Source organism: Halomonas sp. MCCC 1A11062, assembly GCF_021404355.1.
Classification (GTDB): domain Bacteria; phylum Pseudomonadota; class Gammaproteobacteria; order Pseudomonadales; family Halomonadaceae; genus Halomonas; species Halomonas aerodenitrificans.
Map to the genome: position 1 here is coordinate 1 of NZ_JABFTW010000031.1, position 42,352 is coordinate 42,352.

The 42,352-nt window shown below is 59.8% G+C and carries 36 protein-coding genes and 2 pseudogenes; 18 read left to right on the plus strand and 20 right to left on the minus strand.

Features of this window, described 5'->3' with window-relative positions:
* Positions 1 to 60: 60 nt before the first annotated feature.
* The 3 genes from HOP58_RS20805 to HOP58_RS20815 all read right to left on the minus strand — a co-directional run bounded on the left by HOP58_RS20805 (position 61) and on the right by HOP58_RS20815 (position 2,862).
* The gene (locus HOP58_RS20805) at positions 61 to 1,026 is read right to left on the minus strand and encodes a FecR domain-containing protein (RefSeq protein WP_234261486.1); all 966 of its coding nucleotides are present in this window, start codon (positions 1,024 to 1,026) and stop codon (positions 61 to 63) included.
* Between the two features lie 86 nt (positions 1,027 to 1,112).
* Positions 1,113 to 1,649 carry a sigma-70 family RNA polymerase sigma factor gene (locus HOP58_RS20810; protein ID WP_234254364.1) on the minus strand — a complete coding sequence of 179 codons (537 nt, stop codon included), beginning with the start codon at positions 1,647 to 1,649 and terminating at the stop codon, positions 1,113 to 1,115.
* 280 nt (positions 1,650 to 1,929) lie between these two features.
* Positions 1,930 to 2,862 carry a DMT family transporter gene (locus tag HOP58_RS20815; RefSeq protein ID WP_234261488.1) on the minus strand — a complete coding sequence of 311 codons (933 nt, stop codon included), beginning with the start codon at positions 2,860 to 2,862 and terminating at the stop codon, positions 1,930 to 1,932.
* A 97-nt stretch (positions 2,863 to 2,959) separates the two neighbouring features.
* Here HOP58_RS20815 and HOP58_RS20820 point away from each other — a divergent pair, with 97 nt between their 5' ends.
* Genes HOP58_RS20820 through HOP58_RS20845 form a run of 6 tightly spaced genes read left to right on the plus strand, consistent with a single transcriptional unit; the run spans position 2,960 to position 16,598 of the window.
* Positions 2,960 to 3,934: a LysR substrate-binding domain-containing protein gene (locus tag HOP58_RS20820; RefSeq protein WP_234261489.1), complete on the plus strand. Its 975-nt coding sequence runs from the start codon at positions 2,960 to 2,962 to the stop codon at positions 3,932 to 3,934.
* A gap of 43 nt (positions 3,935 to 3,977) precedes the next feature.
* The gene (recC, locus tag HOP58_RS20825; protein ID WP_234261491.1) at positions 3,978 to 7,655 is read left to right on the plus strand and encodes an exodeoxyribonuclease V subunit gamma; all 3,678 of its coding nucleotides are present in this window, start codon (positions 3,978 to 3,980) and stop codon (positions 7,653 to 7,655) included.
* A complete protein-coding gene (gene recB / locus HOP58_RS20830; protein WP_234261492.1) occupies positions 7,652 to 11,554 on the plus strand; it encodes an exodeoxyribonuclease V subunit beta in 3,903 nt (1,300 codons plus the stop codon). Before recC ends, recB begins: the two co-directional genes overlap by 4 nt.
* Positions 11,551 to 13,908, plus strand: a complete 2,358-nt coding sequence (gene recD, locus HOP58_RS20835; RefSeq protein ID WP_234261493.1) for an exodeoxyribonuclease V subunit alpha — start codon at positions 11,551 to 11,553, stop codon at positions 13,906 to 13,908. Before recB ends, recD begins: the two co-directional genes overlap by 4 nt.
* 47 nt (positions 13,909 to 13,955) lie before the next feature.
* Entirely contained in the window at positions 13,956 to 15,962 is a 2,007-nt protein-coding gene (locus HOP58_RS20840) for an ATP-binding domain-containing protein (protein ID WP_234261494.1), read from the plus strand.
* Positions 15,963 to 15,965: 3 nt separating this feature from the next.
* Positions 15,966 to 16,598, plus strand: a complete 633-nt coding sequence (locus tag HOP58_RS20845) for a hypothetical protein (RefSeq protein ID WP_234261495.1) — start codon at positions 15,966 to 15,968, stop codon at positions 16,596 to 16,598.
* A gap of 492 nt (positions 16,599 to 17,090) precedes the next feature.
* On the opposite strand, the gene HOP58_RS20850 is transcribed toward HOP58_RS20845, so the two are convergent.
* A complete protein-coding gene (locus tag HOP58_RS20850) occupies positions 17,091 to 18,398 on the minus strand; it encodes an anti-phage deoxyguanosine triphosphatase (RefSeq protein ID WP_234261496.1) in 1,308 nt (435 codons plus the stop codon).
* Between the two features lie 635 nt (positions 18,399 to 19,033).
* Here HOP58_RS20850 and HOP58_RS20855 point away from each other — a divergent pair.
* Positions 19,034 to 19,852, plus strand: coding sequence for an ion transporter (locus HOP58_RS20855; RefSeq protein WP_276574771.1), 819 nt, complete (start codon positions 19,034 to 19,036; stop codon positions 19,850 to 19,852).
* A 46-nt stretch (positions 19,853 to 19,898) separates the two neighbouring features.
* Here HOP58_RS20855 and HOP58_RS20860 read toward each other — a convergent pair whose 3' ends face one another.
* The 7 genes and pseudogenes from HOP58_RS20860 to HOP58_RS20890 form a co-directional block, all read right to left on the minus strand.
* Positions 19,899 to 20,678: a M15 family metallopeptidase gene (locus tag HOP58_RS20860; protein ID WP_234261497.1), complete on the minus strand. Its 780-nt coding sequence runs from the start codon at positions 20,676 to 20,678 to the stop codon at positions 19,899 to 19,901.
* Positions 20,679 to 20,682: 4 nt separating this feature from the next.
* On the minus strand, positions 20,683 to 21,960 hold the full coding sequence (locus HOP58_RS20865) for a TRAP transporter large permease (RefSeq protein WP_191223705.1): 1,278 nt from the start codon (positions 21,958 to 21,960) through the stop codon (positions 20,683 to 20,685).
* Positions 21,957 to 22,451: a TRAP transporter small permease subunit gene (locus tag HOP58_RS20870; RefSeq protein ID WP_191223706.1), complete on the minus strand. Its 495-nt coding sequence runs from the start codon at positions 22,449 to 22,451 to the stop codon at positions 21,957 to 21,959. Before HOP58_RS20870 ends, HOP58_RS20865 begins: the two co-directional genes overlap by 4 nt.
* Positions 22,452 to 22,511: 60 nt before the next feature.
* Positions 22,512 to 23,549, minus strand: a complete 1,038-nt coding sequence (gene dctP, locus HOP58_RS20875) for a TRAP transporter substrate-binding protein DctP (protein ID WP_191223707.1) — start codon at positions 23,547 to 23,549, stop codon at positions 22,512 to 22,514.
* Between the two features lie 94 nt (positions 23,550 to 23,643).
* Positions 23,644 to 24,579, minus strand: coding sequence for a LysR family transcriptional regulator (locus HOP58_RS20880; RefSeq protein ID WP_191223708.1), 936 nt, complete (start codon positions 24,577 to 24,579; stop codon positions 23,644 to 23,646).
* 169 nt (positions 24,580 to 24,748) lie between these two features.
* Positions 24,749 to 25,767: pseudogene (locus HOP58_RS20885) on the minus strand (IS3 family transposase).
* 25 nt (positions 25,768 to 25,792) lie between these two features.
* Complete coding sequence (locus HOP58_RS20890; RefSeq protein ID WP_234261498.1) at positions 25,793 to 26,701, minus strand: LysR substrate-binding domain-containing protein; 909 nt, start codon at positions 26,699 to 26,701, stop codon at positions 25,793 to 25,795.
* 125 nt (positions 26,702 to 26,826) lie between these two features.
* On the opposite strand from HOP58_RS20890, the gene HOP58_RS20895 reads away from it, so the two are divergent.
* From HOP58_RS20895 to thrH, 3 genes are read left to right on the plus strand one after another with little or no spacing between them, the layout of a single operon-like run.
* Entirely contained in the window at positions 26,827 to 27,606 is a 780-nt protein-coding gene (locus HOP58_RS20895) for a 2OG-Fe dioxygenase family protein (RefSeq protein ID WP_086508247.1), read from the plus strand.
* A 56-nt stretch (positions 27,607 to 27,662) separates the two neighbouring features.
* Positions 27,663 to 28,280 carry a LysE family translocator gene (locus HOP58_RS20900; protein ID WP_234261499.1) on the plus strand — a complete coding sequence of 206 codons (618 nt, stop codon included), beginning with the start codon at positions 27,663 to 27,665 and terminating at the stop codon, positions 28,278 to 28,280.
* Between the two features lie 13 nt (positions 28,281 to 28,293).
* The gene (thrH, locus tag HOP58_RS20905) at positions 28,294 to 28,890 is read left to right on the plus strand and encodes a bifunctional phosphoserine phosphatase/homoserine phosphotransferase ThrH (RefSeq protein ID WP_086508245.1); all 597 of its coding nucleotides are present in this window, start codon (positions 28,294 to 28,296) and stop codon (positions 28,888 to 28,890) included.
* A gap of 133 nt (positions 28,891 to 29,023) precedes the next feature.
* On the opposite strand, the gene HOP58_RS20910 is transcribed toward thrH, so the two are convergent.
* The 5 genes from HOP58_RS20910 to HOP58_RS20930 all read right to left on the minus strand — a co-directional run bounded on the left by HOP58_RS20910 (position 29,024) and on the right by HOP58_RS20930 (position 33,511).
* Positions 29,024 to 29,278, minus strand: coding sequence for a nucleotidyltransferase family protein (locus HOP58_RS20910; RefSeq protein ID WP_234261501.1), 255 nt, complete (start codon positions 29,276 to 29,278; stop codon positions 29,024 to 29,026).
* 354 nt (positions 29,279 to 29,632) lie between these two features.
* A complete protein-coding gene (locus HOP58_RS20915; protein ID WP_234261504.1) occupies positions 29,633 to 30,520 on the minus strand; it encodes a DUF6544 family protein in 888 nt (295 codons plus the stop codon).
* A 71-nt stretch (positions 30,521 to 30,591) separates the two neighbouring features.
* Complete coding sequence (locus HOP58_RS20920) at positions 30,592 to 31,605, minus strand: sensor domain-containing diguanylate cyclase (protein WP_234261506.1); 1,014 nt, start codon at positions 31,603 to 31,605, stop codon at positions 30,592 to 30,594.
* A 174-nt stretch (positions 31,606 to 31,779) separates the two neighbouring features.
* On the minus strand, positions 31,780 to 33,018 hold the full coding sequence (locus tag HOP58_RS20925) for a hypothetical protein (RefSeq protein ID WP_234261508.1): 1,239 nt from the start codon (positions 33,016 to 33,018) through the stop codon (positions 31,780 to 31,782).
* Between the two features lie 88 nt (positions 33,019 to 33,106).
* Positions 33,107 to 33,511 (minus strand): GFA family protein, encoded by a 405-nt coding sequence (locus HOP58_RS20930; RefSeq protein WP_234261510.1) that lies wholly within the window; start codon positions 33,509 to 33,511, stop codon positions 33,107 to 33,109.
* A gap of 158 nt (positions 33,512 to 33,669) precedes the next feature.
* Here HOP58_RS20930 and HOP58_RS20935 point away from each other — a divergent pair, with 158 nt between their 5' ends.
* Together HOP58_RS20935 and HOP58_RS20940 are read left to right on the plus strand one after the other, a co-directional pair.
* Complete coding sequence (locus tag HOP58_RS20935) at positions 33,670 to 34,002, plus strand: antibiotic biosynthesis monooxygenase (protein ID WP_234261511.1); 333 nt, start codon at positions 33,670 to 33,672, stop codon at positions 34,000 to 34,002.
* A 21-nt stretch (positions 34,003 to 34,023) separates the two neighbouring features.
* Entirely contained in the window at positions 34,024 to 34,680 is a 657-nt protein-coding gene (locus HOP58_RS20940) for a 5'-methylthioadenosine/S-adenosylhomocysteine nucleosidase (protein WP_234261512.1), read from the plus strand.
* Between the two features lie 11 nt (positions 34,681 to 34,691).
* Here the strand turns inward: HOP58_RS20940 and HOP58_RS20945 are convergent.
* The 4 genes and pseudogenes from HOP58_RS20945 to HOP58_RS20960 form a co-directional block, all read right to left on the minus strand.
* Positions 34,692 to 34,913, minus strand: a pseudogene (locus HOP58_RS20945) (thioredoxin domain-containing protein); the annotation flags it as partial.
* A 15-nt stretch (positions 34,914 to 34,928) separates the two neighbouring features.
* Entirely contained in the window at positions 34,929 to 35,804 is an 876-nt protein-coding gene (locus tag HOP58_RS20950; protein ID WP_234261513.1) for an amidohydrolase family protein, read from the minus strand.
* Between the two features lie 60 nt (positions 35,805 to 35,864).
* On the minus strand, positions 35,865 to 36,263 hold the full coding sequence (locus HOP58_RS20955) for a RidA family protein (RefSeq protein ID WP_234261514.1): 399 nt from the start codon (positions 36,261 to 36,263) through the stop codon (positions 35,865 to 35,867).
* A gap of 15 nt (positions 36,264 to 36,278) precedes the next feature.
* Complete coding sequence (locus HOP58_RS20960) at positions 36,279 to 37,241, minus strand: tripartite tricarboxylate transporter substrate binding protein (RefSeq protein WP_234261515.1); 963 nt, start codon at positions 37,239 to 37,241, stop codon at positions 36,279 to 36,281.
* A 390-nt stretch (positions 37,242 to 37,631) separates the two neighbouring features.
* Between HOP58_RS20960 and HOP58_RS20965 the strand changes: the two genes are divergently transcribed.
* Genes HOP58_RS20965 through hpaI form a run of 6 tightly spaced genes read left to right on the plus strand, consistent with a single transcriptional unit; the run spans position 37,632 to position 42,123 of the window.
* Positions 37,632 to 38,216: a flavin reductase family protein gene (locus tag HOP58_RS20965; protein ID WP_234261516.1), complete on the plus strand. Its 585-nt coding sequence runs from the start codon at positions 37,632 to 37,634 to the stop codon at positions 38,214 to 38,216.
* Positions 38,213 to 39,061 (plus strand): IclR family transcriptional regulator, encoded by an 849-nt coding sequence (locus tag HOP58_RS20970; RefSeq protein ID WP_234261517.1) that lies wholly within the window; start codon positions 38,213 to 38,215, stop codon positions 39,059 to 39,061. The genes HOP58_RS20965 and HOP58_RS20970 overlap by 4 nt, the downstream gene beginning before the upstream one ends.
* A 21-nt stretch (positions 39,062 to 39,082) precedes the next feature.
* Positions 39,083 to 39,769, plus strand: coding sequence for a fumarylacetoacetate hydrolase family protein (locus tag HOP58_RS20975; protein WP_234261519.1), 687 nt, complete (start codon positions 39,083 to 39,085; stop codon positions 39,767 to 39,769).
* Positions 39,766 to 40,512, plus strand: a complete 747-nt coding sequence (locus HOP58_RS20980) for a fumarylacetoacetate hydrolase family protein (protein WP_234261522.1) — start codon at positions 39,766 to 39,768, stop codon at positions 40,510 to 40,512. The genes HOP58_RS20975 and HOP58_RS20980 overlap by 4 nt, the downstream gene beginning before the upstream one ends.
* Positions 40,512 to 41,315 carry a 2-oxo-hept-4-ene-1,7-dioate hydratase gene (gene hpaH / locus HOP58_RS20985; RefSeq protein WP_234261524.1) on the plus strand — a complete coding sequence of 268 codons (804 nt, stop codon included), beginning with the start codon at positions 40,512 to 40,514 and terminating at the stop codon, positions 41,313 to 41,315. Before HOP58_RS20980 ends, hpaH begins: the two co-directional genes overlap by 1 nt.
* Before the next feature lie 10 nt (positions 41,316 to 41,325).
* Entirely contained in the window at positions 41,326 to 42,123 is a 798-nt protein-coding gene (gene hpaI, locus HOP58_RS20990) for a 4-hydroxy-2-oxoheptanedioate aldolase (protein WP_234261526.1), read from the plus strand.
* Positions 42,124 to 42,352: the final 229 nt, after the last annotated feature.

Sequence of the window (42,352 nt, forward strand, 5' to 3'; positions counted from 1 at the left end):
GAGGGTAGAATCGGTCATGGCGTATCCACTCATGTTGATTGAGATCTTGGTCGTGATCAATCAACAGGATACGCCACCCTTCCTACCTCCTCCCATACACCAGAAATCACCATAGCTCGTTTCCAGGGCATCGAGAATGGCGTCGGGATCATTGGCAGGGAAGCTGCCGGAAAGCCGATGTGATGTTGCCCCATCGCCACTGACGACCACTCGGCCTGGCAGCATACGCTCGAGCTGCAAGGCGACCTCGCCGAGCGCGATCTGGTCGAACAGCAGTTGGCCCCGGGCCCAAGCCAGGCGGCCTCTGGCATCGATCTCGCTGGGCTCGTCATGCAGCGATCCGCGGTGAAGCTGGACCTCCTGATTGGCGCCCAGCACCACTCGCTCAGTGCTTTCGTCACGCTGACCACGAGAAACCGCCACACGTCCTTCCTCCACGGAGACGCGAACGTCGTCGGCAAATCGCTCTACGGCAAAGCGCGTGCCCACCACCTCGGCTTTCGCCTCGCCGGCCAATACCGTAAAAGGACGTGCCGGTTCGCTGGCCACATCCACCCACAGCCGGCCTCGGCGCAGCGTCAGCTGCCGTCCGCCATCCGTCATCACGATATCCACGGCGCTATCGGCATCGAGAAACAGCCGGGTGCCATCTTCCAGCGTCACCTGCTGGCTATGCCCCGGCGCCGTGGCCAAGTCTGCCATCCACCTGTCGAACAGACCGGGATCGCGCCAGGCACCGAAGCCGAGCAGTAGCGTCAGCAGCAGGCATGCTGCCGCCGCCCACGGCCAGGATTGGTGCGACGAGGCCGGGCGGGCACTCGCTTCGCGCTCGGCGAGCAACCTGGCCGGCGCTTCCACCGCTTGCCATAGCTGCTCCGCCTCTGCATAGGCCTCTTCATGTCGCTCGCTCTGCGCCAACCATGCCTCGAAGGCATGCCGATCCGCCTCGCTGGCAGAGGGGTCTCGCAGGCGTAGAAACCATTGAATGGCTTCATCATCGAGCGCTTCCTGGGAAGGTAACGCCACCTTGGTACATCTCCTCATCGCACGATCATCGTTGTTTCGGCAATTGTGGTTGTCTTCTCTAATAACGATTCAGCAGCCAGATTCCCTCACTCTTCTTCCTGCCGACGTTGCCACTGGCGGCATGCCCGCATCGCTCGCATCATCTCTTTCTCCACGGTGCTGATTGAAACTCCCAACTGCTTGGCAATAGCGGCGTAGGTTTCGCCTTCGACGCGATTGAGCAGAAAGATACGGCGCGTGCGCTCAGGCAATGCATCCAGTTCAGCCACCAGATTGCCCCAGCGTTCGAGCGTAGCCGCGACTCTCTCGGGGCTGGGGTGAGCGTTATCCTGCTCTTCTGCCTGAGCAGTCTCTTGATGACGTTGGCGTACCTTCTGGGCGCGCAGATGATCGAGCGCCAAGTTGTGCGCGGTACGGTAGAGCAGGCCTACAGAGTCATCGTCTTTGGGCTGGCGATGCCACAGCTTGACGAAGGTTTCCTGCGCCAAGTCTTCGGCTTCGGCCTCGTTGTCGACGATACGTCTGATCCGTTGGACCAGCCGCGGTCGTTCCCCGAGGAACATCTTTAGCAGCGAGCGTGGTGAGGTGGGCATAGGGCAGGCAGCGTCACTTTGCGATGACATCGTTAGCGACACATCATGAAACAAACGAGACGCATTATCAAAACAAGCGCCATTGAAGCGCCATGCCAATCACGCGATGGGCTTACCAACATCACGTTCATCGCCAGCGAGGGCGCTGCTCCCCGACCGTGTGCGCTGACCGCGCTGGCTACCATTCCCTTCGGCGAGACTCGCTGCTATGCCGAGATCGCCGAACGGCTGCGCTGCATGAGCGGCTTTGGCCGCAAGTGGCTGCTAGCCGACGAGGCGGGTGAGGTGCCGCTCATGCTGACCTCCCCCATCAGCGGGTCACGATCAATAGTCCCACCATAAGCGCCGCGCCGCCCATCAGGAAATTGAGCGTCAGCGGCTCGCCGAGCAGCAGAGCGCCAAACAGCACACCGAATATCGGTGCCAGCAGTGAAAAGACGCCCAACTGCGAAGCGAAGTAGCGCTTGAGCAGCGCGAACCAGAGCAGCAACGCAGCCAGCGAGATGCCCAGCGTCTGGAAGGTCAGGCTGGCAACCACAGCGCCGGTTAGCTGGATGCGGCCCAGATCGCCGAACCAGGCAGCCGCAGGCAGCAAGAGAAGCCCTGCGACGGCCAACTGGTAGTAAAGCGTTTGCAGCGGAGGCACCTCAGCGAGGGAGGAGCGGCGTATCACCAAGGTGGTCGCGGCCCAACTGAGGCCGGCCAATAGCCCCAGCATATCGCCGCGCAAGATATCGGCGGCATGCTCGATCTCGGTGTCGGGCGCCATGGCAAAGGCCATCCCGCCAAAAGCCAGCCCGATGCCTACCCACTGGCGCCGCGTCAACTGCTCACCCGGCACAAGCCAGTGCAGTCCCAGGGCAGCGAATACCGGCGCCGTATAGAGAAATACCGACATATGCGATGCCAGGGTGTAGTTAAGCCCCCACGCCACGAAGGTGAACTCGGCGCTAAACCCCAAGCCCACCAGCAGGCCGGGGAGCCAGTGGGCACCTATATCGGCCAGCCGAATACCTTGCCAATGCACCAGGGCCGCCACCAGCAGCGCAGCGAGAGAGGAGCGTAGAGCAACCTGTGCAAGCGGAGAGATATCCGTCGCCACTATCTTGATCGCCACTTGCTGAAACCCCAGCGCCAGGCAGAACAGCACCATCAGCATGCTGGCCTGCAGATCCAGGTGGCAGCGCATCGCCGCAGGGCGCTCACTAGCCACAGAATTACTCAACGCCTTGGTATCTTGCATAGCACCTCCTCGATAGCAATTAGTGCTCAGTTGAGCATTTGCTATAGGAGGCACCAACCGATTAACGTGATGGCCTAGAGTCAGGAAAAATCATCCTATGAAGATCGAACGCCTGCCCCTAAACGCCTTGCGAGCCTTCGCCGAGGCGGCACGAACGGAGAGTTTCAAGAGCGCCGCCAGCCGCTTGAACGTCACCCCAGGCGCGGTCAGCCGGCAGATCAAGCAGCTCGAAGAGCGCCTCGGCATCAGCCTCTTCGCCCGCCACGCCAATGGAGTGCAGCTGAATGAGGCTGGGCGGCAGTTGGCGAAAGAAATCGACAGCGGTCTGGAACGGATTGCCTCGGGTGTGATGGCCGCACGCCAGCATGCACATCAAGCGCCGCTACTGACGCTTAGCGCGCCGCCATCCTTCATGCAGCTGTGGCTATTGCCCCGCTTGGCGAAGTTCGACGCCACGCTTGGCGGTCTTGATATTTCTCTGGATGCCAGTCAATCGCTCACCACCCCCGCTTGGCAGGGGGCGGGCGCCTGCCTGGCGATTCGCTATGGCCGCGGTCCCTGGCCGGAGGCGAAAAGCTACCGCCTATTCGACGATGAGCTGTTTCCCGTTTGCGCCCCGTCTCTGCTAGCAAAGTACGATCGTCCCTTGCAGCCGGCGGATCTGGCCAACCACCGTTTGCTGGAGGTCACTTGGGAATCCCTCCAGGGGATCAGCTTTCCCGGCTGGCAGACATGGCTCGATGCCGCGGGGGTCAGCAACAGGGTCGCGCCGCCACAGCGCCGCTACTCGCTGTTCAGTCTGGCCATGGACCAAGCCATCGCCGGGCGAGGCATCATGCTGGCCAACCACCCTATCGCGATGGACCGGCTCGATAGCGGTGTGCTCGTGCGCCCCTTCGGCGAGCGCCATGTCCTCACCTCCCCGCTGAGCTACGACCTGCTGACGCCTCCTCGCGGTGAGGCACCACCTGCGGTGGCTCGCTTTATCGACTGGCTACTAGCCGAGGCTGCTGCGTTCGACCGAGTCGCGCAAGCGAATTGTCATGCACCTGCGCATTTCACCGCCTACTGATTTGCGGCACCATGAGGCCTTGCCCTCGCAGGAAGTCACCGCCATGCCGTTCGCCGCTCCCCAGGAGAATGACCTCACCCCCGGCTTCATGGTCGTTCACGGCAATCGCCTGGAGGATCTGCGCGGCGTGGCGGTGGAGTGGATGAAGCGCCACCCGCTGGCACCGCTGGAGAACGAGACGATCCTGGTGCAGAGCAACGGCATCGGCCAATGGATGAAGCTGGCGCTGGCCGCCGACGAGGCCGACGGCGGCAGCGGCATCGCCGCCGCGCTCGACGTCACCCTGCCGGCGCGCTTCCTGTGGCAGGCCTACCGCGCCGTGCTCAACCACGTGGAAGACGACTCCAACGCGGTGCCGGTCACCTCGCCCTTCGACAAGTCACGCCTGCTGTGGCGGCTGCTGCGCCTGCTGCCGGAACTGATGCCGCGCGACGAGTTCGCCCCGCTGCGCCGCTTTCTCGAAGGCGACAGCGACCTGCGCAAGCATCACCAGCTCGCCGAGCGCCTGGCTGACCTGCTCGACCAGTACCAGGTGTACCGCGCCGACTGGCTCGAGGCCTGGTCCCGCGGCGAAGACGTGCTGATCTCCGCCCGCGGCGAAGCCCGCCCTATCGACGACACCCAGCGCTGGCAGCCGGCCCTGTGGCGGGCCGTGGTGAACAGCGTTGCCGAGGACGTAGGCGACGACGGCGTGGCCTCCAGCCGCGCCATGGTGCACCGGCGCTTTCTCGCCGCCGCCCGCGAGCTTCACGGTGGCAAGTGCCCCGCCGGCCTGCCGCGCCGGGTGATGGTGTTCGGCATCTCCTCGCTACCGCAGCAGGCGCTGGAAGCGCTGGCCGCCATCGCCCGCTGCTGCCAGGTGGTGCTATGTGTGCACAACCCCTGCCAGCACTACTGGGCCGACATCATCGAACACAAGGACCTGCTCCGGGCCCAGCGTTTCCGCCAGCGGCGCAAGGCCGGCATGCCCGAGCGGCTCGACGTGCTCGGCGATGGAGATGGCGAGAGCGCCTTGCACCTGCACGCCCAACCGCTGCTGGCCGCCTGGGGCAAGCAGGGCCGCGACTACCTGCGCCTGCTCGACGAGCACGACGACGCCCAGCAGTACGAGGCGCTGTTCAAGGCCGACTCGCTGCGCATCGACCTGTTCGAGCCCTTCGTGCGCGAAGGCGACGGCCAGCTGCTGCAACAGCTGCAGGACGACATCCGCGAGCTGCGCCCACTGCACGAGACCCGCGAGACTTGGCCGGCGGTGGACCCCAGTCGCGACGACTCCATCGTCTTTCACGCCGCCCACAGCCCCCAGCGCGAAGTGGAGATCCTGCACGACCAGCTGCTCGCCGCCTTCAGCACCGACCCGAACCTAAAGCCCCGCGACGTGATCGTGATGGTGCCGGACATCGACCACTACGCACCTCACGTGCAGGCGGTATTTGGTCAATATGCGAGGAGTCAAAGCGAACGCGACGACCCGCGCTATATCCCCTTCACCCTCTCCGACCAGGGCAGCCGCCACCGCCTGCCGCTGCTGATCGCGCTGGAGAAACTGCTGCGCCTGCCAGAGCTACGTCTCTCGGTGAGCGACCTGCTCGACCTGCTCGACGTGCCCGCCCTGCGCTCCCGCTTCGGCATCGACGAGCAGGACGTGCCGACGCTTCGCCGCTGGATCGAGGGCGCCGGCATCCGCTGGGGGCTCGACGCCGGCCAGCGCGGCAGCCTCGACCTGCCCGCCGGCATGGAGCAGAACACCTGGGCTTTCGGCCTGCGCCGGCTGCTGCTGGGCTATGCCGTGGGCGAGGCCGCCAGCGGCCCCTGGCAGGGCATCGAGCCCTTCGACGACATCGGCGGGCTGGAAGCGGCCTTGGCCGGGCCGCTGGCCGCGCTGCTGGAAAACCTGGAACAGCAGTGGCGTCGCCTGCGCGAGCCCACCGGCGTGGCCGGCTGGGTAGCGCGCCTGCGTACCCTGCTGGAGGCGAGCTTTCTCGCCGAGGCCCCGGAAGACAGCCTGATGCTGGCCCAGCTCGAACAGAAGCTACAGGAATGGCAGGAGAGCGCCGAAGAAGCCGGGCTGACCCGCGACCTGCCGCTTTCGGTAGTGCGCGAACACTGGCTGGCCCAGATCGACGAGCCGAGCCTGTCGCAGCGCTTCCTGGCCGGCGCGGTCAACTTCGCCACGCTGATGCCGATGCGCGCCATCCCGTTCAAGCGGGTGTGCCTGCTGGGCATGAACGACGGCGACTACCCGCGCAGCCACCCGCCGATGGACTTCGACCTGATGAACGGCGACTACCGTCCCGGCGACCGCTCACGCCGCGAGGACGACCGCTACCTGTTCCTGGAAGCACTGCTCTCCGCCCGGGAGCAGCTCTACGTCAGCTGGGTGGGTCGCAGCATCGTCGACAACAGCGAAAAGCCGCCCTCGGTGCTGGTCGGTCAGCTGCGCGATCATCTCCAAGCCGGTTGGCAAACGGCAGACGGCAGCGACCTGCTCGACGCCATCACCACCGAGCACCCGCTGCAGCCGTTCAGCCGCACCTACTTCCCCAGCGAGGCACAACAGGCCGAGCGCAGCGTATCCACCCGACGGCTGTTCACCTTCGCCCATGAGTGGCGCAAAATTCATGGACATGCGCATGGTGAAGCGGCACCGGCAGCAGCGCCTCTAGAGCTGGAAGCGTTCACGCAGGAAACGCCGCTGACACTGGCACAACTCGGTAGCTTTTTGAGAGACCCGGCCCGCGCCTTCTTCACCACGCGGCTCAAGGTGTTTCTGGAGCGCGAAGACATCGTCAGCCTCGACCACGAACCTTTCGCCCTGGACGGCCTCGCCAACTGGCAGCTGCAGGACCTGCTGATCCGCGAACAGCGCCGCGCCGTGGACGAAGGCCGCGAGCGCCTGCCCGTGCTGCTCGACACACTCGACCGTTTGCAGGGCCAAGGGGTGCTGGCCATGGGCGCCTTCGGCGAGCGCATGCGCGGAGAGCTCAGCGAACCGATGGAAGCGCTGTTCGAGGCCTACGAGGAAGCGCTGGACGCCTGGCCCCGCGCTCTGGGCGAACCCGAACCGGTGCAGCTCAGCGTGCCCGGCGCCCCGCCGTTGGAAGACTGGCTCGACGAGCTGCGTGAGAGTGAATCGGGCGAGCGCTGCCGCCTGGTGCTCGCCAGCAGCAGCCTGATAAAGAAGGGCAAGTACCGCTGGTCGCACATCCTGCGCCACTGGGTCGCGCATCTGGCCGGCCATCTGAACGACAGGCCCATGACCACCCTGCTGCTCTCCAAGGCCGGCCACGTCACCCTGCCGCCCCTCGACCCGGAAGCGGCTCGCCAGCAACTGCGCGAGATCGTCCGCACCTGGCAGGCCGGCATGCAGATGCCGTTGCCGCTGGCCTGCGACACCGCCTTCGTCTGGCTGAGCAAATTGGGGACGCCGGAGAGCGAGCGCGACAGCGACGCCTGGCGCGCCGCCGCCAGCACCTACAACGGCGACGACTTCAACGCCGGCGAGGCGGGCCGTAACGCCTACCTCGCCCACCGCTGGCCCAGCTTCACCGCGCTCTATGAGGCGCGCCTGGACCGACTCGGCTTCGCCGAACTCACCGAGCGGCTGCTCGCTCCGGTGCATCTGGCCGTCAAGGGCGACAAGAAAGAGGGGGACAAAAAAGAGGGCGACAAGAAAGAGCGCGGGAAGAAGGAAACCAAGACATCGGGGAGCCAGGCATGAGCGACGTCACGCAGCTGAATCCTCTCGACTTCCCCTTACATGGCAGCAGGCTCATTGAGGCGAGCGCCGGCACGGGCAAGACCTTCACCATCGCCCTGCTCTACGTGCGCCTTGTACTCGGCGCCCGCTCGGCCGACGACGATGCCGCCTTCGAGCGCCCCCTCACCCCGCCCGAGATCCTCGTCGTCACCTTCACCAACGCCGCCACCCAGGAGCTGCGCGAGCGGATTCGCGCGCGGCTGGTGGAAGCCGCTGGAGTCTTTCTAACAGAAGCAGCTAGCGAGACTGACCAAGGGGCGCCGGGGACAGGCCGTAGCGAGGGTCTTTTTCCAGGGAAGGAAAAAGTAGCGCCCAGGGATGGGTTCACAGCGCCCTCGCAAAGGCCTGTCGCCGGATCAGCCCCGGTGCAGCAAGATCCACTGCTCCTCGCCCTCCGTAACCAATACGATCCCGCCACCTGGCCCGCCTGCGCCCGGCGCCTGCAACTCGCCGCCGAATGGATGGACGAAGCCGCCGTCTCCACCATCCACAGCTGGTGCTACCGCATGCTGCGCGAGCACGCCTTCGACAGCGGCAGCCTGTTCTCGCTCAACCTGGAAAACGACCAGACCGAGCTGGAGCTCGAGGTGGTGCGCGACTACTGGCGCAGCTTCTACTATCCGCTCAGCGTCGACGAGCTGGCCACCGTGGTGCGCCACTGGAGCACGCCCGAGCAGCTCCACGCCGCCGTGCGCGGCCTGATGCCCGAAGCCGAAGCACTGAACAAGAACGCCCCGCCCCCGGCCGAGACCATCGCCAATGCCAGCCGCGAGACCGCCGAGCGCCTGGCCCAGCTCAAGGCCCCCTGGCCCCAGTGGGTGGACGAGTGTGAGACGCTGTTCGAAGAGGCCGCCCAGCAGAAGGCCTTCAAGGGCCAGAGCTTCAACGCCAGGAGCCGCGCCAACTGGCTCGGCGCCCTGCGTGAATGGTGCCAAGGGGAGGCCATCTGGCCCGGCCTGACCGACGCCGCCTGGAAGCGCCTCACACCCCAGGGCATGGCCGATATCTGGCTCAAGGGCGAGCCGCCGGATCACCCGGCGCTGGCTGCGCTGGAAAAGCTCCAGGACGAACTCAACGCTCTGCCCGATCCCTACGCCGACCTGCTCACCCACGCCGTGCACTGGTGCCGGGCGCGACTCGACCGCGAGCAGGAGCGCCGCGCCGAGATGGGCCCCAACGAGCTGCTCACGCATCTCGATAGGGCGCTCACCGGCCCCAACTGCGAAGCGCTGGGCGCGCAGATACGCCGTCAGTTCCCGGTCGCCCTGGTCGACGAGTTCCAGGACACCGACCCGGTGCAGTACCGCATCTTCGATTGCGTGTACCGTATCCGCGAGAATCGCTCGGAGTGTGGCGTCTTTCTGATCGGCGATCCCAAGCAGGCGATCTACGCCTTCCGCGGCGCCGATATCCATACTTACCTGCGCGCCCGTCGCGACACCCAAGGCCGCCACGTCACCCTGGGCACCAACTTCCGCTCCAGCCGCGAGATGGTCGAGGCGGTGAACCGCTGCTTCGAATTCGCCGAAGCCCACCCACCCGGCGCCTTCCTGTTCAATTCCCCCGAGGGGAATCCCGTTCCTTTCAATGCGGTTGGCGCCAAAGGACGCAAGGACTCACTCACCCTCCAGGGCCAGGCGCTACCGGCCATGACCCTGTGGCAACTCGAGTGCGATGAGCCGCTCTCCAAGACCGCCTACCAGCAGGAGATGGCCGAGCGCTGCGCCTCCACCATGGTGGAGCTGCTCAACGAGGGGCTAAACGGCCGCACCGGGTTTCAAGAAGAGGGAACGCTCAAGCCACTCAAGCCTTCCGATATGGCAGTGCTGGTCAATGGCCTGGGCGAGGCTCGCTCGATTCGCCAGGCGTTGGCCCGGCGCGGGGTGAAGAGCGTCTACCTCTCGGACAAGGACAAGGTGTTCGCCTCGCCGGTCGCCCCTCAGCTCGACGCCTGGCTGCGCGCCTGTGCGGCGCCCGACGACGATCGGCTGCTGCGTACCGCCCTGGCCACCTCGGTGCTGGGTCTCGATATCGCCACGCTGGATAAGTTGAACGAAGACGAACTGGCCTGGGAAGGCCGCGTGCTGCAGTTCCGCGACTACCATCGGTTGTGGCAACGCCAGGGCGTGTTGCCGCTGGTGCGCAAGATCATCCACGACTTCGACGTGGCGCAGCGGCTGCTCGCCTGGGGGCCTGCCAGCGACGGTGAGAGAGTACTTACCGACCTCTTACATCTAGGGGAATTGCTCCAGCACGCCAGCCAGGAACTCGACGGCGAACACGCACTGATCCGCTTTCTCGCCGAGGCCATCGCCAACCCCGAAGGCCACGGCGACACCCACAAGCTGCGCCTGGAGAGCGACGCCGACCTAGTGCAGGTCATCACCATCCACAAGTCCAAGGGTCTGGAGTACCCGCTGGTGTTCCTGCCCTTCATCTGCAACCACCGCGCCACGAAGAAGGACGACTCGCCGCTGCGCTGGCACGACGCCGAGGGCCGCCTGCGCATCAGCCTGGAAGCCGACGACGAGACCTTGGCCACCGTCGACCGCGAACGCCTGGGCGAAGACCTGCGCAAGCTCTACGTGGCGCTTACCCGCGCCCGCCACGCCACCTGGCTCGGCATGGCCCCGCTCAAGGGCGGCGAAGGCAGCGCCGTCGGCCAGCTGCTGGCCAATGGCGACCTGCTCGGCCCAACCGGATTCAGCGAAGCGCTCGCACGGCTCAAGGGCGACTGCGCCGCCATCGAGATCGCCCCGGCGCCGCCGGCCCACGCCGAGATCGTTCGCCAAACCGAGCGCAACAACGCCCTGGGCGAAGCGCGCACCCCCACACGCCCCGCCCGGGAGCACTGGTGGATCGCCAGCTACTCGGCGCTGCGACTCTCCGGCGAGATCGTCAGCGTCGAATCGGTCAGCGCCCCAGTAAGGACTGACTCACCTGTTAAGCCCCATGACAGCGAAACGCAGCGTAGCGGCAGCCTGCCGGAACCCGCCACCGCCATGGAAGCCACCGCGCTGGAGGTGTTGGAAGAACCCCGCGACAGCGGCCAGAGCGAACCGCTGCCCTCGCTTCATAGATTTCCCAGAGGGCCAGGTCCGGGGACTTTCTTGCACGGTATTTTGGAGTGGGCCGGCGAGCACGGCTTCGCCCGCGTAGCCCGCGACCCCGCCCTGCGCGAGGACACCCTCGCCCGGCGCTGCCAGGTGCGCGGCTGGCAACCGTGGCTTAACACCCTGAACGCCTGGTTCGGCACCCTGCTCGCCGCTCCGCTGCCGCTGCCCAACGGCGCAGGCAGTCTCAGGCTCGAAGCGCTGACGAGCTACCAGGTGGAGATGGAGTTCTGGTTCGCCTCGCGCCAGGTCGACACCCGTCGGCTGGACGCCCTCGTAAGTGCTTACACACTGGCAAGCCCGGATAACAGCTCAGGTGCCGGCCTGCCCCGCCCCGCGCTGGACGCCGACACCCTCAACGGCATGCTCAAGGGCTTCATCGATCTGGTGTTCGAGCATGAGGGCCGCTACTACGTGGCCGACTGGAAATCGAACCACCTGGGGCCGGACGACAGTGCCTACAGCCAGGAGGCCATGCGCCAGGCGGTGGCCGCCAAGCGCTACGACCTGCAGTACGCGCTCTACCTGCTGGCCCTGCATCGGCTGCTCAAGGCGCGCCTGCCGGGCTACGATTACGACCGGCATATCGGCGGCTCGCTCACCGTCTTTCTCCGGGGCGCCAATGCGGAGAGCCGAGGCGTGCATGCCGAGCGCCCCCCGCGGGAGCTGATCGAAGCGCTGGACGCGCTGTTCCAGGGCGACGCCCAAGCGGCAGGCACCCGCACCACCACGGAGGCGCCGGCATGAGCAAGCGCAGCAAGCACCACGACGACGCCACCCTGGATCTGTTCGCCGACCAGAACGAAAGCACCAGCGACGGCGGAAGAGAAGAACCCCACGTGAACGACGGTCCCGATGTCAGCGCCAAGCCGGAACCGCTACTGGCCGCTTTGCACGATACCCAGGCACTATTCGCTTTGCTCGACCGCTGGGTGGAACGCGGCTGGCTGCGCGCGCTGGATCGGGCGCTGGCGAGCTTCTTCCAGCGCGAGGTGAACGACGCCCCTCCCCTGCTGCTGCTCGCCGCGGCGCTGGCCAGCCATCAGCTCGGGCGCGGCCACGTATGCCTCGATCTCGCCCAGACCCTGGCCGCTCCCGACCTGGCACTCTCGCTGCCGCCGGAAGGCGACGATTTGAGCGACCCGCCACCGCTGCCCAGTGAGCTGCTGGCCGAGCTGGAACTCACCACCTGGCAAGCCGCCCTGCACCACCCCGCCCTGGTGGCGGATGGAAACGAACCACCGGGAAACACCCCATTGGTGCGCAGCGAGCGCGACGGCAACGTGCGGCTCTACCTGCGCCGCTACTGGCAGTACGAGCAGGACATTCGCGGCCTGATCGGTGCCCGGCTCACTGCCGTTCCTCAAGAATCCGCCCAAGCCGCAAACCAGGCCGATACCGCCACCCTGGCCCGGGCGCTAGCCGCGCTCTTTACCCCGGGGCATGAACTCGACTGGCAGCAGGCCGCTTGTGCGCTGGCCAGCCGTTCGCCCTTCGCCGTGATCACCGGCGGCCCCGGCACCGGGAAGACCACCACCGTGGTCAAGCTGCTCGCTCTACTACAGGCCCTGGCCCTGGGCGAAACCGCACCCGCCGGCGCCGCCCCGCGCCCGCTGCGCATTCGCCTGGCCGCCCCTACCGGCAAGGCCGCCGCAAGGCTCAACGAATCCATCGCCAAGCAGGTGCAGGGGCTTTCGCTGGTGGAACTGGCCGCCGCCGTGGGCCAACAGGGTGTGGATATCTCAACCCTGCGCGACAGCATTCCCACCGAAGTGACCACGCTGCATCGCCTGCTGGGCTCGCGGCCGGATACCCGCCACTTCCGTCACCACGCCGGCAACCCGCTGGCGCTGGACGCCCTGGTGATCGACGAAGCCTCGATGGTGGATATCGAGATGATGGCCGCCGTGCTCACCGCCCTGCCGCCCAAGGCGCGGCTGATCCTGCTTGGCGACAAGGACCAGCTCGCTTCGGTGGAGGCCGGCGCCGTGCTCGGCGACCTGTGCCAGCGCGCCGAAGGCGGCCACTACACCCCGGCCACCTGCGACTGGCTGCAACGGGTGACCGGCACGCCAATTCCCGAACGCTACCACGACGAAGGCGGCCAGCCGCTGGACCAGGCCATCGCCATGCTGCGGGTGAGCCACCGCTTCGATGCCAAGAGCGGCATCGGCCAGCTCGCCGAAGCGGTCAATCGCCCGCTCGCTCCTGAGCAGAACGAGAAAGAGGCACAGAAGGAAAAGAGACGCGCGGTACGCGAGATCTTCGGCACCGATGGAAAGTCACGCTACGCCGATATCGCCCGCCTCGCCCTGACGGACGCCGACGACCCGGCGTTGGATCGCCTGGTGGTGAACGGCAACCCGGCCGGTTTCATCAACAGCGGCGAAGGCCGCCACGACCGCCGCGGCGAGCCCATCGCCCCGCCCCGCGGCTACGCCCACTATCTGGAAGAGATGAAGGCAGCGCGGCCCGCCCAGCCCTACTTCGGTGAAGGCGACGAACGCCAGCCCTACGACGACTGGGCCCGCCAGGTGCTCGCGGCCCACGGCCACTTCCAGTTGCTGTGCGCACTCAGGAAAGGCCCCTGGGGCATCGAGGGGCTGAACCCGCGTATCGGCCGGGCGCTGCGCCGCGCCGGCTGGCTCAAGGCCAGCGACCTGGAGCTCGAACAGGGCTGGTTCGAAGGCCGCCCGGTGCTCGTCACCCGCAACGACTACGGCCTGGGGCTGATGAACGGCGATATCGGCATCACCCTCGCCGTACCCGAAGCCCGTAGCGCCAGTGATACACCCAGCCGCACCCTGCTACGCGTCGCCTTCCCGGCCAGCGACGGCAGCGGCGACATCAAGTGGGTACTGCCCAGCCGCCTGCAAGCGGTGGAAACCGTATTCGCCATGACGGTGCACAAATCCCAAGGCTCGGAATTCACCCACACCGCCCTGCTGCTCCCCGACGCCCCCAACCCCATCCTCACCCGGGAACTGGTGTACACCGGCATCACCCGCGCGAGGGACTGGCTGACGCTGGTAGAGACGGGGCGAGGGATGCTGGATGAGGCTGTTACACGAAAGGTGGCTCGACTTAGTGGAGTGGGTTAGAATTTTATCAATCTCTTTATCAAGCTAAATTTCTAGAGGACTAAAAAGTGTCTAGCTGGTTTTACTGCCAAGTAGAAAAAAATGACAAAAACGCTCCGCTTATTAATAAACTTAGAGATCTTTCAAATGAGAATAAACAGCAAATTTATTTGATTGACAAACCCCTAAGCGATACAAAATACTCATATGGCTATAAAGATGCTCTCGTTCTGCTATCGCCTAAGCACAAAATAATTTTTTTGGATATTGGTGGTAATGAAGAGGAGTTTGAGGACTTCATAGAAGATTTCATTGAAGATATTGGCTCTATATCAGACAAATATCGCTATAGAAAAGTGATAGGCAGGCCGAGAAAATGGAAAGATACTCTTGTCGAAAAATACTCAGCTTTCGACCCTGATGAAATTTCAATCCTACTAAGAAATAATATTATTGAAAACCAAGAACAACAAAGAGCATGCGATCTTGTTATTTCGCTATTAACTGGCAGCATTAACGATATCGAACGCATAGGAGAAGAAACACCAAAGACACTCCTTGATGCAGTAAAACAAAAAATTCAGCTTTTCGATGGGGAGCAAACAAGATTCATCTACCAACCACCTGCCGAGAAGAAAGTTATTATCCAAGGCTTGTCCGGCACTGGAAAAACAGAATTGCTGCTTCACAAGCTTAAGGAAATATATACAAAAGAGGACAATTCCCGCATTCTTTTTACATGTCACAACAAAATCCTAGCAGCAAGTTTAAGATCAAGAATACCGAATTTCTTTGATTTCATGAAAGTCGAACAGCAAATTGCATGGGAAGAACGGCTTTGGTGTGTTCACGCCTGGGGATCAAGAACAAACAAAAACTCTGGCGCCTACAGATACATATGTGATTACTATAGAATTCCATTCCATGTTTTTTCATACAATTTTACATTTGATAATGCTTGCAAGGAAGCATGCGACTTAATTAAAGAAAAGATAGAAGAATTTGGATTTTGTTTTGACTATGTGCTAACTGATGAAAGCCAAGATTTCCCAGATTCGTTCTTAGAACTGTGCCAATTGGTCACAAAAGAAACAGTTTATATCGCTGGAGATATTTTCCAGAGCATATTTGACACGGAAATTGTGAGTTCAGTAAGACCCGATTTCTTATTAAGCAAATGCTACAGAACAGACCCAAAAACCTTAATGTTTGCTCATGGTCTAGGCATGGGCCTCTTTGAAAAGCAAAAGCTACGCTGGCTCGAAGATGAAGAATGGAAGGCGTGTGGATATATCACGGAAATTGATGAATCTCAAAACTTTTGCATTTTACATAGAGAACCCTTAAGACGATTTGAGGATATAGAACAGGAAGGTCTTTCAAGCAACGAAGTTATTGAATACACTAAGTATTCAGATATTAACGAAAATGTCATTTCAGCTATTGAAAAAATAATAGCCGAGCATCCAAGCGTGCAGCCTGATGACATAGGAATCATATTTGTTGACCCATCTAGCAAGACCTATAAAATGGTGGATCAACTTGCCCAAAGCATTGGTCGCAACTTTTCCTGGACCACAAATAAAGCATATGAAAGCAAAGAAAAGACTAGCAATTCTATTTTCATAAGCAACCAAAACAATGTCAAAGGCCTTGAATTTCCTTTTGTTATATGTGTAACAGAAAAAATCCGGCAAAGCTTACACCATCGAAATGCTTTATATATGATGATGACCCGATCATTCATAAAAACTTACTTGATCATTTCTGAAAGTGGCAATGAGGATCTTCTTCCCAACCTTTACAGACACATGGAAGAAATTAACGATACAGGAAGAATGACTATCAAAATACCTTCCATCGACGAAAGAGTTGATATAACGACTCAAATTGAGTTTACCGAGGACAATTTACCACTTTATGATTTGGTAGAGTTAGTATGCGACGAGCTTAACATCCCACATGTAAATAGGCCAAAGGCGCTTCAGATTGCCAGCATTTACTGCGACACTTACTTTGACAGGGAGGTAGTACATCGAGTTCTTCACAATAATCAAAAGTTGCTGATGAGCTAGAAAATGGCTAAAAACTATCATTATAAACTTGACCAAATTCAGACCGACAAACTTTTCCGTCCGATCAGAAAAAAAGGAGACACGATAAATGTTTTACTAGAGGCCATAAAAATAATAGAAATTTATGATGAACCACCAGGCTCTTTAGTAAAAAGCCATATGGCGCTCCATATTTCAAAAATGAGTCGGATTTTTTTTATTATGGAGAACAAAATTTTTACCATTAACTTCCCTTTCAAGATTTCTGTTGATGATAACGACTCTTTATCATTCCACACCTCATGCGGCATTGTTATCGATAGTAAAATGACTTCCCAAGGGCTATCAATAATGAAAGATTCTAGCACTATGGATGAAGAAGAAATATTCAACTTTGCTGACCCTATAGAAGATGCTTCTAAAGATAGCTCAGGTTTTTGGAATTTTTTTAGAGAATTGATAACTTATGAAGACGGCTACCTTAGATTCGATCATGACGAACAAAGGGCGAATGGAAAGCTACATCCACTTAATCATATAGATTTCTTCTATAGCAATCATGCAACCTTCAAGGTCGGACTAAATGGAAAATACGAACTCACGCAAATCATAGATTTATTAGACATTTGTACTGATTGCCATTTTTTGCATGCATAATAGACACCATTTCTGTGTGCCTTCGAGTTTTTCACCTGAATAAAAGGGCTCAGTTTGGCACGCTGGCACCACTTTACGGCAGTGGCGCTGCCGAGCCCAGAAGGCGACTTCTGTCGCCCACACGGCCGAACGAGGCACGCAGATGGTGTCGTCGCCCTCCTGCTCTAGCGAGCGGAAGCTTATGCCATATCGTCCGAGCCGCTCATCGGCATGAGTCCGAAGTCGGCCCGTCGAGCCGTCAGATGAAGCAGTACGGCGGAGCGAGTAATTGTCGGGCACGTCTGGGGCGGTAGCCGTGCGCTTTCAGACTTGCTTATGCGGGTTGAGGTGTGACAGTATCATGTTGAACGCCACTACTAGACCAAAATCAAAGTCAGGAGCAGGTCGTTGGTCGTTGGTCGCTACCAGTTACTCTATTCGATCTCTCCCGCATTCCCACAGCGCAACTTATTTTACAGTGCGTTATTGATAACCGCATTCTGCGCAATACTGTTACAACCTGTCAAAAATAGACCCCACATCAGGACTAAACAATTTATGATATAGCTTCTTGGCATAACTATCGGTCATCCCTGAAACATAATCACAAATCACACGATTCGGATTACCACTTAATTTATATTTTCCAAAAGTTGAAGATGGTAAAAGGCGGTTGGGATTTTGCTGCAAAACCTCGAACAACCTCAAAACTATCTGTTGCCCCTTATATTCTAGTGTTTGGACTTCAGGACGCTTAATGACATGATTAATAACAAAGCTTTTTAGCACTTCCAAAGTATGAACGGCCTCATCTGACATGCAAGCCTGAAGATCTAGCAGAGGTGTTTCAAAAACGCCCTGCGCTCTCACTTCAATTTCAGACACAAAATATCCAACCAACTTGCTAACAGCATGCTTTCTATCTTTATTAGAATATGAAAACAATTTCTCAGTGTAAAAGGTAACATCTTTCGATATTACGCTGTTTTCATCTAGCTTATCCAGCACATCTTGACTCCACTCTTTTTCTGTCACAAGCCTTAGAGCTAAGGCATCCTCAAAATCATGCACTCCATATGCTATATCATCAGCCAACTCCATTATTGACGTATCAAAAGCTTTATATTTTGATTTCGGTTTGCCATCCTTTACTTTGACCTTCCTAAACTCTTGGACGTCACGAACTGGCATTGCAGACAAAACCCAATCTAAAACTTCCTCCTCATCATCATGAATACATTTTGGAGGCTTGTAACTGTCAATATTAATTTTGTCATCACAAGCCTTATCAACTCCACTCACTGCCAACTCTTTATACAAAACTGGATATTTAATTATTCCCAACATCGTTCTTCTTGTAAGATCCAGACCTCTATCTGGAGAATACTCACCCAGCTTAGAAACAATTCTTAATGTTTGCCCGTTTCCTTCAAAGCCTCCATTCCATCTCATGTAGAAATTTAAGGCCACCTCGCCGCCATGGCCAAATGGCGGGTGACCGATATCATGAGAAAGACAAATTGCCTCAATTTGACTAAGACTGGGTATCCAATCAAAGACCTCATGAACAGATCCATATTTTTCTCTTAGTTTTTCACAAATACCGGAGCCGATTTGGGCAACTTCCAGCGAGTGCGTTAGACGCGTTCTATAGAAATCACTCTCACCCAGCCCAAGAACTTGAGTTTTTGACTGAAGCCTTCTAAATGCCGAAGAGTGTATTAATCTCGCTCTATCTCTTTGCGCCTGACTGTCACCAGAACTTGAATTAAAGGGTTTAGATTGATATCCATCCGCATAGCTTCTACGATCCTCCCACATAAACTCAACCCCTTGAACAATACTTGAAATTAGTTTCGTGCAAATGACCTTAAATAGGCAGAGAGTTACAGTACCCAAGCAGGACAATAATCTAGCTGCACCTGCACACACAACTGTTTCGTTAAGTGCCTTTGCGTTTCAGCCTAGCACCGAAACATGAGTCGTCCCATGACGGGAATCAACGCAATCCTACGAAAGGTGAGCGCTACTGGCTGGGAATCGCACCTCCCCCACCCTCACCCGGAAAAACGGAAAGTACGCCTCGGTGCCGAAGTAATTGCCCGCCTCGACACTGGTGGGCAGGGTGAAGCTTTCGAAATTTTGGAAGTCGTCGAGGATGCCGCCGAAGGGCTGGAGCCGCCACTGCTTCTCGGGGTTGGCGTCGCTCCAGCGTTGGAACTGTACCCAGCGCGGTTGGCCATCTTCGACCTAACCCTGGCGACGAGTAGTGTGACGCTGAGCCAGAGGCGGCCTTCCGCCATGCGGTCCAAGCCGCACAGGATTCGGTGTAAGCGTTGGCATAGCGCCCCCCTTGCGTATGAGCAGTATGTTAAAAATGCTGCGTTGCCCATTCGCTTGGGCAATGGGTCTGAGAATCGTGTACTGAGCAGTTGGCGACGGGGATAGGGGGATGCATGCAGCCATTGGATAGCCAGAAGGCCAGCCCCTATGAGGCTTGGCGCCATCGCTTGTACCAGATGCTCGAGCCCACTGCTCGTGAGTCCCCTGGGCTGTCGATCACCAACCGCTTCATCGCCGTTCTGATAGTTCTCGCCACGGCACTGACCATTCTGGAGACGGAGCCGGTTGTCCGAGCGCTTGCCCCACGTCTCTTCGTTACCGCAGAGGTAGTGCTGGCCTTGGCTTTTCTGGTCGAGTACGTTGCGCGCGTGATTGCGGCTGGCGAAGATCCTCGCTATCGAGGGCTGGCTGGGCGCCTGCGCTTCATGGTCAGCCCATGGGCAATCATCGACCTGCTGGCGATTCTGCCATTCTTCCTGACCATGGGGGCAGTCAACGCCTTCGCCTTGCGTCTGCTCAAGCTGATCCGGCTGCTCAGGCTCGCGCGCCTGGGGCACTTCTCCAACGCAATCGGCGATATCTATTCAGCAGTGCGCGGGCGACGCTACGAACTCACGGTAAGCCTGATGGTGGCTGTAGCACTGCTGATCGTCACCAGCAGCGTGATCTATGTTCTGGAAGCCAGCCATCAGCCCGAGGCTTTCGGCAGCATTCCCAGGGCGCTCTGGTGGAGCGTGGCCACCCTCACCACGGTGGGCTATGGAGACGTGACACCGGTAACCGCGGCTGGCCAGCTGTTTGCGGGTCTGACCGCCATCGTCGGCATCGGCATGATTGCCATGCCGACCGGCATCCTGGCCGCCGCCTTCAGCGATGCCATGCAGAAACGTCGGGAGCAGGCTGCAGAGGACACTGACGTGATGACCGAGTAACCTCCACACCGCAAAGGTTTGCGGCGGATTACGCCCTGGGAGAGCCCTAGCCGTCCGAAAACTGCCGCCGCCAGCGATTTTCGATGGTATCGAGTTCGGCCGGGCCGTAACGAGCGACACCGCTGCCGCTGTAGTGGGCCCAGAGCTGATCGCCGAAATCGTAGTGCCACCACTCGCTGGGCAGGTTGGTAAAACCCGCTTCATGCATCACGCGGTAGAGCAGACGGCGGTTGTCACGCGCCTGGCGCTGTGCCGCGCTCGAAGCCTTCAGCGTCTCGAGGTGATCGGTATGCGAGGCCGGAATGGCTTCGTCGAATTGCGTGCCCATGTCGAGGGGCATACCGTCGGCATCGCAGAGGGTCACATCCACGGCACCGCCGGTCAGATGCGGGCTCGGCGCCAGCGGGTCGCGACTCGGCAGCGACACGAATTCGCGCGTACGCACCATGAGCTCACCCTCATCGAGGGACGGATGATGGTGGTGGATCGCCTCATGCAGCGTATCGAACAGATACTGCTGCACGCGCCACGGCCTCCAGCCATCGAGCACCACCATGCCGATCCCCTCGGGTAGCCGCCGGGCGGCCTGAAGCAGCGCCCGATAAACCCCTTCACGCACGAAGCACTCGGGCACGGCACCGGGGATGCCCAAGCGGGCATAGGCGGGGAATACCTTGATGGGTTCAGGGGCGAGGCTCATCGGAATGAGACGCTCGCCGCATTCGGTGATCGGGAGCGCCGACACACGCTCCCACTCGGGAGCGTCCAGGCTGGGGACCCTGGCTAATGGGGTGCCGTCGGCAGTCGAGGAGTTGGAGGTCGGCATGGTCTTATCCAAGGACATGGGGCAGCCACAGGGTGAGCGGCGGGAACAGGATCAGCAGCAGCTGTACCGCGATGGCCGTCAGCACGAATGGCCAGATGGTCCGAAACAGTGAGACGATTTCCAGCCGGCTGACTGCTGCTGCCACGAACACGCAGGCCCCCATGGGCGGCGTGATCAGGGCGATGGTGATATTGAGCGTGATGACGATACCCAGATGCACGGGGTCGATCCCGGCCATCATGGCCACCGGCGCAAAGATTGGCGTGAGCAGCATCAGCGCCGAGACCTCTTCCATGAACATCCCGGTAATGAAAGTGATGGCGCTGAGCATCAGCAGGATCAAGACGGCATTATCGATATACGGTGCCAGCAACGAGACGAACTGCGCCGGCACCTGGGCGTAAGAGAGCAGCCAGCTGATGGTGGCCGAGGCTGCCATGATCAGGAAGATGGCCGAGGTGAGACGCGAAGTATCGACAATCGCCTGCCAGAACTGAGGCAGCCTAAGCCCACCCAGCACGACGCCGCACAGCGCGACATACAGGGCGGTCAAGGCGCCCGACTCGGTCGGGGTGACAAAGCCCATGACGATGCCCGCCACGATGATGAATGGTGCCACCAGCGCCGGCAGGGCGGCGACCGCTGCCAGCCCCAGCTCCTTGGCCTTCGGCAGCTGACCGCGCTTCGGCAGGCCATTGCGCCACGCATACCAGGCGTTCATTGCCATGAACGCCACCCCCAACAGCAGGCCTGGGATCACCCCGGCCAGGAACAGGTCCCCCACCGAGGTGTTGGTCAGCGACGCGTAGAGAATCATGAAGATACTGGGAGGAATGATGGGTCCGATCAGCGAGCTACCTGCCGTGAGACCAGCCGCGAAGGCGCGCGAGTAGCCTTCACGCTCCATCGCCGGCACCAGCAGCGAGCCCAGCGCCGAGGTGTCGGCCACCGCGGATCCGTTGACGCCGGCAAAGAACACGCTGGAGACGACGTTGACGTGGCCCATGCCACCGCGCAGGTGCCCCACCAGCAGGCGGGCCAACCCCATCAGGCGTTCGGTCAGCCCGCTGACGTTCATCAAGTTACCCGCCAGGATGAACAGTGGAATCGCCATCAATGAGAAGACATTGATGCCCCCGAAGTACTGCTGAGGCATCATGCGCGGGATCATGCTGGGGTCGACGAAGAGAAAGCCGACCAGCGCTGTCGTGAGCAGCGCGATGAACAAGGGCAGGCCAAGCAGCACATGGGCCAGAAAGACGGCCAGCATGGTCAGGATCATGATGCGGCGTCCTCCGTGGCAACCCGCAGGGGGGCGGGGCCGTACCAGAGCACATGCCAGGCCAGCAGGGCAAAACCGATGGGCAGTGACATGAGCGGTACCGTGCGGCTAATGCCCAACCCCGAGGTGGTGAACATGCTGACCGAGAGGGCGTAGCGGTAGCTGACCCAGGCGCCACCCAGGGCAATGCCAAGCGTCAGCAGCCACTGATAGAAATTCAGCAGGCGGGTCAGTGGGGGCGGCAGCAGTCGCTCGATCAGCGCCACACGCATGTGGCCGCCCTCTACCCAGACGGCACCGGCGGCGAGCATGACGGTGCCGATGATGAGAAACCGGGCGAGTTCATCGGTCCAGATCGGTGCGCCACCGGCGAAGTAGCGCATGAAGACGCCAAAGAGGATGACGCCCAGGTTGATCAGCAGCAGGCTGGCGGCGACTGTCAGCGACAAAGGTCGGCTGATCGCCAGCACGCGATGGCGCAGTGACGACATAGAAACGTCCTGTAATGAAAAGGGGCCGAGCGTCCCGGCCCCGAAGGAAACCCGCTGGGATCAGTCGAGCAGGTCGCTCATACCGGCATCTTCGAGTGCCATGTCAATCCAGCGCTGCTCGATGCCGCGATCGGACAGCCACTCCAGGTAGGCCGGCTGGCCAATGTCACGGAAGGCTGCCAGGTCGTCCTCGGAGGGGCGGATCACTTCCATGCCCTGCTCTTCGAGGAAGGCGATACGCTCCTCCACCTGCGACTCGTTGTGAATGCGGGCGTTATGGTTCGCCTCGGCTACGGCTTCCATGAAGGCGTCGCGCAAGTCGTCATCCCAGCCTTCGATCATCTGACTGTTGCCGACGAGGAACTGGTTGGAGTACTGGATGTTGGCCAGTGTCAGGTAGTCCTGCACTTCATAGAGGCTGCCCAGGATGATGTACATCGGCGGGTTCATCTGGCCATCGGCAACGCCGGTACGCAGCGCCATGTACACTTCGGTCCAGGGAATCGGTGTGCCGGATGCCCCGAAGGATTCGTACAGGGCGACCTGGCTGGGATCCATGGCGCGGAAGCGCAGCCCCTCGAAATCATCGGGATGGGTAATCGGCTTCTTGTTATTGGTAAAGGCCAGGAAGCCCCCCTCCTCTACCACCGCCAGCATATCGACACCGGCACGCTCTTTGAGCGTCGCTCCGATCTCACGCCAGTAGTCACCCTCGTCGAAGAAGGCGCGCGCGTCGTCGAAGTCATCGAACAGGAATGGAATCGCACTAACGAAGATTTCATCGACCAGCGGTGAGACGCCTGCGAACGACGCCACGTTCAACTTGGGCGTGTTCATGGTCTGCTCCATGCGGTCCTCTTCTTCCCCCAGCATGCTGTTGGGATAGAGTTCCAGCAGGATTTCGCCATCGGTCTTGTCTTCCACCAGTTCCTTGAGGTTGGTGGCAAAGACATGCACGGCATTCCTGTCGGGATCGGGTGCACCGTTGTAGCTCAAGTTGATGGTGGTCGCGGCCATGGCCTGGCCGGTGAGCAACACACTACCCAGCAGGCAGGCAGACGCCAGGGCAGTCAGCGGAAAGCGCTTGGACGATGTCATTAGTTGTCTCCTTGTTATTGGCGAAACACATTAGCAGGGTATGGATTGACCTGTTGACTATGCAATACCCAAAGCGTTGTCAAAAAAGCAACAGTCAGTCCTGCTCGGCCAACAGCCTGGGGGCATCGTCGCGGAAGAACCGCATGCCCTGGCTAAGGTGGGTCAAGCAGGTCTGGGCGGCCACGCTCAGTTTGCGTCCGTCCAGGCTCACGATCTGGGCGCGCGCCTCGCTCATGATCGGGTACGACAACGGCAGGTGCCGGATCTCATCGCGCTGAATTTCATCCAGCACCGTCAGTTCCGGCATGAAGGTCACGCCGATGCCGGAGCGCACGAAGTTCTTCAGCACCGCCACCGAATTGGTATGCAGCCTGGCCTTGAGGTGCACACGCTCCTGATGGGCCACCATGTTGACCATCTGGCGCATGCCAAAAGGATTGTCCATGAGCGCCAGGGGCCAATTCGCCAGATCCCGCAGCGTTAGCGGGCGCCTCAGTTCCAGGAGGGGGTGGTCGGGAGGCACGATGAGGTCCAGGGGCTGGCGCGTCTCGACGTGGCAGTGAAGCGCCGGATCGACGGGCGGGGCATACAGCAGGGCAAGGTCCACCTCACTGTCCTTCAGCAGCGACATGGCCTCATTGACCCCGGCCATGCGGATTTCCACCTCAATGCCGGGAAAAGCGTTCATAAAGGCATTCATCGGGGCGTCGATGAGGTCGGCAATGAAGCCTTCACCGACGGCAATACGCACCTCCCCACGCGCCACGCCCTGCAAGGCAACCAGCTGCGATAACACTGCCTCCTCCGCAGAGCGCTGCGCATGGTAATGCTGCACCAGCAGCTTGCCAGCTTCCGTGGTGCGCATGCCGCCGCCATAGCGCTCGCATACTTGCACGCCGAGGTCTTCCTCGAGTTGCTTGAGCTGGCGGCTGATGGCCGATGGATCGACGTGCAGGTAAGCGGCGGCACGTCGCAACGAACCGCGACGAATCACTTCGTTCAGGTAGGCAAGCGCACGGGGATTCAGCATTCAAGGAGCTTCCTGGCAACGGTATGGGTTGAGCGCGCCGTTGCGCTCGACTGCCGCTTACCCTATCCCAAGTTACTCGCACTGTGGGGGAATCGATCTTGCCTAGTGCCATTGAGCGCTACGGCACCGGAAACCGCACTGATCTTACCCAGCATTGGTGGGCACCGATCTAAGCGATCATTCGAGCCTCAAAAGCCTCTGGGCTGATCATCCCGATGGAACTGTGCCGGCGTTGTCGGTTGTAGTCCAACTCAATGTACTCGAACACCTGCTGCCGCTGTTCGCCACCCGGGTCGCGAATCGCTCGCCGTGAATGGCTTCGACCTTGAGGCTGTGAAAGAAGCTCTCGGCGCAGGCATTGTCGTAGCAGTTGCCTTTGGCGCTCATGCTGCACCGGAGGCTGTGCCGGGTCAGCAACGACTGGTACAGCGTCGAACAGTATTGGTTCCCGCGGAGTGAGCGATTACGCCCTTTGGCCTCTTCCGGCTCCACAGGGCCATTTGCAGCGCATTACCGACCAGATCAGCCGTCATGCGCTCGCCCATCGCCCAGCCGATCACCTTGCGCGAGTACAGATCAATCAACACCGCCAGGTAGAGCCAGCCTTCACCGGTCGCCAGGTAGGTGATATCGCCGACCCATTTCTGGTTCGGTGCCGTAGCGCTGAAGCCCTGCTCCAGCAGGTTCGGTGCGACTGGCAAGCCATGCCGTGAATTCGTCGTGGCCTTGAACTTGCGAGCGGCTTTCGCCCGCAAACTCTGCCGACGGAGGCTGGCAGCAACGGTATTGCGGCAGATGGCTACGCCAGCATCGTTCAGGTCATGGGTCAGCCTGGAAGCGCCTGAGCGCCCCTTGCCCTGTTCGAAGGCCTGAACCACACGCTGATCGGTGATCGCTTGTCGGCGGCGGCGGGGAGACGGCTCACCACCACGCTGTCGCCAGGCGTAGTAGCCGGCCGCTGCGGGCAACGCCGAGAAACGCGCACATCCGTTGAATGCTGAAGGCCTGACGATGCGCTTTGCTGCCGCTGGGCCTTGGCCCGCCATTGATAAAGCTGACTGGGCTGAAGACCCAGCTAACGAGCGGCGGCACTGGCCCCAATACGGTCGGCGAGTGCCAGCGCCTCATCCTTGCAAGCCTGGGAGTAACGGGTCGGGTTTTCTTCATTGACGTTGCTTGCCTTGCCATGGGGCACCTCGTTCAGTGCACTGCCTTAACGGGGTGTCCACTGTTGCTGGGAAAGCTCAGAAACCTGTCGGATGCTTTCCATAGCTTCAGCCGAAATCCATTCTGATAAACGCAGGCACTTTTCATCTTTATCGAAAGGTCTTGGTGACAGTAGGCAATAGGATGAGCCGTCCTTTAAAAAGCCAAACGGTGCCGAAAGCTGATTACTTGCAAGCTCATCCTGAACCATGAAGAAAGACGAAATGGCCATACCTAGCCCCGACACGGCGGCTTGAATACATAGATAAAAATGCTCGTAATCAACCCGGACACATTCTCTCTCTGGAATACCACTCAGACGAAGCCAGGTATCCCAAGCTTTCGGCCGAGTCCCTGAGTGAAGCAAGCGCATACCCTTCAAAATATCAGCATCCGGGCACGTTCCGGCAGCGCATACCGGCCCAACCCATTCATCACAGATTTTTATGGCGTGAACCGTATCGTCCCAATGGAAATCGTCACGGCGCAACGCAATATCCACACCCGTTTTGGTAAAATCAATGGCTCCGCCAGCCGCCACCAAATGCAAATTGATATCTGGGTGTGCTTTATGAAGAGAGGGTAAGCGTGGAATCAACCACTTCATTGCGATGGTTGGTTCACAAGACAACACCAACACGCCTTCCCTAGACTCTTGCTGTAGACGGTACACTACACCTTCGAGTTGTTCGAAGAGAGGAGTAGTGACCGCTTTAAGTGCGCGCCCCGCAGGATTCAGAAATATCGCCCGGTTACGGCGGTCGAATAGTTCAACACCTAGCTCGCTCTCGAGAAGTCGAACCTGGCGGCTCACAGCCCCATGCGTGACATGAAGCAGCTCGGCGGCTTTCACGAAACTCTGAGTCTGAGCTGCAACGTCGAAGAACCGAAATGCACCTAATGGTGGAAGCTTCATTATTTCCTCGACAAAAACTATCGAATTTTTGACAATATAAATCGCTTTTCTTCTTCCTGCAAGCCCCCCAATAATCCTCTTGTCGCTACATCCAGCGACCGTCGCTCACTGTATGGAGGGATCCCATGAAAAGCTTCGTTGAAAATTCACCCATTGCGGCCGAAGTGAGGAGCTTTGCACCGGCGCAGCCGCCGATCGATAATCTGTGCAAATTACTAGCACAGAAAGACTACTGTTTTCTTACAGCGAAAAAGATGCAAGATCTTTTGTACTCGGTCGATGAGACATCATTAGAAGATTGGAAAGCATTCCAAGATAGCTGGAATCGGCTTCAACAAGACTCGTATATGAGAGACGGCGGCACCTACCGGTACCGGAGGCACGCAACCTATAGTGCCGTTCCTTCTGGCAACACTGCACGACTGGAAGCACACCAGCCTCATTATCAAAGCACTGACTACAACACTTTAAACGGTGGCATCGCAAGAGACTTCGCTCACATTGAAGACGCAATAATCTCTAATAAAGTAATGATTGCCGCTCTGGAATTCTGCTGCGCATGTTTCACTCGCCTTGCTCCTTACTACGCGTGGCATATCGAGGTTCACCAATTTCGCATTGATGCGTCCCATACCCGGGCGTCCCCGACACCAGAAGGAATCCATCGAGACGGTGTGAATTTTGTCTTCATGATGCTAGTGAACCGTATCAACGTGGTTAATGGAGAAACTTCAATCTACAATCTAGATAAAAAACGTCTATCTAGCTATACGTTAGCTACCCCATTCGAAGCTGCCATTGTAAATGACGAACGCGTCATGCATGGAGTAACCCCCATCATCAATCTTGATAAAAACAACCCTGGATACCGTGATGTGCTGGTCATTACTTTTAGCAAGTGCTGAAAAACTGAACCCAATAGGCACGGAAACATTCGTGCCTTTTTCATAGGGAAAATTAGATGAATGAACTCATAGCTGTAGCAGCTATCACCATTCTCGCTGTCATAAGCCCCGGACCTGATTTTGCAATGGTTACGCGTAATAGCTATGCATTTGGCCGGCGCGCGGGACTAATAACTGCCATGGGTATCGCATGTGGCGTTCAAGTCCACGTACTGTATACAGTACTTGGCATATCTGTAGTCATCACAAGCACACCATTATTATTTTTCTCCATGAAAATCTTAGGCGCAGGCTATTTGATTTTTCTCGGGATAAAATCATTAACAAATAAACCAAAACTTAAACTAGAAACTGGATCAAAAAATTCACCTACAATTTTCGGTGCTTTTCGCATGGGATTTCTCACCAATGCCCTAAATCCAAAAACTATGCTTTTTGTGGTCGCCACGTACACCCAGGTGGTGAATGTAGAAAGCTCATTAACCAGCAGCTTCGCATACGGCCTTTTTATTTCAATATCGCACTGGATGTGGTTCAGTATCGTCGCATATTTTTTCTCAGCAAAAGCACTACGTCGCATCATGTTAGATAAACAGAATTTCGTTGACAAAAGTATTGGAACCGCACTGATAGGGTTAGGACTCTCTCTAGTTTTCGCTAATATCGCCCCTTAAAAGAGGATTTATCATGAAAATTGCCTGCATAGACCTAGAAGGTGTGCTGATTCCTGAGCTATGGCCACACATTGCCCAAGAAACGGGCATAGCATCGTTATCGCTTACAACTCGGGAATTTCCAAACTACCCTGAATTAATGCGGACTCGCATCGAGACACTCAGACGGAATAGTCTGACATTGGCTACCTTGCAGTCGATTACCGCGAACATCACTCCATTTCCTGATGCACAAGAGTTCCTTCATCGGCTTCAGAAAGAGTATGACGTGTCTATAATTTCCGATTGCTTTCACGAGCTTATAGGACCTATTCTCAACACACTGGGCAGCCCCAAAATAAAGTGTCACCGATTCAACATCGATCCAGCAGGCTATGTCGATCACTGCGTCTATTTCAACAGGCAAGGTAAGGAAACTCATGTGGCACAAGCGCTGACGGAAGGTGCTAAAGTCCTTGCTGTCGGAGATGCATATAACGACTTGAATATGCTCCGGCTCGCTCACCACGGCTTCTTGATACGCCCTAGTAATTCGACACGCGCTGCCGCCCCCGAACTTCCGGTAGTAAACTCTCTAAGCGAGGTGTTTGAAAGGGTCGCTTTCGAATAGCCCCTAGAGCTAACGTTCTTCCAGCGATAGCCGCCATCCCGGGCTCACGCTTTCGGTCGCTTCACCTAAAATCCGCGCTTGAGCAGCCCCCTCGAAGGGCTGTCGGGTATCGCCTCACGCTCCACATAGGGTCTTAGCTAGGGCGCAGCGCCTTATCAGTCACAAGACCCATAGGATGGCCTAGCAGATCCTCCAGGTAGAACTGCACCCCGAAATAACGCGCCGAGGTAGCCGGGCCGTCGAAGCCCACAAGAATGTCGATGTCGCTGTCGTAGCGAGCCTCATCGCGCGACATGGAACCAAAAAGAGCCAACGAGGTGGCGCCATACTCGCTGGATAGCGACGGCAGGTGTTCTCGCAACAGCTGTAACGTCTCGGTTCTGTCCATTTTGCGCTACTTCAGCAACGTTGAGCCTTCGGCAACCCGATAACTATGGCAGCCCATGGCTTAGCCTAGCATGGGTGGCGACCTAGGACTGCTTTAGGGATAGGTTGCCGCATGGATCACAGGATGACCTCACGCCAGCCCAGCGCAAGACCTTGAGACAGCGGCTGGATGCGGAAATCAACGCGAGGACATAATCATGGGCCGTAACATTTTCGAGGAACTCGTCTAGAGCTTCGACGCATTGGCAGATGAGCGCCAAGCCCAAATGCCCAGGCCATGACAATCATTCGACTGGTCCAGTAGTATTTTGAAACCCTTGAGCATCTCGCTAATCTTGCCTAGTGCCATCGAGCACTACGACACCGGAAACCGCACCTCTCCAACCCTCACCCGAAAGAAAGGAAAGTACGCCTCGGTGCCGAAGTGATTGCCCGCCTCGACCTTGGTGGGCAGGGTGTAGCCTTCGAAGTTTTGGAAGTCGCCCAGGTAGCCGCCGAAGGGCTGGAGCCGCCACTCCTTCTCGGGGTTGGCGTTGCTCCAGCGCTGGAACTGTACCCAGCGCGGTTGGCCATTCTCGTCCACGGCGATTTCGATGGCTTGTTCCAGCGTGCCGCGGGTGATGATCGCACGCGCCAGATTGGGCTCGCCGATCTCTTCCCAGCGCACTCCGGCCTCTTCCAAGCGCACTTCGTGCTGGGGCAGCAGCGCTGCCGGTGCCCAGAAGGCGGCTTCCGCCACCGCTCGGCCGAACGAGGCGCGTAGGTGGTTGTCGTCGCCCCCGGCCCTGGCGACAGGCAGCGTGCCGTTGAGCCAGAAGCGCGTCCAGGAACGGCCGTTCGCCATGCCGTCCGAGCCGCTCATTTGCATCAGGCCGGCGCCGGCTCGTTCGAGCCGCCAAATGAAGCCGTGTGGCGGGGCGAGTATCTGGCGGGCCCGCATGGGGCGATAGCCGGGTGCTTCCTTGCTACCGAGGCCAATTTCCCCCGTCATATGGATTTCACTGACGAGATGAAGCGGCGTACCTGGGGCGATGGTGTAGAGGAAGTAACGCCTGGCGGCGTCGGGAAGGCCTTCCACCATGGCGGGATCGAACGCTTCGACGGTGGCAGGCGCCTGGGCTTGCAGCCATGCCCAGGAATTATCCATCGCACGGTTATCGGCCAGGCGCCAGGCCTGCATGGCCAGCACGCCGGTGAGTAGCAGCGCCAGCGGCAGGGTTACGGCCGCTGCCAGGTATGCCATTCGCCTGCTCCTTCGCTCCGCTGGCGTTCCCGTTTCAGCCTTCAGAGGCAGTCACCTTCTCGTGGAATGCGTTAATCAGACGCTTCTCGATGATACTCCCGCTTGGCGGCGAGTAGCTGCTGGTCAGCGCGGGCGGCGAGGCTTTCCAGGCTGTCATCGCGGCGCAGAGTGGCAATCCCCACGCTGATCGAGATGGCGGTCAGCTCGTGTGTCTGTTGCTGCAGGCGCTCGGCGGTGGCACGGGCGTCGTCGTTGCTGCTCTCGGGTAGCAGGATCAAGAATTCATCGCCGCCGAAGCGGCCCAGCAGGTCGTTTGCACGCAAGGCGCTCTGCAGGCTCGCGGCAACCCGTTTGAGCGCGGTATCCCCTGCCTCGTGGCCTTGGGTATCGTTGACCTGCTTGAAGGCGTCCAGGTCGATCATCAACACGCTGAGCGCGGTGCCATAGCGCCATGCCCGCTCGATTTCGCGCTGGCCCAGGGTCTCGATATGCCGGCGGTTATAGCAGCCGGTAAGAAAGTCGCGGGTGGCCATCTCCTTGAGCTGGCCGTTGAGCAGCCTGAGCTCGCGGTTGGCGTGCTGCAACTCAGCGGTACGTTGCTCCACGCGCGCTTCCAGCACCTGGTTGTGCCGCTCCATCGCATCCCGGGCCTGATGCAGTTCGGTCACGTCCTGAGAGATGCCGAAAAGATGGGTGACGCGCTGCGGGTCGTCGTCAGCATTGTGCAGCGGCACGATCAGCGTCAGCCAGTAGCCGTACTGCTCGTTGCCATGCTCATCGAAGAAGGCGGCATGTTCTTGATAGCGCATCGGCTTGTTCCGCGCCACGCATTCACGGTAGCGCGCATAGATCGACTCAGCCGTAGCAGCAGGCAAGAATGCCGACAGCGGCTGGCCCAGGCACTCACGGCCAATGGTATCGACCTGCGCCGGGTTGGCTGCCTCGAGTATGAAGTGGCCGTCCTCTTCCACACGTACCAGGAACATGTTCTCGGGGAAGTGATTCCACAGCTCGCGAATCAGCGGATGCCCCATCAGGCCATCGTGGAAGGATTGCTGCGTCTGCTGAGGCGGTTCAACTGTCATGCGATCACCCGCGGCGAGGTTTACACTACCTTTACAGCAACCACATGACCTGGCAAGTGTCGCCAGCCTGTCCGGAGCAGGCTGCCGCATTCGGCACAGAACACCGGGCGCCCAACCGCCCAAAGCACTGCGCCAGGCGAGTCTCGAGACGGCCGGCTTGAGATAAGGGCCTGCCTATCTCGGATCTCTGCCTCCCACGGTCACCCTGCCGATGTGGTTGGTGCCGCTCTGATGGATCAGCAGGGCTTCGCCGTCGAGGGTGGTGCGCATGTGGCGCAGGATGCCGGCATGTACCGGGCTTGAGGGGATCGGCCAGCTCTGGAAGGATTCCGCCTCGGGATCGAAGCGCACCAGCATGTCCGGCCGCACGCCGCTTTCGTTGTACCAGACCGCTCCGTCGAACACGGCGATGGCATAGGGATGGGCGTCCGGGCCGCTGGGCGAGTCCCACTCCTGGATGTCGCCGCTTTCGGGGTCGTAACGCCCCAGCCGGCCCAGCCCGGAATTGACCCACCAGATGATGTCGTCTTCGTCGATATCGAGTCGACGTACCGTGGTGCCGGCCTCGGGCAAGGCGATCTCGCTCACTTCCATCGATTCGGGGTCGACGCGCAGCAGGCAGTTCGCCCCATTGCAGGAGGCCCAGACGGTGCCATCCGAGGCGATCTTCAGCCCATAGGGCCGCGAGCCTTCACGCGGACTGGTGGCCAATTGCACGTCTCCAGTTTCCGGATCCAAGCGGCCGATCATGTTGCTCTGCTGCAGGGTGAACCAGAGGATGCCGTTCTCGGTGAACTCGGCGGTGTGTGGATCGCGAGCGGCCTCGTCGGGCATGGGATATTCGGTGATCTCACCGGTTTGCGGGTCGAATCGCCCCATGGTGGCGTTGCGGTTGCCGGTGTACCAAGCTGCGCCGTCGGGGCCGATGTTGACCGAGTGGGGCCTTGCGCCCGAGGGCAGCTCGAACTCCTCCATCTCGCCCGTTTCGGGGTCGAGTCGGCCGAGGATGTCCAGCCACTGCCCTACCCACCAGATGCTGCCGTCCGGCGCTTCGACCGGGTCGCGAGAGCGCTGCCCCAGCGTGGGCACCTTCCACTCTTCGAACTGGATGCTCAGCGGGCCATCGGCGGGCGTTGCGGCCCGATTATCGCTGGGCGGGAAGTGCTCGGCGAGATAGCCGAGGATCTCTTCCTGCCGCTCGGGGGCGTCCGACAGGTCGATCATGGTGGAGACGAGGAAGTCCCACTCCTCATGGGTGTACCCTGAGCTGCGCTCGATCAGGTTGACGCCGTGACAGGCAGCGCAGACGGCTTCGACCGTCTCCCGACCTTCCCCTGCCGGCAGCGCGAGGGCGGCGTAGGGGTGGTACAGCACGGCTGCCAGGAAAACGGAACCAAGCGTTCTGCGAGCCATGTCGTTGTTCTCGGTGGTGACAAAGTCCTCTGAGCGTAGCCAATAACCCAGGGCAACCCAACAGACGACGCCAGGCTACCGGTAAGGATCAGCGCTTCGGCGCCGCTTGCGGATAACGCGGCAGATCATCGGCAAGCTCGTACCACTCGGCCTTGGACGAGACCCAGGCGTGGTAGCGTTTGCTGGGCGATACCGGGGTATCCAGGGTGCCGAGGCGCAGCCGCTTGGCCTCGGGCAGGTCGTCGCGGGCGCTGTAGAGCGGGCTGCCGCACTCGGCGCAGAACACCCGTACCTTGCCCGGCGTGGCGCGATACTCCTTGAGGTATGCCGCGCCCTGGGTGATGCAAAACTCGGCCGAGCGGATCGGCGCCACGGCGACGAAGGCCGAACCCTGGGCCTTCTGGCACTGCTTGCAGTGGCACATGGAGACTTCGTCGATCTCGCCACGGTATTCATATTTCACTTTCCCGCACAGGCAGCTTCCCTGGTGCATCGGCCTCTTCTCCCGGTGGCTTTCGCTTACCATACCCGTTTCGCTATCGGCCGCCACGCTCGCCAATGGTATGGAGTACACCCTACGCTTGCCCCCTGTCGGCGTCGATGTCATCGTCTTTCGGTGACCATCAGCCGCTGACCACAAGGAGCATTGTCGTGTTCATCGCCATGAACCGTTTTCGGGTCAATCCCGAGCGAGTGGAAGAGTTCGAGCAGATCTGGCTGGAGCGGGAGACCCACCTGCAGGGCCTGCCCGGCTTCGTCGAGTTCCATATGCTGCGCGGCCCCGAGAAGGAAGACCACGTGCTCTACGCCTCGCACACCATCTGGCGCTCGCGGGATGACTTCGAGGCCTGGACCCACTCCGAGGCATTCCGCAAGGCCCACGCCAACGCCGGCCAGAGCAAGCGCGAGGGGCTCTACCTGGGCCCGCCGAACTTCGAAGGGTTCGAGGTCATCCAGACGGTCGGCAACGATGGCGATGCCTGAGGCGCGGATGAGGATCGAAGCATGAGCGCGGCACGGCGTACGCCTCCGGCGCTGACCACACTGGGCGGCCGCCAGGTGCTGTTCGCCATGGCGGCCGAGGCCGAATATGGCCCGCATCTCAAGCAGCGTTTTGCGCCGTTCATGACCGGCGTTGGCCCGGTGGAGGCAGCGGTGGAGCTCACCGCGGCCCTGGCCGCTCTTGCTCAACAGGGGCACCTGCCGGACCTGGTGGTGTCGCTGGGCTCGGCGGGCAGCCGGGTGCTGGAGCAGACTGAGATCTATCAGGCCACGTCCGTCGCCTACCGCGACATGGACGCCTCACCGCTGGGCTTCGAGAAGGGCACCACGCCCTTCCTCGACCTGCCGGCGATCGTTCCCCTACCGCTGCGCATTCCCGGCATTCGTGAGGCCACGCTTTCCACCGGCGCCAATATCGTCTCGGGCGAAGCCTATGCCGCCATCGCTGCGGATATGGTGGACATGGAGAGCTACGCCTGCCTGCGCGCCTGCATGCGCTTCAACGTGCCGCTGGTGGTGCTGCGCGGCATCTCGGACGGCAAGGCGGAGCTACACCACGTGAATGACTGGACGGAGTATCTGCACGTCATCGACGAGAAGCTGGCCGCCGCCGTGGACCGGCTTGGCGAGGCTCTCGCCGAGGGGCTGTTGGATCGCTGACCTGGTGGGCTTCAAACCAGGAAAGGCTCGAGCCAGCGCTTGAGCTGTGAGCCCTGCATCAACCCGGCCTGGCGAGCGATCTCACGCCCCTCCTTGAACACGATCAGAGTGGGAATGCTGCGAATGCCGAAGCGCCCGGCCAGGCCCGGCTCTGCCTCGGTGTCGAGCTTGGCGAAGCGGATGCGCGGCTCCAGCTCGGCGGCGGTCTGGGCGAAGACCGGCGCCATCGGTTCAAGCGAGCGGGTGGTTCAACGTCCGAAACCAAAGAGCTCCGCTGGATTGTCGACCAGGATTTTCTGTCGCTCTACCTCTCCGGGTGCGTAGCGGTAAAGCAGCTCGAGCAATTCAGCATCGTTGGGCGGCGGCGACTTGGAAAGCGGGTGTGGCCAATCACTGGCCCACACCACACGATCAGGGGCGGCATCGATATAAGCGCGAGCGATCGGCAGTACGTCATCCCAGGGGGGGCCTTGAGTAGAAATTTTTTCTCCCAACGAAAGCATCACCCAGAAATTGCCTTTCTTGAGCAGCTCAATGGTCTTTTGGACATTGGGGTCGTCCACGCCCAAGTCGGCATCTGCCCGCCCCAAGTGATCGATGAGCACTGGGGTAGTTATGTTTTCGTAGAGCTCGACACTTTCCAGGATGCCATTTTTCTCCGGCTGGATTTTCATGTACCAGCCCAGTTCTCTGAGGCGATCTGCGGCGAGCCGAAACTCCTTCGACGACAGGCCAACGCCCAGTTCCTTGCGAAAGGTGAACCGCGCACCGCGTACACCCGCGCTGTGAAGCGCCTCGATGTAAGCCTCCTCACGCTCCTTGAGCACGATGGCATTGGCACAGCCACGATAATTGGGGCCGGCCTGCTTGAGGGCATCGAGGATAACGCTGTGGTCGGCGCCATAGGTGGTGGCCTGGACGATGATGCCACGCTCGATACCCAGAGCACGGTGCATCTTCAGCGCCGCTCCAATGGTCGCCGACGGCATGTTGAACGGCGCTTCCGGGCGCGGCGGATAGACATCCGTTGGGCCGAACACATGAAATTGGGCGTCGCAACTGTTCACCGGGGGCGACTGCTGGGCCGCGCGAGGTTCCGGATTGAAAGGGTAATACTCAGGCATGGTAGCTCCTGCCGTTATCGAGTCATTTCATCGCACCGGGCGCGGCCAGGGGTGGATAAATCAGAGATCGTCCGGTTGGCCGATCACAGCGAGCACGTCACACTGAATCAGAAACTTCGACTCGACCGGGTTCTGAATGGAGTGCCGTGCGGGCCTGGAGTCTGGGTCCGGGAACATCTTCAGCCATTCAGCATTCAGGGCATCGCGCTGTGAGCGGTCCTGAAGCCAAACCGTCATCTTCAGAATGTCCTCCGTGCTCCCACCAGCGGCTTCGACAATACTGCGCACATGGCGGAACATGTATGCGCATTGGGTCGCCAGGTCGGCCCCCAGCTCCCCGGTTTCCGGATCAGTTCCGTTGATAACGCCGCTGGCCAGCAGGCCCCCGACCCGACTTGCAGCCGGAATCGGGTTGGCGTGCTGAAAACCGGTGCTGTGGACGCTTTTACGTCGTGACATGCAGGTTGCCTCTCCTTAGAGCCGGATATCAGCGCTGCGAATCAGGGAAGACCAGCGTTCGTACTGCTCATTAAGGAATTCCTTGAACTCGTCGACTTCCATGGGTCGAGCCTCGGCGCCAGCGTTATCGAACCGGGCCGCCACCTCCGGATCGCTGAGAACCGTCTCCAGGGCCGTATTGAGTTTCTCGACAATTTCCGCAGGCACACCCGCCGGGCCGAACAGTCCGGTAAAGGTTTCCGTCACCGCTTCGGAATAGCCCAGCTCCTCGAGGGTGGGAACATCCGGCAGGGAAGGCAGGCGTTCAGGAGAGGAAACGGCCAAAGCATTTAGTTTACCGCTGGTGATGTACTGCTTGGCTACGGTGTACTGATCGAAGTTGAAATCCACCCTGCCGCCAAGCAGGTCCGTGGTGGCTGGAGCATTGCCGCTGTAATGCACCGTGAGCCACTCGGTCTCCAGCATGCGCTGCATCATCTCACTGATGAGATGATTCTGTGTGCCGGCGCCGGGGGAGGCCATGGTCAGCTCGCCAGGGTGAGCCTTGGCTCTTTCGAAGAGCTCCTCGGCGGTGTCCACACCCAACTCTGGGTGTACCTGCAACACGAGGGGCACGAAGGAAATGGATCCGATAGGCGTAAAATCATCTCTCCAGAAATAGTTCTCCTGGCGAAACAGCAGCGGACTGAATAGCACCGGTCCGTTGGGTGCCACGAATAGCGTGTAGCCGTCGTTATCGGAATTGACTACATGGTTCGCAGCAATCATGCCACCAGCCCCGGGCCGGTTCTCCACCACGAATGGCTGTCCAAACTCCGTCCCCAGACCTTCGGCAACGATGCGAGCAGCGACATCGACGTTACCGCCCGGGGGATAAGGCACGATCAGGTGTACGGGCTTCTCTGGCCAGGATGCCTGGGCTCCGCTGGCCAGGCACAACAAAAACAAGAGCAGAGCTATGGGTTTGAGCAGGCGCATTTTTTTATTCTCCTAAATTGACGACGCTTATGTCGTTCGACTTCGGGCGGGCGACCCACCTCGAAGCAGCATCTTTACTTTCCTAAATCTCCTACTTCGCCTTCAACCCTGGCGGCTCGATTAAGTCCAACTGATGGACTCATCAGACCATGCTGAATCAGTGCCATCCACCTTCTCCCGATAAAAACATAAAGTATCAGTGAGTTGAGAAGAGACTTATTCAGCTGAACTCGACTAGTAGTCCATATGGTGGACATTTTCGTCAGCGTTTTGTTGACCACTCGCAAACACTACGATTAGCTTCCAGTCATTCCTTTTTCCAATCGGCTACGTGAAGAATTGCTAATGAAAATAGATACCATCCTTCTCTCACCACAGGAATGCTACCGCTTGATCAGCGGCATAGTGGTACCCCGGCCAATTGCCTGGATCACTAGCCAATCCCAGGAGGGCGTGGTCAATCTGGCACCTTTCAGCTGCTTCACTTTCGTCTCCAACAGCCCACTGCTGGTAGGCGTCAACATCGGTCGGAAAGCCGGTCTCGAAAAGGACACGGCACGCAACATCCGCATGATGGAGGAGTTCGTGATCAATATCGCCGACTGGTCCATGGTGGAAGCCGTCCATGCCAGCGCGGTGGAATATGATGCACATGAAAGCGAGGTGGCAAGCCTCGGGCTGACGGTGCTGCCATCGGAAACCGTCGCCCCGCCGCGCCTGGAAATGGTGCCGATCAGCCTGGAGTGCCGCTTGCACAGCGTCACCGCTTACGGCGATACCGGCGCCGAGTTCTTCGTGGGCCAGGTCTGCCAGGTCTATGTTCAGGACAGACTCTACCAAGACGGCCGCATCGATACCCTCGCCTTGCAGCCTGTGTGTCGCATCGCCGGGGCCAACTACGCCACCCTGGGGGAGGTTCGTCAGCTCAAGCCGGTGGCACAGACACCCAAGACCATCATCGAGGCCCAACAATGAGCCATGACGACGCCATCCTTCCGCCTGAAGTCGACTCGGATACTGTCTCCGACGACATGGCCGAGGGCGGCAAAACCTTGGGCGCACGCAGCATCCGGCGAGCGTTGGCGATTCTCCGCATACTCGCTACCGGCCAGGAGCATGGCGTACGCATCACCGATATCGTCCGCGAAACCGGCCTCAACCGGCCCACGGTGCATCGCATCCTGCGCACCCTGATCGAGGAAGGGGCGGTGGAACAGGACCCGAACACGCGGCGCTACATGGTTGGCCCGGAGGTCTCCCTGCTAGGAATGTCGCGAGCCGCCCGAGTGCCGGTGAAGTCCGTGGCTGAACCCTACCTGCGCCACATTGCCGAGCAGTGTGGTGACAGCGTCTTCCTGACCATCCGCAGTGGGTTCGATTCCATCTGTGTCGATCGCAAGACGGGAAGTTATCCGGTCAAGGTGCTGTCCATCGAGGTGGGCGCACGCCGGCCTCTCGGCGTAAGCGTCTCCGGCCTGGTGCTGCTGGCCTTCGCCGACCCGGACGATAGCGAAGAAGTCATCCTCGGGAACGAGCAGCGTCTCGCCAGCCATGGTCTGGACCTGAGCGAGGTACGTCGGCGCATTAACGAAACCCGTTCTCTGGGATATGCCTACAGTCAGGTGGGCGTCGTGCCTGGCACACGGGCACTGGCGCTGCCGATATTCGACGCCAACCAACAGCTGGTGGCTTCGGTGGCGGTGTCCGCCTTGGCCGACCGCCTCAGCCCAGAGCGGCTGGCCAGCCTGATACCGCTAATCCGCCACCAGGCCGAATTGATCGCCAAACGGCTTGGCGAAGTTCAGGCCCGCCACCACTAGACCCATCTTTCAGGAGAGACCATGACATCCGATATCCTGCGCCCAGGTGGGCCCTTACTGAGCGGCTCCGTCTACGGCTGCTTGCTCAACGTCCGGGAAGAACTGGAGCGGCTTGGCGATGCCATCTATGAGGCACCTTATAATGGAGTGCCTACCGGCCCCGTGCTGTACGTGAAGACTCCCAACACCCATATCGCCGCCGGCCAGCCAGTACCAATCCCCAACGATGTGGATCAGGTGCGAGTGGGCGCGGCCCTGGGCATCGTGATCAAAACAAGCCTGACCCGTTCCAATGCGGAGCAGGCCCTTGAGGCCATCGCCGGCTACACGTTGGTCAACGACATCACCGTGCCCCACGACAGCCTGTTCCGGCAGCCACTTAAGCATAAGTGCCGTGATGGGTTCTGCCCTATCGGTCCCTGGCTGGTGAGCGCCTCCGACCTCCCGGATCCAGCCACTTTCACCGTTCGCACCTATGTGAATGACGAGTGCAGACATGAGTTTCGTCTCGATCAACTGGTGCGGCCGGTGGCCACGCTGCTCGCCGAGATTTCCGATTTTACCAGCCTTTATCCCGGCGACCTGATTCTTGCCGGCGTCTCCCCGAGTGCGCCGCTGGCAAGTGTCGGCGATGTCGTGGCAATTGAAATCGACGGTTTGGGCCGCCTGGAGAGTCCTCTGGTACGCGAAGGGGAGCAAGCCGCATGAAGTACGCACGGATCGCCTATGAAGGCCGGGTCCAGCAGGCCTGGGAAGATAGCGGGATGGTGCGTCTGGCGGATGGCCGTCGTGTGTCGGAAACCGAGGTGGTGTGGCTGCCTCCGGTGACGCCAGGCACGATCCTGGCGCTGGGCTTGAACTACGCGGACCATGCCGCGGAAATCGCCTCCCAGACGCCGGATGAGCCCATGGTGTTCCTCAAGGGGGCCAACACCCTAGTGGGCCATCGCGCCTTCACACCGCGCCCGGACGATGCCAGCAACATGCACTACGAGTGTGAGCTGGCAGTCGTGTTGGGCAGGCCGGCACGCAACGTAGCCAAGGCCGACGCCTACGATTATATCGCCGGCTACACGGTGGCCAACGACTATGCAGTACGTAACTATCTTGAAGGCTTCTATCGGCCCAATTTCCGTATCAAGAGCCGCGACAATTGCACTCCCATCGGCCCATGGCTGGTAGACGCGGCAGATATTCCCGACCCCATGGACCTGCGCCTGACCACCCGAGTCAACGGCGTCACCACTCAGGAGGGCTCCACCAGAGACATGCTCTTCGACGTACCCTTCTTGATCGAGTACTTCAGCAGCTTCATGACCTTGCAGCCAGGCGACCTGATCCTCACCGGCACTCCCAAAGGCACCGTCAATGTGATGCCCGGCGACGAGGTGGTCACCGAGATCGAGAGCATCGGCGCCCTATACAACACGATAATCGCAAGGAGACCGTGATGCTCAGCGACGACGCCATCCGCACTGCGGCCAAACGGCTCGACCGCGCCGAAAACGAACGCACCCAGATCGATCACCTGACCCTACAGTATCCGGAACTGGGCTTCGAAGACGCTTACGCCATCCAGCGTTCCTGGGTCGATATGAAGGTGGCACGTGGCCAGCGCGTGATGGGTCACAAGATCGGCCTCACCTCCCGGGCAATGCAGTTGTCCGCACGCATCGACGAGCCGGACTACGGCGTACTGCTCGACGACATGTTCTTCGAGGATAACGCCGAGATCCCTGTGGAGCGGTTCATCGTGCCGCGCCTGGAAGTCGAGTTGGCGTTCATACTCGCCCGGGACCTGACTGGCCCCGACTGCACCGTACTGGACGTGATGCGCGCGACTGAATACGTGATTCCGGCACTCGAAATCATCGATGCCCGTGTGCGCCAAGTGGATCCGGCCACCGGTGCACCGCGCAAGGTGTTCGATACCATTTCCGACAATGCCGCAAACGCCGGCCTAGTGCTGGGCGGCCGCCCCATCCGCCCATTCGACACCGACCTGCGCTGGAGCGCAGCGGTGTGCAGCCGCAACGGCCTGGTGGAGGAAACCGGCGTGGCCGCCGGTGTGCTCGGCCACCCCGCCAAGGGCATCGCCTGGCTGGCCAACAAGCTGGCCCCCTACGACGTCACCCTGAAGGCCGGGGAAATCGTGCTGGCCGGTTCATTTACCCGCCCGGTGGCGGCATCCGCTGGCGACACCTTCCACGTGGACTACGGCACGCTGGGAGCTATCGGCCTGCGCTTCGTCTAGAGGAGGCGTCATGAAACTTCCGATGAACGGTTTCAAGCAAGCCCTTGCAGAGGGTCGCCATCAGATCGGTTTGTGGTGCGCTCTGGCTGACGCCTACGGCGCCGAAATCGCCGCCTCCGCCGGCTTCGACTGGCTGCTGATCGATGGGGAGCACGGCCCCAACGACGTACGTTCGATCCTGGCGCAGCTGCAGGCGGTGGCTCCCTACGCCACCCATCCGGTGGTGCGGCCGATAAACGGCGATGCCGACACCCTCAAGCCGTTACTCGACATCGGTGTACAGACCCTGCTGGTGCCGATGGTGGAAAGCCGCGACCAGGCACGCCGTATCGTCGAGGCCACCCGCTATCCACCGCATGGGCGTCGCGGCGTGGGCGCCGGCCTGGCGCGGGCGTCGCGCTGGGGGCGAGTGCCGGACTACGTTCACTGTTGTCATGAGGAACTGTGCCTTCTGCTGCAGGTAGAAAGCCGTGCCGGGCTCGACAACCTGGAAGAGATTGCGACGGTGGAAGGCGTTGATGGAATCTTTATTGGTGCCGCCGATCTGGCTGCGGACATGGGGTATCTCGGCCAGGTCGGCCATGCGGCGGTGAACGCAGCATTACTGGACGCTTTCAAGCGTATCCGGGCGACAGGCAAGTCCGCCGGAGCGCTCACCGTCAACGAGGAGCTGGCTCATGAGCATCTCGCTGCCGGCTGTATGTTCCTGGCGGTGGGAACCGATACCTCGCTGCTGGCCAGCGCAACGGACGCGCTGCTGCGCCGCTTCAAGGATCCGTGTTCATTGACCATAGCGGGCGGCTACTGACCCCCACACGTCTAGGGGTCCAAGTCCACACCCGATAAGGAGAATAATAAATGACACGTTGCATAAACGGATTACAGGCCGGCGCCGCAGTGCTGTTGGGCCTGTTGGGGGAGTTATCGTCAAATCTGGTGGATGGCGATCAGGCCGCATTCCTGTCTGATTGATCAACCACTTGCTCCCCGTCCTGGAACTTGACGTTGCTGACGACCAGTTCCAGCTTCTGGAAGTG

What these genes read in the sequence shown, in the direction of transcription:
- hpaH (WP_234261524.1), top strand. Translation starts at nt 40,512, where the DNA reads ATGCTCAGCGACGACGCCATCCGCACTGCGGCCAAACGGCTCGACCGC.
- HOP58_RS20895 (WP_086508247.1), top strand. Translation starts at nt 26,827, where the DNA reads ATGAAAAGCTTCGTTGAAAATTCACCCATTGCGGCCGAAGTGAGGAGC.
- HOP58_RS20860 (WP_234261497.1), bottom strand. Translation starts at nt 20,678, where the DNA reads ATGCCGACCTCCAACTCCTCGACTGCCGACGGCACCCCATTAGCCAGG.
- HOP58_RS20980 (WP_234261522.1), top strand. Translation starts at nt 39,766, where the DNA reads ATGAAGTACGCACGGATCGCCTATGAAGGCCGGGTCCAGCAGGCCTGG.
- HOP58_RS20845 (WP_234261495.1), top strand. Translation starts at nt 15,966, where the DNA reads ATGGCTAAAAACTATCATTATAAACTTGACCAAATTCAGACCGACAAA.
- HOP58_RS20920 (WP_234261506.1), bottom strand. Translation starts at nt 31,605, where the DNA reads ATGACAGTTGAACCGCCTCAGCAGACGCAGCAATCCTTCCACGATGGC.
- recD (WP_234261493.1), top strand. Translation starts at nt 11,551, where the DNA reads ATGAGCAAGCGCAGCAAGCACCACGACGACGCCACCCTGGATCTGTTC.
- HOP58_RS20950 (WP_234261513.1), bottom strand. Translation starts at nt 35,804, where the DNA reads ATGCCTGAGTATTACCCTTTCAATCCGGAACCTCGCGCGGCCCAGCAG.
- HOP58_RS20900 (WP_234261499.1), top strand. Translation starts at nt 27,663, where the DNA reads ATGAATGAACTCATAGCTGTAGCAGCTATCACCATTCTCGCTGTCATA.
- HOP58_RS20820 (WP_234261489.1), top strand. Translation starts at nt 2,960, where the DNA reads ATGAAGATCGAACGCCTGCCCCTAAACGCCTTGCGAGCCTTCGCCGAG.
- HOP58_RS20870 (WP_191223706.1), bottom strand. Translation starts at nt 22,451, where the DNA reads ATGTCGTCACTGCGCCATCGCGTGCTGGCGATCAGCCGACCTTTGTCG.
- HOP58_RS20940 (WP_234261512.1), top strand. Translation starts at nt 34,024, where the DNA reads ATGAGCGCGGCACGGCGTACGCCTCCGGCGCTGACCACACTGGGCGGC.
- HOP58_RS20815 (WP_234261488.1), bottom strand. Translation starts at nt 2,862, where the DNA reads ATGCAAGATACCAAGGCGTTGAGTAATTCTGTGGCTAGTGAGCGCCCT.
- HOP58_RS20915 (WP_234261504.1), bottom strand. Translation starts at nt 30,520, where the DNA reads ATGGCATACCTGGCAGCGGCCGTAACCCTGCCGCTGGCGCTGCTACTC.
- HOP58_RS20850 (WP_234261496.1), bottom strand. Translation starts at nt 18,398, where the DNA reads ATGTGGGAGGATCGTAGAAGCTATGCGGATGGATATCAATCTAAACCC.
- HOP58_RS20855 (WP_276574771.1), top strand. Translation starts at nt 19,034, where the DNA reads ATGCAGCCATTGGATAGCCAGAAGGCCAGCCCCTATGAGGCTTGGCGC.
- HOP58_RS20970 (WP_234261517.1), top strand. Translation starts at nt 38,213, where the DNA reads ATGAGCCATGACGACGCCATCCTTCCGCCTGAAGTCGACTCGGATACT.
- dctP (WP_191223707.1), bottom strand. Translation starts at nt 23,549, where the DNA reads ATGACATCGTCCAAGCGCTTTCCGCTGACTGCCCTGGCGTCTGCCTGC.
- HOP58_RS20880 (WP_191223708.1), bottom strand. Translation starts at nt 24,579, where the DNA reads ATGCTGAATCCCCGTGCGCTTGCCTACCTGAACGAAGTGATTCGTCGC.
- HOP58_RS20910 (WP_234261501.1), bottom strand. Translation starts at nt 29,278, where the DNA reads ATGGACAGAACCGAGACGTTACAGCTGTTGCGAGAACACCTGCCGTCG.
- HOP58_RS20930 (WP_234261510.1), bottom strand. Translation starts at nt 33,511, where the DNA reads ATGCACCAGGGAAGCTGCCTGTGCGGGAAAGTGAAATATGAATACCGT.
- hpaI (WP_234261526.1), top strand. Translation starts at nt 41,326, where the DNA reads ATGAAACTTCCGATGAACGGTTTCAAGCAAGCCCTTGCAGAGGGTCGC.
- HOP58_RS20810 (WP_234254364.1), bottom strand. Translation starts at nt 1,649, where the DNA reads ATGTCATCGCAAAGTGACGCTGCCTGCCCTATGCCCACCTCACCACGC.
- HOP58_RS20955 (WP_234261514.1), bottom strand. Translation starts at nt 36,263, where the DNA reads ATGTCACGACGTAAAAGCGTCCACAGCACCGGTTTTCAGCACGCCAAC.
- HOP58_RS20960 (WP_234261515.1), bottom strand. Translation starts at nt 37,241, where the DNA reads ATGCGCCTGCTCAAACCCATAGCTCTGCTCTTGTTTTTGTTGTGCCTG.
- recC (WP_234261491.1), top strand. Translation starts at nt 3,978, where the DNA reads ATGCCGTTCGCCGCTCCCCAGGAGAATGACCTCACCCCCGGCTTCATG.
- HOP58_RS20890 (WP_234261498.1), bottom strand. Translation starts at nt 26,701, where the DNA reads ATGAAGCTTCCACCATTAGGTGCATTTCGGTTCTTCGACGTTGCAGCT.
- thrH (WP_086508245.1), top strand. Translation starts at nt 28,294, where the DNA reads ATGAAAATTGCCTGCATAGACCTAGAAGGTGTGCTGATTCCTGAGCTA.
- HOP58_RS20925 (WP_234261508.1), bottom strand. Translation starts at nt 33,018, where the DNA reads ATGGCTCGCAGAACGCTTGGTTCCGTTTTCCTGGCAGCCGTGCTGTAC.
- HOP58_RS20865 (WP_191223705.1), bottom strand. Translation starts at nt 21,960, where the DNA reads ATGATCCTGACCATGCTGGCCGTCTTTCTGGCCCATGTGCTGCTTGGC.
- HOP58_RS20975 (WP_234261519.1), top strand. Translation starts at nt 39,083, where the DNA reads ATGACATCCGATATCCTGCGCCCAGGTGGGCCCTTACTGAGCGGCTCC.
- recB (WP_234261492.1), top strand. Translation starts at nt 7,652, where the DNA reads ATGAGCGACGTCACGCAGCTGAATCCTCTCGACTTCCCCTTACATGGC.